The sequence below is a fragment of the uncultured Polaribacter sp. genome, from assembly GCF_947500975.1.
Taxonomy (GTDB): Bacteria; Bacteroidota; Bacteroidia; order Flavobacteriales; family Flavobacteriaceae; genus Polaribacter.
Map to the genome: position 1 here is coordinate 1 of NZ_CANMUE010000010.1, position 57,671 is coordinate 57,671.

54 protein-coding genes and 1 pseudogene (1 of these 55 running past the window's edge) are annotated in these 57,671 nt (G+C 28.9%); 36 read left to right on the forward strand and 19 right to left on the reverse strand.

What is annotated here, in order from left to right:
• Positions 1 to 297: 297 nt before the first annotated feature.
• The 6 genes from Q0733_RS11175 to Q0733_RS11200 all read right to left on the reverse strand — a co-directional run bounded on the left by Q0733_RS11175 (position 298) and on the right by Q0733_RS11200 (position 7,441).
• Positions 298 to 1,173 (reverse strand): carbohydrate kinase, encoded by an 876-nt coding sequence (locus tag Q0733_RS11175; protein WP_298782328.1) that lies wholly within the window; start codon positions 1,171 to 1,173, stop codon positions 298 to 300.
• Positions 1,174 to 1,395: 222 nt separating this feature from the next.
• On the reverse strand, positions 1,396 to 2,886 hold the full coding sequence (locus Q0733_RS11180) for a mannitol dehydrogenase family protein (protein WP_298782329.1): 1,491 nt from the start codon (positions 2,884 to 2,886) through the stop codon (positions 1,396 to 1,398).
• A 25-nt stretch (positions 2,887 to 2,911) separates the two neighbouring features.
• Entirely contained in the window at positions 2,912 to 3,880 is a 969-nt protein-coding gene (locus Q0733_RS11185; protein WP_298782330.1) for an ABC transporter permease, read from the reverse strand.
• Positions 3,881 to 3,907: 27 nt separating this feature from the next.
• Complete coding sequence (locus tag Q0733_RS11190) at positions 3,908 to 5,422, reverse strand: sugar ABC transporter ATP-binding protein (RefSeq protein WP_298782331.1); 1,515 nt, start codon at positions 5,420 to 5,422, stop codon at positions 3,908 to 3,910.
• Between the two features lie 17 nt (positions 5,423 to 5,439).
• Positions 5,440 to 6,504, reverse strand: a complete 1,065-nt coding sequence (locus Q0733_RS11195; RefSeq protein WP_298782332.1) for a substrate-binding domain-containing protein — start codon at positions 6,502 to 6,504, stop codon at positions 5,440 to 5,442.
• Positions 6,505 to 6,544: 40 nt separating this feature from the next.
• A complete protein-coding gene (locus Q0733_RS11200) occupies positions 6,545 to 7,441 on the reverse strand; it encodes a hypothetical protein (RefSeq protein ID WP_298782333.1) in 897 nt (298 codons plus the stop codon).
• A gap of 275 nt (positions 7,442 to 7,716) precedes the next feature.
• On the opposite strand from Q0733_RS11200, the gene Q0733_RS11205 reads away from it, so the two are divergent.
• The 10 genes from Q0733_RS11205 to Q0733_RS11250 all read left to right on the forward strand — a co-directional run bounded on the left by Q0733_RS11205 (position 7,717) and on the right by Q0733_RS11250 (position 19,859).
• Positions 7,717 to 8,454, forward strand: a complete 738-nt coding sequence (locus Q0733_RS11205) for an NUDIX domain-containing protein (protein ID WP_298782334.1) — start codon at positions 7,717 to 7,719, stop codon at positions 8,452 to 8,454.
• Positions 8,455 to 8,533: 79 nt separating this feature from the next.
• Positions 8,534 to 10,474 (forward strand): threonine--tRNA ligase, encoded by a 1,941-nt coding sequence (gene thrS / locus Q0733_RS11210; protein WP_298782335.1) that lies wholly within the window; start codon positions 8,534 to 8,536, stop codon positions 10,472 to 10,474.
• A gap of 115 nt (positions 10,475 to 10,589) precedes the next feature.
• Positions 10,590 to 11,108 (forward strand): translation initiation factor IF-3, encoded by a 519-nt coding sequence (infC, locus tag Q0733_RS11215; RefSeq protein ID WP_298782467.1) that lies wholly within the window; start codon positions 10,590 to 10,592, stop codon positions 11,106 to 11,108.
• Between the two features lie 56 nt (positions 11,109 to 11,164).
• Entirely contained in the window at positions 11,165 to 11,359 is a 195-nt protein-coding gene (gene rpmI, locus Q0733_RS11220) for a 50S ribosomal protein L35 (protein WP_298782336.1), read from the forward strand.
• A 100-nt stretch (positions 11,360 to 11,459) separates the two neighbouring features.
• Positions 11,460 to 11,804: a 50S ribosomal protein L20 gene (rplT, locus tag Q0733_RS11225; protein WP_068450935.1), complete on the forward strand. Its 345-nt coding sequence runs from the start codon at positions 11,460 to 11,462 to the stop codon at positions 11,802 to 11,804.
• 83 nt (positions 11,805 to 11,887) lie between these two features.
• Positions 11,888 to 12,469, forward strand: a complete 582-nt coding sequence (locus Q0733_RS11230) for a hypothetical protein (protein ID WP_298782337.1) — start codon at positions 11,888 to 11,890, stop codon at positions 12,467 to 12,469.
• Positions 12,470 to 12,607: 138 nt separating this feature from the next.
• Positions 12,608 to 14,008: a glycogen synthase gene (locus tag Q0733_RS11235; protein WP_298782338.1), complete on the forward strand. Its 1,401-nt coding sequence runs from the start codon at positions 12,608 to 12,610 to the stop codon at positions 14,006 to 14,008.
• 5 nt (positions 14,009 to 14,013) lie between these two features.
• Positions 14,014 to 15,279, forward strand: a complete 1,266-nt coding sequence (locus Q0733_RS11240) for a glucose-1-phosphate adenylyltransferase (protein ID WP_298782339.1) — start codon at positions 14,014 to 14,016, stop codon at positions 15,277 to 15,279.
• 21 nt (positions 15,280 to 15,300) lie between these two features.
• On the forward strand, positions 15,301 to 17,208 hold the full coding sequence (gene glgB, locus Q0733_RS11245; protein ID WP_298782340.1) for a 1,4-alpha-glucan branching protein GlgB: 1,908 nt from the start codon (positions 15,301 to 15,303) through the stop codon (positions 17,206 to 17,208).
• A 245-nt stretch (positions 17,209 to 17,453) separates the two neighbouring features.
• Positions 17,454 to 19,859, forward strand: coding sequence for a glycoside hydrolase family 31 protein (locus Q0733_RS11250; protein ID WP_298782341.1), 2,406 nt, complete (start codon positions 17,454 to 17,456; stop codon positions 19,857 to 19,859).
• Positions 19,860 to 20,183: 324 nt separating this feature from the next.
• Here Q0733_RS11250 and prfA read toward each other — a convergent pair whose 3' ends face one another.
• A complete protein-coding gene (prfA, locus tag Q0733_RS11255; protein WP_298782342.1) occupies positions 20,184 to 21,260 on the reverse strand; it encodes a peptide chain release factor 1 in 1,077 nt (358 codons plus the stop codon).
• 277 nt (positions 21,261 to 21,537) lie between these two features.
• Between prfA and Q0733_RS11260 the strand changes: the two genes are divergently transcribed.
• Positions 21,538 to 23,295: a hypothetical protein gene (locus Q0733_RS11260; RefSeq protein WP_298782343.1), complete on the forward strand. Its 1,758-nt coding sequence runs from the start codon at positions 21,538 to 21,540 to the stop codon at positions 23,293 to 23,295.
• 337 nt (positions 23,296 to 23,632) lie between these two features.
• Here Q0733_RS11260 and Q0733_RS11265 read toward each other — a convergent pair whose 3' ends face one another.
• Together Q0733_RS11265 and Q0733_RS11270 are read right to left on the reverse strand one after the other, a co-directional pair.
• On the reverse strand, positions 23,633 to 24,811 hold the full coding sequence (locus Q0733_RS11265) for an AIR synthase related protein (RefSeq protein ID WP_298782344.1): 1,179 nt from the start codon (positions 24,809 to 24,811) through the stop codon (positions 23,633 to 23,635).
• Positions 24,812 to 24,882: 71 nt separating this feature from the next.
• The gene (locus Q0733_RS11270; RefSeq protein WP_298782345.1) at positions 24,883 to 27,066 is read right to left on the reverse strand and encodes a glutamine synthetase III; all 2,184 of its coding nucleotides are present in this window, start codon (positions 27,064 to 27,066) and stop codon (positions 24,883 to 24,885) included.
• Between the two features lie 168 nt (positions 27,067 to 27,234).
• Between Q0733_RS11270 and Q0733_RS11275 the strand changes: the two genes are divergently transcribed.
• Entirely contained in the window at positions 27,235 to 28,248 is a 1,014-nt protein-coding gene (locus tag Q0733_RS11275) for a glutamine synthetase beta-grasp domain-containing protein (protein WP_298782346.1), read from the forward strand.
• 72 nt (positions 28,249 to 28,320) lie between these two features.
• Here the strand turns inward: Q0733_RS11275 and Q0733_RS11280 are convergent, their stop codons facing one another.
• On the reverse strand, positions 28,321 to 28,857 hold the full coding sequence (locus tag Q0733_RS11280; protein ID WP_298782347.1) for a DUF4136 domain-containing protein: 537 nt from the start codon (positions 28,855 to 28,857) through the stop codon (positions 28,321 to 28,323).
• Positions 28,858 to 28,868: 11 nt separating this feature from the next.
• Positions 28,869 to 29,337, reverse strand: a pseudogene (locus Q0733_RS11285) (urocanate hydratase); the annotation flags it as partial.
• A gap of 146 nt (positions 29,338 to 29,483) precedes the next feature.
• Here Q0733_RS11285 and Q0733_RS11290 point away from each other — a divergent pair.
• Together Q0733_RS11290 and Q0733_RS11295 are read left to right on the forward strand one after the other, a co-directional pair.
• A complete protein-coding gene (locus Q0733_RS11290; protein WP_298782348.1) occupies positions 29,484 to 32,915 on the forward strand; it encodes a methylmalonyl-CoA mutase family protein in 3,432 nt (1,143 codons plus the stop codon).
• Between the two features lie 212 nt (positions 32,916 to 33,127).
• Positions 33,128 to 33,313, forward strand: coding sequence for a hypothetical protein (locus Q0733_RS11295; protein ID WP_298782349.1), 186 nt, complete (start codon positions 33,128 to 33,130; stop codon positions 33,311 to 33,313).
• Between the two features lie 81 nt (positions 33,314 to 33,394).
• Here the strand turns inward: Q0733_RS11295 and Q0733_RS11300 are convergent, their stop codons facing one another.
• The 4 genes from Q0733_RS11300 to Q0733_RS11315 all read right to left on the reverse strand — a co-directional run bounded on the left by Q0733_RS11300 (position 33,395) and on the right by Q0733_RS11315 (position 35,583).
• Positions 33,395 to 33,793 carry a hypothetical protein gene (locus Q0733_RS11300; RefSeq protein ID WP_298782350.1) on the reverse strand — a complete coding sequence of 133 codons (399 nt, stop codon included), beginning with the start codon at positions 33,791 to 33,793 and terminating at the stop codon, positions 33,395 to 33,397.
• A 23-nt stretch (positions 33,794 to 33,816) separates the two neighbouring features.
• Positions 33,817 to 34,308 (reverse strand): hypothetical protein, encoded by a 492-nt coding sequence (locus Q0733_RS11305; protein WP_298782351.1) that lies wholly within the window; start codon positions 34,306 to 34,308, stop codon positions 33,817 to 33,819.
• A 2-nt stretch (positions 34,309 to 34,310) separates the two neighbouring features.
• Entirely contained in the window at positions 34,311 to 34,655 is a 345-nt protein-coding gene (locus Q0733_RS11310) for a hypothetical protein (RefSeq protein ID WP_298782352.1), read from the reverse strand.
• A 424-nt stretch (positions 34,656 to 35,079) separates the two neighbouring features.
• Positions 35,080 to 35,583 (reverse strand): MarR family transcriptional regulator, encoded by a 504-nt coding sequence (locus Q0733_RS11315; RefSeq protein ID WP_298782353.1) that lies wholly within the window; start codon positions 35,581 to 35,583, stop codon positions 35,080 to 35,082.
• Positions 35,584 to 35,688: 105 nt separating this feature from the next.
• On the opposite strand from Q0733_RS11315, the gene Q0733_RS11320 reads away from it, so the two are divergent.
• The 8 genes from Q0733_RS11320 (at position 35,689) to Q0733_RS11355 (ending at position 42,995) form a co-directional block, all read left to right on the forward strand.
• The gene (locus tag Q0733_RS11320) at positions 35,689 to 36,216 is read left to right on the forward strand and encodes a hypothetical protein (RefSeq protein WP_298782354.1); all 528 of its coding nucleotides are present in this window, start codon (positions 35,689 to 35,691) and stop codon (positions 36,214 to 36,216) included.
• Positions 36,217 to 36,258: 42 nt separating this feature from the next.
• Positions 36,259 to 36,594: a DUF3703 domain-containing protein gene (locus Q0733_RS11325; protein WP_298782355.1), complete on the forward strand. Its 336-nt coding sequence runs from the start codon at positions 36,259 to 36,261 to the stop codon at positions 36,592 to 36,594.
• A gap of 168 nt (positions 36,595 to 36,762) precedes the next feature.
• Positions 36,763 to 37,302, forward strand: a complete 540-nt coding sequence (locus Q0733_RS11330) for a sigma-70 family RNA polymerase sigma factor (protein WP_298782356.1) — start codon at positions 36,763 to 36,765, stop codon at positions 37,300 to 37,302.
• Between the two features lie 241 nt (positions 37,303 to 37,543).
• Positions 37,544 to 38,122, forward strand: a complete 579-nt coding sequence (locus tag Q0733_RS11335; RefSeq protein WP_298782357.1) for a hypothetical protein — start codon at positions 37,544 to 37,546, stop codon at positions 38,120 to 38,122.
• Positions 38,123 to 38,277: 155 nt separating this feature from the next.
• The gene (locus Q0733_RS11340; protein ID WP_298782358.1) at positions 38,278 to 38,772 is read left to right on the forward strand and encodes a hypothetical protein; all 495 of its coding nucleotides are present in this window, start codon (positions 38,278 to 38,280) and stop codon (positions 38,770 to 38,772) included.
• 164 nt (positions 38,773 to 38,936) lie between these two features.
• Complete coding sequence (locus Q0733_RS11345) at positions 38,937 to 39,758, forward strand: class I SAM-dependent methyltransferase (protein ID WP_298782359.1); 822 nt, start codon at positions 38,937 to 38,939, stop codon at positions 39,756 to 39,758.
• Positions 39,758 to 41,209: an FAD-dependent monooxygenase gene (locus Q0733_RS11350; protein ID WP_298782360.1), complete on the forward strand. Its 1,452-nt coding sequence runs from the start codon at positions 39,758 to 39,760 to the stop codon at positions 41,207 to 41,209. Before Q0733_RS11345 ends, Q0733_RS11350 begins: the two co-directional genes overlap by 1 nt.
• A 115-nt stretch (positions 41,210 to 41,324) precedes the next feature.
• Positions 41,325 to 42,995 (forward strand): RluA family pseudouridine synthase, encoded by a 1,671-nt coding sequence (locus Q0733_RS11355; RefSeq protein ID WP_298782361.1) that lies wholly within the window; start codon positions 41,325 to 41,327, stop codon positions 42,993 to 42,995.
• Between the two features lie 10 nt (positions 42,996 to 43,005).
• Here Q0733_RS11355 and Q0733_RS11360 read toward each other — a convergent pair whose 3' ends face one another.
• Positions 43,006 to 44,967 carry a YgiQ family radical SAM protein gene (locus Q0733_RS11360; RefSeq protein WP_298782362.1) on the reverse strand — a complete coding sequence of 654 codons (1,962 nt, stop codon included), beginning with the start codon at positions 44,965 to 44,967 and terminating at the stop codon, positions 43,006 to 43,008.
• A 362-nt stretch (positions 44,968 to 45,329) separates the two neighbouring features.
• Between Q0733_RS11360 and Q0733_RS11365 the strand changes: the two genes are divergently transcribed.
• Positions 45,330 to 46,784, forward strand: a complete 1,455-nt coding sequence (locus Q0733_RS11365; protein ID WP_298782363.1) for an NAD(P)/FAD-dependent oxidoreductase — start codon at positions 45,330 to 45,332, stop codon at positions 46,782 to 46,784.
• Here Q0733_RS11365 and Q0733_RS11370 read toward each other — a convergent pair.
• Entirely contained in the window at positions 46,774 to 47,604 is an 831-nt protein-coding gene (locus Q0733_RS11370) for an SDR family oxidoreductase (RefSeq protein WP_298782364.1), read from the reverse strand. The genes Q0733_RS11365 and Q0733_RS11370 overlap by 11 nt on opposite strands.
• 6 nt (positions 47,605 to 47,610) lie before the next feature.
• Positions 47,611 to 48,408, reverse strand: coding sequence for an SDR family oxidoreductase (locus tag Q0733_RS11375; RefSeq protein ID WP_298782365.1), 798 nt, complete (start codon positions 48,406 to 48,408; stop codon positions 47,611 to 47,613).
• 55 nt (positions 48,409 to 48,463) lie between these two features.
• Here Q0733_RS11375 and Q0733_RS11380 point away from each other — a divergent pair, with 55 nt between their 5' ends.
• The 3 genes from Q0733_RS11380 to Q0733_RS11390 all read left to right on the forward strand — a co-directional run bounded on the left by Q0733_RS11380 (position 48,464) and on the right by Q0733_RS11390 (position 49,720).
• Complete coding sequence (locus Q0733_RS11380; RefSeq protein ID WP_298782366.1) at positions 48,464 to 48,628, forward strand: DUF5522 domain-containing protein; 165 nt, start codon at positions 48,464 to 48,466, stop codon at positions 48,626 to 48,628.
• 55 nt (positions 48,629 to 48,683) lie between these two features.
• Positions 48,684 to 49,394 (forward strand): DUF4197 domain-containing protein, encoded by a 711-nt coding sequence (locus Q0733_RS11385; protein WP_298782367.1) that lies wholly within the window; start codon positions 48,684 to 48,686, stop codon positions 49,392 to 49,394.
• 137 nt (positions 49,395 to 49,531) lie between these two features.
• The gene (locus tag Q0733_RS11390; RefSeq protein ID WP_298782368.1) at positions 49,532 to 49,720 is read left to right on the forward strand and encodes a Lacal_2735 family protein; all 189 of its coding nucleotides are present in this window, start codon (positions 49,532 to 49,534) and stop codon (positions 49,718 to 49,720) included.
• 177 nt (positions 49,721 to 49,897) lie between these two features.
• Here Q0733_RS11390 and pyrF read toward each other — a convergent pair whose 3' ends face one another.
• Positions 49,898 to 50,707 (reverse strand): orotidine-5'-phosphate decarboxylase, encoded by an 810-nt coding sequence (gene pyrF, locus Q0733_RS11395; protein ID WP_298782369.1) that lies wholly within the window; start codon positions 50,705 to 50,707, stop codon positions 49,898 to 49,900.
• An 84-nt stretch (positions 50,708 to 50,791) separates the two neighbouring features.
• Here pyrF and Q0733_RS11400 point away from each other — a divergent pair, with 84 nt between their 5' ends.
• From Q0733_RS11400 to Q0733_RS11445, 10 genes are all read left to right on the forward strand, one after another.
• Positions 50,792 to 51,277 carry a TlpA family protein disulfide reductase gene (locus tag Q0733_RS11400; RefSeq protein WP_298782370.1) on the forward strand — a complete coding sequence of 162 codons (486 nt, stop codon included), beginning with the start codon at positions 50,792 to 50,794 and terminating at the stop codon, positions 51,275 to 51,277.
• An 89-nt stretch (positions 51,278 to 51,366) separates the two neighbouring features.
• Positions 51,367 to 52,125 (forward strand): triose-phosphate isomerase, encoded by a 759-nt coding sequence (tpiA, locus tag Q0733_RS11405; RefSeq protein WP_298782371.1) that lies wholly within the window; start codon positions 51,367 to 51,369, stop codon positions 52,123 to 52,125.
• 74 nt (positions 52,126 to 52,199) lie between these two features.
• The gene (gene prmA, locus Q0733_RS11410; RefSeq protein WP_298782372.1) at positions 52,200 to 53,036 is read left to right on the forward strand and encodes a 50S ribosomal protein L11 methyltransferase; all 837 of its coding nucleotides are present in this window, start codon (positions 52,200 to 52,202) and stop codon (positions 53,034 to 53,036) included.
• Positions 53,037 to 53,059: 23 nt separating this feature from the next.
• On the forward strand, positions 53,060 to 53,335 hold the full coding sequence (locus Q0733_RS11415) for an ATP-dependent Clp protease adaptor ClpS (RefSeq protein ID WP_298782373.1): 276 nt from the start codon (positions 53,060 to 53,062) through the stop codon (positions 53,333 to 53,335).
• A 3-nt stretch (positions 53,336 to 53,338) separates the two neighbouring features.
• Entirely contained in the window at positions 53,339 to 53,611 is a 273-nt protein-coding gene (locus Q0733_RS11420) for a hypothetical protein (RefSeq protein ID WP_298782374.1), read from the forward strand.
• A gap of 504 nt (positions 53,612 to 54,115) precedes the next feature.
• Complete coding sequence (locus tag Q0733_RS11425) at positions 54,116 to 55,531, forward strand: phage integrase SAM-like domain-containing protein (RefSeq protein WP_298782375.1); 1,416 nt, start codon at positions 54,116 to 54,118, stop codon at positions 55,529 to 55,531.
• Positions 55,531 to 56,658 carry a hypothetical protein gene (locus tag Q0733_RS11430; RefSeq protein WP_298782376.1) on the forward strand — a complete coding sequence of 376 codons (1,128 nt, stop codon included), beginning with the start codon at positions 55,531 to 55,533 and terminating at the stop codon, positions 56,656 to 56,658. The genes Q0733_RS11425 and Q0733_RS11430 overlap by 1 nt, the downstream gene beginning before the upstream one ends.
• A gap of 149 nt (positions 56,659 to 56,807) precedes the next feature.
• On the forward strand, positions 56,808 to 57,086 hold the full coding sequence (locus Q0733_RS11435; protein ID WP_298782377.1) for a helix-turn-helix domain-containing protein: 279 nt from the start codon (positions 56,808 to 56,810) through the stop codon (positions 57,084 to 57,086).
• Between the two features lie 3 nt (positions 57,087 to 57,089).
• Positions 57,090 to 57,347 carry a hypothetical protein gene (locus tag Q0733_RS11440; RefSeq protein ID WP_298782378.1) on the forward strand — a complete coding sequence of 86 codons (258 nt, stop codon included), beginning with the start codon at positions 57,090 to 57,092 and terminating at the stop codon, positions 57,345 to 57,347.
• 2 nt (positions 57,348 to 57,349) lie between these two features.
• Positions 57,350 to 57,671 carry the beginning of a BT4734/BF3469 family protein gene (locus Q0733_RS11445; RefSeq protein ID WP_298782379.1) on the forward strand. 899 nt of this gene lie beyond the right edge of the window, so only the first 322 of its 1,221 coding nucleotides appear in the window; it begins with the start codon at positions 57,350 to 57,352; the stop codon falls past the right edge of the window.

Here is a 57,671-nt window from a genome sequence, read left to right on the forward strand (position 1 = left end):
AACATATTTCCGTTAGCGGGTGCAAATATACAACTCATTTCTACACCCACAACTATTTTTTAAACCTTTTTTTAAAAAAAATTAAAACCAAAACTTAAAATCATTAAAACTAATAACTTACACCATCAAAAAAAAATAATTGAATTTGAAAAATAAGGTTTCAAGAATCTTGCAGCTTTACGAACTCAATCTATTTATAAAAAAAAGCTACAAGATCTAAAAAACCTAGAGGAATATTAGCAGAAAAAAACTAACTAAATTCTTAATAAAATTATATCATAAATAAAAGTTATCACTTTAATTAACCATCTCTTTAACATCTACTTCATCTATCTCTGGATTTGCCCCTTCGCTACTTGCTACAATAGCACCAACAGCACACGCAAAATTTAACGCCTTCTGAGGAGGAATACCTTTTAATAATTGATTTACTATAGAAGCCAAGAAAGAATCTCCTGCTCCAACAGTATCAACAACCTGAATTTTATAACCGCTATTATAATAAAACTGATCATTATAATATAAGATAGCACCATGCCTACCTTTTGTTACACAAATAATTTTTGTATTGGTTTCTTTAGCAATAAAAAGAATATTTTGCTCTAATGATTGTGTATTAGAATTTAATTCTTTTCCAATTTCGAAAATCTCATCATCATTAAATTTTATAAAATCTGCATAATCCATTAATTCTTTAAGAACATCTATCGTATAATAAGGAGGTCTTAAGTTTACATCAAAGATTTTATAAGTTGCTAATTTTAAAAGTTCAAAAAGCACATTTCTAGACATATCGTCTCGTGCAACCAAACTACCAAAAATAAATGCATCCGATTTTTCCGTAATGGTTTTAGACACATCTGTAAGTTCTATTTTATCCCAAGCTCTTGGAAACATTATATCATAAGACGCCGAGCCCTTTTCATTAAGTATTACTTTGACTTTACCCGTTTTATATTGTTCATCAACTTGAACCCCTCTAACATCAACTCCATTTTCTTTAAACATCTCCAATATTCTATCCCCTTTCTCATCAGCACCTACTCTACTTATAATAGATACATTATTCTTAAAAGATCTTAACCTATTAGCTACATTTAAAGGAGCTCCTCCTATTTTTTCATGATTAGGAAACACATCCCAAAGAACTTCCCCAAAACAAGTTATATTCATTGTTTTTTTTTATTTTTTTTAAATTATTAAAGCTTGCGACCTTTTAATAAAAACTTATCTAGTATCTTTTTTAATTCATAATTGATAAATCTACAAGCTCAAAATCCAATTTTTTGTTTCATTTATTTAAGGACATTATCACTCCACCTGAAAGCACACAAGCAGAATATCACACAGCACATGATAAATTATTCGCAACTATTAGCTTAATGAAATAACTTATTATATTTCATTTAAAACTTTACTATTTAGATCTATCACACTTCTCTCTATACCGAAATCAGTAATTTTTGCATATGCTTTTTTGAAATTTTTGACGAATCTTTCAGAGTCTTTTATATTTCCAAAAACCTCATCAATCTCAAGAAAAACTTCAGGGGAACTCTTAGCTTCTTTAGCTTTTTCTATTAATTTATCACTCAATACATCTTTTATATTTATAGGACTTCCTTTTTCATCAACACCTATAGAATATATTGCCCAAGCCGCCAAAATTAATGAAGCGCTTTTAATAGGGCCATTTACCGCTAATTGTTTTTGAATAGTTGGTAAAATAAATTTTGGAATCTTAGCTGAACTTTGTGAACAAATCCTATCAATTTGATCTTTCATATACTTGTTACCAAATCGTTGCACCAAAGAATGTTTATAGTTTTTTAAATTAACCTCTTCTAGATTTCCTAAAATTGGCGTAACCACATTACCCATGTAAATTCTTAAAAAAGTACTAATATTAGTGTTACCAATAGCTTCATCAATAGTAGTATACCCCATTAAAGCTCCTAAAATCCCCAAGACAGAATGCCCCGCATTAAGAAGCATTAACTTCATCTCTTCATAAGGCTCTACATTTTTAACAAACTGAGCACCAACTGTTTCCCAAGTTGGCCTACCTGCAACAAAATCATCTTCAATAACCCATTGTTTAAAAGGCTCACAAACCACAGGCCAAGCATCATCAATACCAGAGGTTTGTAACAATAAATCAATATCTTTTTGCTCTGTTACCGGAGTAATTCTATCTACCATACTATTAGGAAAAGAAACATTTTCTTCTACCCAAGACAAAAGATTAGGCTCTGCAGCTTTGATATAACTAGTAATCATCTTTTTAGCGATATGCCCATTTCCTTGAATATTATCACAAGATTGAATAGACACACCTTTTAAACCTTTTTCTTTACGATGCTTTAAAGCTTGAGTTAAATACCCAAAAATACTTTTAGGAGACGAAGGGTTTACTAAATCATGAATAATCATAGGGTTTTCAAAATTGAATTCACCTGTAGATTCATTAAAATTATAACCACCCTCCGTAATCGTAAGTGTTATAATTTTAACTTCTGGATGCGCCATTTTTTCTATGACTGCCAATGGATTTTCTGGAGCAAATAAAACCTCAACGATAGAGCCTATAACCCTCTTTGTTAAAGAGCCGTCTAATTCTTTTACAATTAAAGTATATAAACCATCTTGCTCCTTAAGAGTTTCGTATATTTTTGTATCGAAATCTAACAATGCAACACCGCAAATACCCCAATCATTTATAGATTCATCGTGCAAAAGCTTATCAGTATAATACGCTTGATGCGCTCTATGAAAACCACCAATACCTACATGAACAATACCCGTTTTTATTTTAGATCTGTTATATAAAGGTACAGAAACTTGCCTCGAAACCTGAGGCAGGTTTAAGTTATTTAATTTTATCATTTAGCTAAATCCTTTTTTCTAGTTTTTATTTACTATCGAAACGTTGAAGTAGTACTGCGAAAATTATAATTGCCCCCTTAACAACTTGCTGTGGATAAGACGGCACGTTTAAAAGATTCAAAATATTACCTATTAAACCTAAAATTAACACCCCCATTAAAGTATTAATTGCAGATCCTTTACCTCCATTTAAGCTAGCACCACCAATTACAACAGCAGCAATAGCATCTAATTCCCAAGCCATTCCCATATTTGGAGAACCAAGGTTTGTTCTTGACGCAACAACAATTGCAGCAATAGCTGCTAAAGAACCAGAAATAGCATAAACTAAAAATTTATATTTATTTACTTTTATACCAGACAAACGAGACGCCTCTTCATTACTACCCATTGCAATAATTAATCTACCAAAAACATTGTAACGTAACATTACTGCTGCAATTGCTACAATAACGAAAAATACAATTGCTATATTAGGTATACCAATAGTAGAGTTATTTGCAAAATTAGACATGAACTCTCCTCCAGGAGTTTTAAAAGTAATAGGGGATCCTTTTGCATAGATAAAACCTAAACCTCTTGCAACTGTCATTAAAGCCAAGGTGGCAATAAAAGGTGCCATTTTTTGAAAAGCCACCAAATAACCAGCTACACTTCCTAAAGCGAAACCAATAATTATTGTTAATAATATTGCTATTGGTAAGACGACTGCGTTTACCAAAATAGCAAAGGTTACTGCAAGCAATGCCACCATGGAACCTACAGATAAATCTATTCCCCCTGTTAAAATCACTATCAACATACCAATACTAATAATACCAATACCAGATACTTGTTTTAATAAATTAGAAAGGTTTACTGATGTAAAAAATACATCTGATATTACTGCTGAAAAAATTACCAGCAATATAAAAATGAATATTGTATTATATTTTATTAAAAATTTTAATATCCCCCCAGGATTACTAAGCTGTTGTTTTATAGTTAAAGCCATAATTTAGTTTTTTTAATATTATTTGATTTATTTAATTGGTTCGCCAATTGAGTAGCGTAAGATATTTTCTTCAGAGAACTTTTCTTTTGGCAACTCGCCATAAATAGTTCCTTCATGCATTACCAAAATTCTATCTGCTATACCCATAATTTCTGGCATATCAGAAGAAATAACAATAACACCAACACCTTTTTTAGCAACTTCGTTAATAAGGTTATAAATTTCTACCTTAGCACCAACATCTACACCACGCGTAGGCTCATCAATAAGAATTACTTTACTATCTATACTTAACCATTTAGCCAAGGCCACTTTTTGCTGATTACCTCCTGAAAGATTTTTAACATCGACCTCAGAACTTGGCGCCTTAATATTTAACTTATCTATCAGACCTAATACATTAGTATACTCTTTATCTGTACTTATAAAACCAAGCTTGCTAGAAATTGGAGCAAAACTGGTAACACTAATATTTCTTCTTATAGATAAAGGTAAAAACACACCTTCTTCTTTTCTATCTTCAGAAACAAAACCAATTTCATGACCAACAGCCTCTACGGGAGATTTTGTTGTAATTTCTTTTCCGTCTAAAATTAAAGTTCCAGATTTCTTTTTATCAGCTCCAAAAATAAGTTTTGCAGTTTCTGTTCTTCCACTTCCTCCTAAACCTGCAATTCCAAGTACTTCACCAGGTTTAACAGAAAATGAAACATCATGTACTAAATTATCTCTTGCAGTTAGGTTTTTGACTTCAAAAATTGGTTCTGCACCAATTTCTGCATCACGAGCAGGATACAAATCTTTTAACTCTCTACCAATCATCAAACGAATAACACCATCCGTATCAGTATCTTTAACCGCCATACTACCAGTATCTACACCATCTCTAAGTACAGTAATAGAATCGGCTATTTTAAAGATTTCTTCTAGGTGATGAGAAATATAAATAATTGAAATTCCTTTTTCTTTTAACCTAAAAAGATTATCAAAGAGTTTTTGAGTATCTGTTGGATCAAATACAGTTGTTGGTTCATCTAAAATCAACACTTTTGTATCTTCAGATAATGCTTTCGCAATTTCTACAACTTGTTTTTGAACAATACTTAAATCTCTAACAATTGCTGATGCATCAATTTCAAATCCTAATGAGTTTATCAATTCTTGAGCATCATTAGTTAATTGCTTCCAATTCATCCAAAATTTACTTGCACCTAATTTGTGTAAATAAATGTTTTCTGCAACTGACAAATCATTTACCAAAGACAACTCTTGATACACAACACTTATACCTAAAACTTGACCATCGTGTGTGTTTTTAGGACTTATCTCTTCTCCATTTAGTAATACTTTTCCTCCATCTTTTTGATGAACTCCACTTAATATTTTAACTAAAGTAGATTTTCCGGCTCCGTTTTCGCCAAGTAAAGCATGGATTTCTCCATGCTTTACTTTAAAGTTTACATCCTCTAGCACTGAAACAACACCAAAACTTTTTGATATTCCGGTCATTTCAACTCGGTATTCACTTTCTGAATTTTTCATATCAAATGAGTTTTAGATTAAAATAATGCTTTTGGGTCGTAGTATTTTGCAGCATTCTCTTTTGTGATTAGTAATGGTGCCGTAAATGACGTTTTAGGAAAATCTCTTTTACCGTTCATATATTGAATAGCATACTCAACTGCGTTTTTACCAATTTGCACTGGACTATTCATTGCTGTACATCCGTAAAAATCTGTATCCATAATATATTTAATTGCTTCTTTTTGTCCATCTGCTCCAGCAACAATTAAAATATCATCTGTTTTACCAGCTTGTGCAATTGCTTTGATAGCCCCCAACACACAAACATCAGACTCTGTAATTACAACATTAATATCTGGATGCGCCACTAATACATCTTCCATTGCTTTTAAACCACCTGCATAAGACCATTCTGTATACATTTGCGTTCTAACATCTAAATTAATTTTACCCTGAGTTCTTAATTGCTCTTCAGTAATACCCTCTAATAAACCTTGCTTACGAGTTCTTCCAACTGGGTTACCTGCATTACCACTTAATAAAGCAATATTCATTTTTTTGTTACCAAATTTCTTCGCTAACCATTCACCTGCTAAAGCACCATTGGCACGATTATTAGATTGAATTGTTGTAACAAAATCTGCAGAAGGATCAATTGAACTATCAATAATAAATACAGGAATCCCTGCTGCTTTAGCAACTTTAGTTACACCTACTAATGCATCTGGATCTTTAGGATTTAATAATAAAGCATCTACCCCTTTAGTTATTAAATCTTCTACAGCAGCAATTTGCTTGTTGATGTCATTTTGACCATCAGCTGATAAAAATGTCATTCCATTTTTTTCAGTACTCGCCTTAATACTTTGCAATAAAGCTTGATAATAAGGTGCATTTAATGAAGGAGTTGCATATCCTATTTTTTTTCCTTTCAAATCTAATGCACTTGTAACAACCTCACTCGTATCTTCAGAACTATTTACATTTGCTTTTGTTGAAGTTTTTTCTTCTACACAGCTAGATAAACTTAATAACACAGCAAAAATCATTGCTGGTTTTAACAGTTGCTTTAAAATTGTTTTCATATTTATTGTTTTCATAATATATATTTTGGTTAAAGTTAAATATAGTTTTTCTTTATTAAAATAATGTAATATCTAATTGAAGATTAGTTTCTTTACGCTCTGGATTCCACATAGCCATAACCTCTACTGGTAATTTATAATTACCTAAACTCATTTTTTTTGCTAACGCAAGTCCAACGTTTATAATATTTCCACTTCCTTGCGTATAGAAAGTGTTATCTGTATGAAATGACCAAGCACCTCCAAGAATACCAGTTAATGTAGCACCGTCTTTTTCAAAAAGTTTTGCTTTAACTTCCAAATATTGAGTCCAGCTATCTGTAAGATCTCCATTAGCATCGTACACTAAATTAGAACCATTTACCAAAGCTCCGTCAGCATATCTATCAACATCAGATGACTGACCAAAAAGAATAACCCCGTAATACAAAGAAATTTTATCAAAATTATACCCGAAGTTTAAATCAGCAAAATTATACGCTGTTGCTCTATCATAAGCCCAAGAATTATAACCAACTCCAGAAGCAGCAATATCTGTAAAGTTATTGTGCGTAACTAGCTCTGTAAAAAACCTATCACTAAAACGATATACTGCATAGGTAGAAAACTCTTTATAAGGACTACCAGAACTTGCGAAGCTAGCACCACCCCAGAAACCTAAAGTAAACTTACTATCTCTTGAAGTATATTCTAAGTTTGTTGCAACCATAGGGCCTGATTGCACCTGAAAACCATGCCATAAATGCATATTTTTAAGATGGGCACCAAATTTAAATGGCTTATAACTATCCTCCATATTTTTACCATCATCTTGCGCATTTGCATTTCCAAAACTCAATAAAGCCACAAAAACAGCAATAACAGCCTTACCCAAACTAAAGCCGTTTTTTACTTTAGCTTCTTTTAATTGCGAACCGAACACGTCAGCTACTTTTTTAATAATTGTAATCATAATCATTGTATTTTTTTTTAATAAAAATAAGCGTCTTTTTGACATTTAATTCTTCAAATGTAACAATAAAATATTAAAATCCTAATTTTTTATTAAAAAAATAATCATAATAGTAAATTTAAATCATATAAATTAACGTATACACAATAAAATGAATAAATCAAAAATAAACTATAAAACGTCTAAAAGACGTTACTATTAAAAAGATTTGTATATTGTAGAAAATTTTAATTTCTATCAAATAAAAAAATTAATTTTACAACATAATTAAAACCATGACCCTAGAAAAAATTCCAAATATATCTGTAGACTGTGTTGTTTTTGGTTTTGATGTCATTTCAAAATCACTAAACGTTCTACTAATTAACAGAAGACTAAATAAACCGAATAAAGAAAATATTATAATTGATGATTACGTATTAACCGGATATCATATTTACAAAAATGAAACGTTAGACGATGCTGCAAGCAGAGTATTAAATGAATTAACAGGTTTACATAATTTATATAAAAAACAGTTTAAAGTTTTTGGAAACCCAAACCGTTTAATGAACAAAAAAGACATCATATGGGCTGAAAGCGAAAACTTTAACCTAAGAACCGTAACGGTTGCCTATTATTTTTTACTCCCAACTCACGAAGTAAACTTAGAGGAAAACCCTTATAATGCAAATTGGTTTCCGATTAACAATTTGCCAGAACTAGGTTTCGATCATGAAAAAATAATTAATGAAGCTTATGAAGATTTAAAGTTTAAATCTCTTCATGAACCTATAACATTTGAATTACTACCAGACAAATTCACCATAAAAGACCTACAAGATTTATATGAATCTATCTTAGGGATACAAATAGACAATAGAAATTTTAGAAGAAAGTTAATTAAGAAAAAATACATTATTGCTTTAGATGAAAAACAGACAGGTGTCTCAAAAAAACCTGCACAACTATACATGTTTAGTAGAGATGTTTACAAAAAAGTATATGAAAAAAACTTCTTAATCAATATTTAACTAAAAACTAAACAAATAATAAATTGCTAGTCTATATACAGACTATTATCTTTGCATCTTTATATCAATAACATATTTAATGATTAATATTACATTACCAGACGGAAGTGTTAAGGAGTTTGCTAAAAACAGTACTCCTATAGATGTTGCTAAAAGCATCAGTGAAGGATTAGCCAGAAATGTAATTTCTGCAAGTTTTAACGGTACAACAATAGAAACCACTACCCCGTTAACGATAGATGGAGCTTTAACCTTATTCACTTTTAATGATGATGCTGGTAAAAAAGCATTTTGGCATTCATCTGCGCACGTTTTAGCAGAAGCAATTTTAAGTTTTCATCCAAATGCAAAATTAACCATAGGACCTGCAATTGATAATGGATTCTATTACGATTTAGATTTAGGTGAAGATGTAATTTCTGAAAATGATTTTAAAGCGATAGAAAACAAATTTTTAGAAATTGCTCGTGGTAAACACGAATTTTCTATGCGATCTGTATCTAAAGCAGATGCATTATCATTATACAAAGAAGAAAATAATCCGTATAAAGTTGAGTTAATTGAAAACTTAACTGATGGAGATATTACTTTTTGTGACCATAGTAATTTTACAGATTTATGTAGAGGAGGTCACATTCCTAACACAGGAATTATAAAAGCAATAAAAATAATGAACGTTGCCGGCGCTTATTGGCGTGGTGATGAAAAAAATAATCAGTTAACACGTGTTTATGGAATTTCTTTTCCAAAACAAAAATTATTAACTGAATATTTAGCTCTTTTAGAAGAAGCTAAAAAACGTGATCACAGAAAATTAGGCAAGGAATTAGAATTATTTACTTTTTCGCAAAAAGTTGGTGCTGGCCTACCTTTGTGGTTACCAAAAGGAGCTGCCTTAAGATCTAGATTAGAAGATTTTTTAAAAGCTGCTCAGAAAAAAGCGGGTTACGAAATGGTAATGACACCACATATTGGGCAAAAAGAACTATATGTTACTTCTGGTCATTATGAAAAATATGGTGAAGACAGTTTTCAGGCGATAAAAACTCCAAAAATGGATGAGGAGTTTCTGTTAAAACCAATGAACTGCCCTCATCATTGCGAGGTTTACAACTTTAAGCCATACTCTTACAAAGATTTACCTAAACGTTTTGCAGAATTTGGAACCGTATATAGGTATGAGCAAAGTGGAGAATTACACGGTTTAACGCGTGTTAGAGGTTTTACACAAGATGATGCACATATCTTTTGTACTCCAGAACAATTAGATCAAGAATTTAAAAACGTAATTGATTTAGTATTATACGTTTTTGGCTCTTTAGGTTTTGAAGATTTTACTGCTCAGGTTTCTATTAGAGATATGGAAAACTTAGATAAATATATAGGTGATGCTCAAACTTGGGAAATTGCTGAACAAGCCATTATTAACGCAGCAACTGATAAAGGTTTAAATTTTGTGATTGAAGAAGGAGAAGCTGCTTTTTATGGCCCTAAATTAGATTTTATGGTTAAAGACGCATTAGGTAGAAGTTGGCAACTTGGAACCATTCAAGTTGATTATAATTTACCAAAACGTTTCGATTTAACATATAAAGGGGCAGACAATCAATTACACAGACCAGTAATGATTCATAGAGCTCCATTTGGTTCTATGGAACGTTTTATTGCTGTTTTACTAGAACATACAGGTGGAAACTTCCCACTTTGGCTAACACCAGATCAAGTTATCTTGTTGCCAATCAGTGAGAAATATGAAAAATATTCAGAAAAAGTTTTAGAATCGTTAGAAAATTCCGAAATTCGCGCCCTAATAGATAACAGAAACGAGAAAACTGGCCGTAAAATTAGAGATGCGGAAGTTAGCAAAACACCTTTTATGGTTATTGTTGGAGAGAAAGAAGAGCAAGATGGTACAGTTTCTGTAAGAAAGCATGGAGAAGGAGATTTAGGTACATTTACCATCGAAGAATTTATTTCTTTAATTAAAGCAGAAGAAAACAAAACATTGAAGAAATTTTAATTAATTTTGAATTTCATTAACAAATATTAAAGGTTGGAAAACAACCATAAGTTAAATTTTAAATTTACAAGTCATAGCAATACGTAGAAGTAGGTCAAGAAGACCGTTAAGAGTAATCAAAGAAGATCAACATAGGATTAATGAAAAAATAAAATATGTTGACGAAGTTCGTCTTGTGGGCGACAATGTAGAAGTTGGTGTATATCCTTTAGATAAAGCTAAAGAATTAGCCAAAGAACAGGAATTGGACTTGGTAGAAATATCACCAAAAGCAAAACCACCTGTTTGTAAAATTATTGATTACAAGAAATTCTTGTATGAGCAAAAGAAACGTGAAAAAGCTTTAAAATCAAAAGCCACAAAAGTTACGATTAAAGAAATTCGTTTTGGACCTCAAACTGATGAGCATGATTATGAGTTTAAAAAGAAACATGCAATTAAGTTTTTACAGGACGGAGCTAAATTAAAAGCTTTTGTTTTCTTTAAAGGACGTTCAATTATATTTAAAGAACAAGGTCAAATTTTATTATTAAAATTGGCACAAGAGTTAGAAGAATATGGTAAAGTAGAACAATTACCAAAACTGGAAGGTAAACGTATGATTATGTTTATTGCACCTAAAAAAGTAAAATAATACTGAAATAATTTCAGCATAAACAATCTTATAAGCAAGATAAAAACGAAGGAGAAATGCCTAAAATGAAAACCAAATCTAGCGCCAAAAAACGATTTAAAGTTACCGGTACTGGAAAAATTAAAAGAAAGCACGCGTTTAAAAGTCATATTTTAACAAAGAAGTCTAAAAAACGTAAGCTTAAATTGACTCATGATACTTTAGTACATAAGTCTGATGTTGCAAACATAAAGCAACAATTAACTTTATAATAAATAAAGTTAATAGGGAATTTAATTATTAACCATGGAGTTAGGCAAAAAATAAAAAGTATTCTTAATTGAATCGCCTACTACAAAACACATTGAAATTATGCCAAGATCAGTAAATTCAGTAGCCTCAAGAAAAAGAAGAAAAAAAATCTTGAAGGCAGCAAAAGGTTACTTCGGACGTAGAAAAAACGTTTACACAGTAGCAAAAAATGCGGTTGAAAAAGGAATGCTTTACGCATACCGTGACCGTAAAAACAATAAGAGAAACTTTCGTTCTTTATGGATTGTTCGTATTAACGCAGCAGCTCGTTTACACGGAATGTCTTACTCTCAGTTTATGGGAAAAGTGAAAGCTAACCAAATCGAATTAAACCGTAAAGTTTTAGCAGATTTAGCTGTAAACAACCCAGACGCTTTTAAGGCAGTTGTAGAGAAAATTAAATAAATTTAATAATACTTGCTTATATTTAAAAACCTAAACTTTTGTTTAGGTTTTTTTTATAAATTTACATTTTAAACTAATCAACAATGAAATATAAAATACTTTCTTTAATATTCATATTTACTTCCCTAATCTCTTTATCTCAAGAGAATGAAAAAGAATCAAACTCAATAAAAGATCAATTTGAAAAAATTTACAGAACATCTAGCAGCTACCAAAAATATAAGGTAATTAGTAAAGATAGATTTACAATTCTAAAATTAAATGTATTAGATTCTTTAAAAATATCTAAAAATATTATTTTAAAAAAAGAGAACCTTTTAAAAAAAGAAAGAGAAAGTATTGTAAAAATTCAAACACAATTAAGTAATACAAAAACTGATTTAGATACTGCTACTCAAAAAGAAAATTCTATTTCATTATTTGGTTACCAATTAAACAAAACAACCTATAACCTTATCTTATTATCTCTAATAATTGTACTAATTTTATTTTTAGTATATTTTATTTATAAATATGCTAAAAGTAACGTTCTAACGAAAGAAGCGAAAGAAAATTTAGAAGATGTAAATTACGAATTTGAAAAACATAAAAAGAAAGCTATAGAAAGAGAACAAAAATTACGTAGGCAATTACAAGATGAGATAAATAAACAGCGTAATGTTTAATTAAATCTTTTTTTTAATAATATAAATATTAAATTCTTAGTAAAACAATCATTTTATTAATACTATCTTAATTATTTTAATTCATTTTTTATCTGAATATAAATTTTGTAAATTTAGTAATTAATTTAAATGAAAGCGGTGAATATAATACACATAAGTGCTGAATGTTATCCTATTGCTAAAGTTGGAGGCTTAGCTGACGTTGTTGGTGCATTACCTAAATACCAAAAAGAACTACAAGCAAGTAGTAGTGTAATAATGCCTTTATATAATAATTCGTTTACCCAAACGAATAAATTTGAAAAAATTTACGAAAATTATATTGCTCTTGGTCATGAATATGTTAATATTCAAGTTTTAAAACTAATTGATAACAAATTAGGTTTCGAGCTTTTTTGCATTCATATACCTGATTTACTGTTTAAAGATTATGTATATTCTAATAATGACACAGATCGTTTTTTAGCTTTTCAAATAGCAACTTTAGATTGGATACTAACACTGGATAAAAAACCTGATATTATTCATATTCATGATCATCATACAGGGTTAATTCCCTTTATGTTAACCCAAAGTTATAAATATGAAAAACTAAAAGATATTCCAACAGTTTTAACCATTCATAATGCTCAATATCAAGGTTGGTTTTCTCATGAAAAAGTTTCTTTAATACCACCATTTAATTTTGAAAACGTTGGCTTATTAGATTGGGGAGACTCAATAAACCCATTAGCAGCTGCTATTAAATGTAGCTGGAGAGTAACTACTGTTTCTCCTTCTTATATGGAAGAACTAAAGCTAAACGCAAACGGTTTAGAAAATTTATTAGCTAGCGAAAGTAATAAATGTATTGGTATTTTAAATGGTATAGATTCAAAAGTCTGGAATACAGAAACAGACAACAATTTAGTAAAAAACTATAATATATCTTCTTCTAAGTCGGGTAAAAAAGCAAATAAAAAATGGCTTTGTCAAAAATTTAATTTAGATGAAAATAAACCTCTTTTTACTTTTATAGGTCGTCTAGTTGGAGAAAAGGGATCAGATTTATTTCCTGAAATTTTTACTAAGGCATTAAAAGAAAACAACATCTCTATTTTACTTTTAGGATCAGGTGATAAGGAAGTTGAAGAAAGATTAAATTATATTCCTAAAGAAAACTTTAATTTTTATATAGGCTATAATGAAAAATTAGCGCATATAATTTATGCTGGAGCGGATTTTTTATTAATGCCTTCTAGAGTTGAGCCTTGTGGTTTAAATCAAATGTATTCTTTAAAATACGGCACAGTACCCATTGTAAATACTATTGGTGGCTTAAAAGATACAATTATAGATATAAATAGTAAAGATGGTTATGGTATTTTACACAATGGTGTTACTATAAAAGAAGTAACTGATGCTATTACAAGAGCTACAAAATTTTATTCTGAAAAAGAAAAATTTACAAAAAACTTAAAAACAATAATGAAAATTGACAATTCTTGGAACAATTCTGCCCAAGAGTATGTAAACTTATATAAAACTCTAAAACAATAAACATTATGATTAATGATGAAGTATTATCAATTATTTTAGGAGGAGGGCAAGGTTCTAGACTATATCCCTTAACAGCAGACAGATCTAAACCAGCAGTACCAATTGCAGGTAAATACAGGTTAGTAGACATTCCTATTTCTAACTGTATAAATTCAGATATAAAAAGAATCTTTGTTTTAACTCAATTTAATTCAGCATCATTAAATCAACATATAAAAAACACTTATCACTTTAGTTTTTTCAGTTCAGCTTTTGTAAATGTATTAGCTGCAGAACAAACTATGCAAAGCGATAAATGGTTTCAAGGAACTGCTGATGCTGTAAGGCAAAGCATGCACCATTTTTTAAGTAACGATTTTGAGTACGCATTAATACTTTCTGGAGATCAATTATATAATATGGATTTCAGAGAGATGATAAAAAAACACAAAGAAAGTAAAGCTGAAATTTCTATTGCTACATATCCTGTAAACGCAAAAGATGCAACAGGTTTTGGCCTTTTAAAAACAGATTCGGAGAATAGAGTAACATCTTTTATAGAAAAACCAGCTAAAGAATTATTACCAGATTGGACTTCTGACGTAGGTGATGATATGAAAAAAGAAGGCAGAAACTATTTAGCTTCTATGGGTATCTATATATTTAATAGAGACTTATTAATTAAGTTAATGGAAAATCCTGATACAATAGACTTTGGAAAAGAAATTATACCTCAAAGCATTCATAATCATAGAACTATAAGCTATCAATATGAAGGTTATTGGACAGATATTGGAACTATAGATTCTTTTTTTGAAGCTAATTTGGGTTTAACCGATGAGATTCCACAGTTTAATTTGTATGATAAAAACCGAGTTTTTACAAGAGCTCGTATTTTACCAACATCTAAAATTTCTGGAACAGTATTAAACAAAGCTGTTATTTCTGATGGATGTATCATACATGCCGATAAAATTGACAGATGTGTAATTGGTATTCGTTCTAGAATTGGTAAAAAATCTATTATAACCAATACTTATATGATGGGTAGTGACATTTATGAAACTCTTGAGGATATTAATAACAATCAAATTGAAAATTTATTAGGAATTGGAGAGCGATGTAAAATAAATAACTGTATTATAGACAAAAACTGTAGAGTTGGTGATGACGTAATAATTAACGGGCATCCTAATATCGAAGAAATAGAAACAGAAAATTATTTTATAAAAGATGGCATTGTAGTTCTTAAAAAGGGAGCTACAATACCAAAAGGAACTGTAATACAATAAATCTATATTTAAAACCACTAAATGTCTAAAGTTATAGTACATAGTTTATTTTCCGATTTTGATATAGAACTTTTCAAAGCTGGGAAACATTATAGGTTATATGAAAAACTAGGTTCTCATATTACAACAATTAACGGTATCGAAGGAACCTACTTTGCAGTTTGGGCACCAAGTGCTAAAGAAGTTTCCGTAATTGGAGACTTTAATTACTGGAATGGAGAATCACATCAATTAAATGTTAGATGGGATTCTAGTGGAATTTGGGAAGGCTTCATACCTTATGTAAAAAAAGGAAACCTTTATAAATATAAAATTACAAGCTCAAACAACAATACCGCTACAGAAAAAGCAGATCCTTACGCTAGAAGAAATGAACATCCTCCAAAAACAGCTTCTATTGTTTGGGAAGATCAGTATTCTTGGAAAGATAAAGAATGGATGAAAGGTAGAAAAAAGCAGAATGCTTTGAATGCCCCATATTCAGTTTATGAAGTTCACTTAGGATCTTGGAAAAGAAAAGTAGAAGAAAACAGATTTTTAAGTTATACTGAATTAGCAGATGAACTTGTAAATTACGTTGCAGAAATGAATTTTACGCATGTAGAATTAATGCCAATAATGGAATTTCCTTACGATCCAAGTTGGGGATATCAATTAACAGGTTATTTTGCACCAACATCTCGTTTTGGTTTTCCAGATGAATTTAAATTTTTAATAGATAAATTTCATGAAAAAGGAATTGGTGTTATTTTAGATTGGGTTCCATCACATTTTCCTTCAGACGCTCATGGTTTAGGTAATTTTGATGGCTCAAACTTATACGAGCACCCAGATCCAAGAAAAGGCTATCATAAAGATTGGAAAAGTTTAATCTTTAATTACGGAAGAAATGAAGTAAAATCTTTTCTAATTAGCAACGCCATTTTTTGGTTAGATCAATATCATGTTGATGGTTTAAGAGTAGACGCAGTTGCATCTATGCTGTTCTTAGATTATTCTAGAAAAGATGGCGAATGGGAAGCAAACGAATATGGTGGAAGAGAAAATTTGGAAGCAATTTCATTTCTAAAAGAAATGAATGAAGCCGTTTATAAAGATTTTCCAGATGTTCAAACAATTGCGGAAGAATCTACATCTTTTCCGCAAGTATCTAGCCCTGTATTTGCAGGTGGATTAGGTTTTGGAATGAAGTGGATGATGGGTTGGATGCATGATACATTAGATTACTTTTCCAAAGAAACTGTTTACAGAGAATATCACCAAAATGATTTAATTTTTAGCTTAAATTATGCTTTTTCAGAAAACTTTATGCTACCTCTTTCTCATGATGAAGTAGTATATGGCAAAAAATCTATAGCAGGTAAAATGCCTGGGGATGAATGGCAGAAATTTGCAAATTTACGTTTACTTTATAGTTTCATGTACACACATCCTGGAACCAAACTATTGTTTCAGGGAAGTGAATTTGGGCAAACTTCTGAATGGAATTTTGAAACCAGTTTAGATTGGCATTTATTAAATTACGATGTTCATAAAGGTACACAAACCCTTGTAAAAGATTTGAATCAACTATACAAAAAAGAAAAAGCTTTATATCAAAAACAATTTTCATATGAAGGTTTTGAATGGATAGATAATGGAGATCATCAAAACACAGTATTAACTTATATTAGAAAAGGAGATTTTGAAAAAGACAATATTTTAGTTATTTTAAACCTTACTCAAGTTCCCAGAGAAAATTATAGAATAGGATTACCAAAAGCAGGAACTATAAAAGAAATTTTTAATACTGATGCTACAAAATACTACGGAACAGGAAACTATACTCATAAAAATTTAACTTCTGAAAAAAAAGAATGGAACAATAGGGAAAATTCTGTTGAACTTAACCTACCACCTTTAGGAATGCTGATCTTTAAATTCAAATAAAATATTATCTCACCTTTTCTTTATATTAAATTAATAAAAAAAGGTGAGTTTTTTTAATACTTTTTCTTTAAATAAGTACCTTTTTTATTGCATTCAAAAAATTTTGTTAGAGAAAAATATTGCGCATAATTATCTATCTAATATCATACATTTGTACTCAAACGTTATCGTAAAAAAATAAGCAATAGCAACACTGTTTATCAAAGTTTTACGATTTTTGTAATCAAACAAAACAACATAAATCAATGATTGTTAATACAGAATTAGAACAAAAAGGAAACTTATTTCCTTCAGAAATAATAGAATATAAAAAAGATGTAGACACTCTATATTTTACCACTAAAAACAATGTTGTTTTACAGGTAACAGTTGTTAGAGATAGTGTTATAAGATTTAGATATTCTACTACTGGAAAATTTGAAAATGATTTTTCTTATGGAATTACAATTCATGCATCAAGAGGATATAGTTTTTTAGATGTATCTGAAAATGATACTCATTATATTATAACAACTTCTAAATTAATTTGTAAAGTAGAAAAACAGAGTTTACAAGTAAGTTTATTAGATGCAAAAGATTTAAAAATCATTAATCAAGATGAAATTGGTTTTCATTGGGAAGAAAGCTACGAATATGGTGGAGATATTGTAAAAATGAGTAAAGCTTGTCAAAAAGCCGAAAGTTTTTATGGTTTAGGTGACAAACCTGTTGATGTAAATTTAAAAGGTAAACGATTCGAAAACTGGGCTACAGATTCTTATGCTTTTGGTAAGAATACAGATCCAATTTATAAAGCTATCCCTTTTTACACAGCTATTCAAGAAAATAAATCCTACGGAATCTTTTTTGATAATACTTTTAAAACACATTTCGATTTTGCTCACGAAAGAAGAAATGTAACTAGTTTTTGGGCACAAGGTGGTGAAATGAATTATTACTTCATTTATGGCCCTAAAATGGAAGATGTAGTAAAAAACTATACAGATTTAACAGGTAAACCTCATGCTCTACCTCCATTATGGGCTTTAGGATTTCACCAATGTAAGTGGAGCTATTACCCAGAAAGTAACGTAAAAGAAGTTACCAAAACCTTTAGAGATTTAAAAATCCCTTGTGATGCTATTTATTTAGATATTGATTACATGGATGGTTTCCGTTGTTTTACTTGGGATAAAAACCATTTTCCGGACCCAAAAAGAATGGTAAAAGAACTAGAAGATGATGGTTTTAAAACCGTTGTAATTATAGATCCAGGGATTAAAATTGATATGGAATATGATGTTTTTAAAGAAGCATTAGATAAAGATTATTTCTGTAAACGAGCAGATGGCCCTTATATGAAAGGTAAAGTTTGGCCCGGAGAATGTTATTTTCCTGATTATACAAGACCCGAAGTAAGAGAATGGTGGTCTGGTTTATTTAAAGAGTTAATTGAAGATATTGGTGTAAAAGGTGTTTGGAATGATATGAACGAGCCAGCTGTTATGGACGTACCTAATAAATCTTTTCCAGATGATGTTCGTCATGATTATGACGGAAACCCTTGCTCGCACAGAAAAGCACATAATATTTACGGTACACAAATGGCTCGAGCAACGTATCATGGTTTAAAAAAATATGCATATCCAAAAAGACCTTTTGTAATTACAAGATCTGCATATTCTGGAGCGCAAAGATACACCTCAACATGGATGGGAGATAATGTTGCAACTTGGGAACATTTAGCAATTGCAAACAACCAAGCGCAAAGAATGGCAATGTCTGGTTTCTCTTTTGCAGGTTCAGATATTGGAGGATTTGCAGAACAACCACAAGGTGAATTATTTGCCCGTTGGATTCAATTAGGAGTTTTTCATACCTTTTGTAGAGTACATTCTTCAGGAGATCATGGCGCACAAGAGCCTTGGGTTTTTGGCGATGAAGTAACAAATATTGTAAGAAAGTTTGTAGAATTAAGATATCAACTATTACCTTATTTATATACAGCATTTTGGAAATATATTAATGATGGTACACCAATCTTAAAATCATTAGTATTATACGACCAAGAAGATGCATCAACACATTATAGAAGCGATGAGTTTATTTACGGTGAAAGCATTTTAGTTTGCCCTATACAAGAACCTAATGCCAAAGGCAGAAGAATGTACATACCAAGGGGTAAATGGTACAACTTTTGGACAAATGAACTTGTAGAGGGTGGAAAAGAAATGTGGGTTGAAGCAGATTTAGATAGCATGCCAATTTTTATAAAAGAAGGTGCTGTAATACCAAAATATCCTGTTCAACAATATGTTGGTGAAAAGAAATTTGAAGAAATTACTTTAGATGTATTCTACAAAGAAGGTAAAGAATCTTCTAAATTATATGATGATGCTCATGATGGATATGATTACAAAAAAGGAAGGTACAGTTTACGTAACTTTAAAGTAACAGGGAAAAAACAAGAATTTATTCTACAACAGCATAAAAGAGGAGATTTTAACGCTGACTATTCTAAATTTAAAATTGTGCTACACAATCTACCTTTTAAAATTACATCTGTACAAATTGATAATGTAGAAGTAGAAATTGACAAATCTGAAACTAATAAATCTCAGTCAATTACTGTAGATAAAGAGTTTACAGAGTTACATTTATTTGGTGAATAAAAAAAAACACCTATATTCAATTGAGAAGCCTCCTTATTTTTAGGGAGGCTTCTCCCTATTTATAGGGAGGCGAAAATTTCACTATAAATAGGGATTGTTTGCTATGCTATTCTTATATAAATTTGTAATATAAATATGAAACACAGCAATATTAATCCCCCTTTGATATTTAGTTCAAATTAAATAAAACTATTTTGTTTGACGATAAAAACGAGTAATACCCCCCTAGTTTATTTGTTCTTATTTTTGTAAAAATTCTTTGAAAACAAAAAACCTTAAAAGTTTTACTTTTAAGGTTTTTATAATTTTAAGAAAAACAGATTTTTATATCCCGTCTCCTAATTCTTTTAATTTTTGAGTATTTTCAGCCAACATTAATTCATCAATAATTTTTTGAATATCACCATTTATAATATTAGGTAAATCATATAAAGACAAACCAATTCTATGATCCGTTACTCTACCCTGTGCGTAATTATAAGTTCTAATTTTAGCACTTCTATCACCAGAAGAAACCATTGAGCCACGTTTTGCAGCATCTTCTGCATTTTTCTTAGCCAGTTCCATATCATATAGTCTAGAACGCAAAACTTTAAATGCTTTTTCTTTATTCTTATGTTGACTTTTTTGATCTTGACACTGTGCAACTAATCCTGTAGGAACGTGTGTTAAACGCACTGCGGAATAAGTAGTATTTACTGATTGACCACCTGGTCCAGAAGAACAGAAAAAATCGATTCTTACATCTTTAGGGTTAATTTCAATATCAAACTCTTCTGCTTCAGGAAAAACCATACAAGTTGCTGCAGATGTATGCACACGACCTTGTGTTTCTGTTTGAGGCACTCTTTGAACACGATGAACTCCCGCTTCAAATTTTAATATCCCATAAACATCATCACCTGTAACTTCAAACTGAATTTCTTTAAATCCACCATTGGTTCCTTCAGAATAATCTACAGTAGAAACTTTCCAACCCTTACTTTCACAATATTTAGAATACATTCTAAACAAATCTCCTGCAAAAATACTCGCTTCGTCTCCCCCTGTTCCTGCACGTAATTCTACAACTGCATTTTTAGAATCTTCAGGGTCTTTAGGTATTAAAAGAAACTTAATTTCGTCTTCCAATTCTGGAATTCTAATATTGGCTTCATCAATTTCTAACTTTGCCATTTCTACCATTTCAGCATCAGAACCATCAGAAATAATTTCTTTAGCTTCCTCAATATTGTTCGTTAAAGCTTGATATTCATCACCTTTTTTAACAACACTACCTAAATCTTTATATTCTTTCATTAATTGCGCATAACGCTTTTGATCCATGATAATTTCTGGCTGAATAATCAAATCAGAAACCTCATCAAAACGTTGCTTTACAATTCTTAATTTATCTAACATCTTAACCTCTTTTCTTGGAAAGCGAATTTACAATTTTTATAGCTATATTTAATTAAACTAAAATATTTTTTATAAGGTTCCTTATATTTTCATAGTATGGGTTCTTTTTTTCTTCTTGTAAAAAAAAAAGAAACAATTTCTAAAAATGATTTTAAAGTTGTTTTTTTTATGAAGTGAATACTAGAAACTCACTTTATTTATTTATTTTAGTGAAAAATAGCTGAAAAAATTATTTTCTTAACCTCACAAGAAAACATCATAATTTAAATTAAAAAACATGAAAAAGATTACACTATTCTTAATGCTGTGCTCCCTTACAATCAACTCTCAAAATGTTGTTGACTCCACATTAGTTGACATCCCTTATATAGGGAAAAATGGAGGAGCACATTTACTAAACTGGCAAATAAATGAAGACAGAAGTAAAATATACTTATACGCCTACAGTCATGTAAACGGAAGTCAGATTATTACAAATGACAAAGCAATACATGAAGCTAAAAAAGAACAATCAGAAAAATCTTTCTTTGGTAAGCTATTAACAAATTCTATGGGTAATAATTATTTTGATGAAACTGTAATTCCAGTAGTTTTTGAGAAAATTATTAGCACGTCTGACTTTAGCTCTTTTTCAAATAAAAAAGAGTTATTTCATAAAGTTGAAAATATTCCTGAAGGTGATAATGTTTATTTTAAAAGAAGTACAAATATAATAGATTTATCAAACACAATTAAAACTGGAAAAAAATTAAACTATTATTACAAAGAAATAAACACTCCTTTTGCTTATGCACCCAAGTATAATCAAGAAATTATTAATTCTACATATATAGAAAGCAAAGGTGAAGGTATCCTAGGTTTAAAAAACATTAGACCAATTTTAGTTAAAAAAAGAGGTTTCTTCACTTATACAAACAAAAAAGGTTTTATTAGCAAAACAGAAAGTACAAATATTATTGATTTTTCTAAAGATGAAAGATTAAAAGATTATGACTTTGTAAACAATAGTGAATCGAGTATTGGTGACATATTTTTCGTTTGGTTTGCTAAAAAAAAGGATTTAAGTAAATATCAATTAGTTACTTATAATAAAAAATCTAAAAAACTAAATATTATACCCTATAACTTTAAAGCTCCAAGAAAACACCTTGTTATTAACAAAAAAGTATATAGTAAAGACTTAAAAAACACTAAAGGTTTAATTAATATTTTTAGTTATCATAAAGAAGGAAAAAAAAATAAAGACATATATCCAACAAATAAATTTGATTTAATTTATTTTGACCCTAGTGGTAATATAAAACTTGAAAAACAAATTATACATGGAACAGAAAAAAAATACAAAAAAGTTATAACTCCAATATTAATTTTAGAGAATAACGATGGCTTGCAATTTATAAATGACCATCAACTATCTATTTTTAAAAGTAATTATGAAACTTTTCTAGTCAATAAAGAAGGAGAAATAAATGTAACTTACTCAAGTAAATATTATGAAGTAAAAGGTAAAGAAAGAATTAACTATTTTGATTACTTAACAAAATACGACAGAATAGATAAATTTGGCGAATATTATATTGTAAAAAAAATAGTTCAAGAAACAGTTCAAACTACTTCAGAATCTAGAAATACTAACAGAACAGATGCTAAAGTTAACTATACTGTTTTAGATAAAAATTTTAAGCCTATAGAATTTTATTCATTTGAAATTAATCCAAATATTCTTGGCAATATTAAATCTCAAACAGTTGAAAATACAGAAAAAGAGATGATAGCTTTATTAAAAAAACGCAAGAACTATTTTATGGTAAAAACTACTAAAGAAAATGGTGTACCTAAAATAAAACTGCATGAAATAAAAGTTACATACACCAAAGGAGCTATGCCTAAACTATATTTTGGAAATTACACAACAAACTTTGCTTTAATAAGTAAAAAGGATAGAAATATTTATATAATGAATCAGTTTTATAAATTAAAAAAAAACAGTACTAAACTAATAAATAAAGTAGGAATTACTAAAATTGAGTATTAATATTCAAAAATAAATCTTAATTAAACTTCTATTTTTAGTTTTTAAATTAGAAACAAATAATAAAAGAACATCTTGCTTTGTCGAAATTAACAAGTGACAAAAGTTCTAAAATAAAATGAAGGATATTCGAATCCCTATTTTACTCATTTCTGATAGAAGTGACACACTTATTACTCCAACTAAACGATGTAAATAATTTCTTAAAACGTATAAAAAAACTATTAATAAATGCTCCTTATGTTCTAAGAAAAAGAATTTTTAGAATACTAAAGTCTTAGTAAAATTTTGCATTCTAGAAATGCTAGCAAAGAATTTTATCCTTTAGTTCTTTTTTTAATTAATACTCAAAAACTCCAAATTCACTTTTAATAGTAAGTTTTTTCTTATCAGAAACTTCCACTCTACCAACTATTTTAGCATCTACATTAAATGATTTTGAGATAGCAATAATGTCTTCTGCAATTTCTGGAGAAACATAAATTTCCATTCTATGTCCACAGTTAAAAACTTGATACATTTCTTTCCAATCTGTTTTAGATTGTTCTTGTATCAATTTAAATAAAGGTGGAATTGGAAATAAATTATCTTTTACAATATGTAAATTATCAACAAAATGTAAAATTTTTGTTTGTGCTCCACCAGAACAATGTATCATTCCATGTACTTTACCTGCATTAAATTTCGATAAAACTTCTTTGATTATTGGTGAATAGGTTCTTGTTGGAGACAACACTAATTTACCAGCATCAATAGGAGAATTTTCTACCTCATCAGTCAATTTTGTATTTCCAGAATACACTAAATCATCAGGTACAGCAGCATCAAAACTCTCTGGATATTTATCTGCTAAATACTTATGAAAAACATCGTGTCTTGCAGATGTTAATCCATTAGACCCCATTCCTCCATTATATTCAGTTTCGTAAGTTGCTTGCCCAAAAGACTCTAAACCAACAATTACATCACCAGCTTTTATGTTAGCATTGTCAATTACATCAGTACGTTTCATTCTTGCTGTAACAGTAGAATCTACAATAATGGTTCTTACCAAATCGCCAACATCCGCAGTTTCTCCACCAGTTGAATGAATAGTAACACCAAAGCCTTTTAAATCGTCAATTAGCTCTTCTGTACCGTTTATAATTGCTGATAAAACTTCACCAGGAATTTTACTTTTATTACGTCCAATAGTTGACGACAACATAATATTATCGGTTGCACCAACGCACAATAAATCGTCAATATTCATAATTAACGCATCTTGCGCAATCCCTTTCCAAACAGAAATATCGCCAGTTTCTTTCCAATACATGTAAGCTAAAGAACTTTTTGTACCTGCTCCATCTGCATGCATTATCAAACAATAATCTTCATCACTTGTTAAATAATCTGGTACAATTTTACAGAATGCTTTTGGAAACAAACCTTTGTCTATGTTTTTAATAGCGTTGTGTACATCTTCTTTGGATGCAGAAACACCTCTTTGTGCGTATCTTTTAGAAACTTCTTTACTCATGTTGTTGTATTGTAAGTTGCAAATTTAATCTTTTACAAAAAACATCCTACTGAAAAGTAGGATGTTTTATTTTATCTTGTAAACAATAATTCTCTATATTTTGTTAGCGGCCATAAATTATCATCAACCATGGTTTCTAATTTATCACAATGATAGCGTATTTGCTCAAAGAAAGGTTTTACTTTATTACAATACACTTCTGCTGATTTTAAACCATTAAATTTATTTGCTTTTCTGCGTTCATTAGTCATTTTAATAGTTAATGCATTAATTTCAGTTATATGATTTGAAATTGTCATAATTAACTCAATCTGTTCTTTTGCAATAACTTTATGATCATCACCAAAAATTTCTTTTAAATTCTTAGTGTTTTCTAATAATGTATTTTGATAAATAATTGCAGTTGGCACAACATGGTTTTTTGCAATATCTGCCAAAACACGACTTTCTATCTGCAAACGCTTAGTATACTCTTCTAAATCAATTTCATAACGAGCTTCTAGTTCTACTTTGCTCATTACTTCCATTTCTTCGAAAAGAGAAACTGCTTTTTTAGAGACTTTTACTTTTAAGGCTTCTGGTGTATTTTTATGATTACTTAAACTACGTTTTTTTGCTTCTTTTTCCCAAGCATCTCCATAACCATCACCCTCAAAACGAATTTTTTTGGATGCTTTAATATACTCTCTCAATATATTAAAAATTGCTTCGTCCTTTTTAAGGTTTTTATTTTCTATTAAAGCATCAACTTCAATTTTAAAATCTTTTAATTGTTTTGCTATAATAGTATTTAAGATAGTCATTGGTGTTGCACAATTAGATTGTGCACCAACAGCTCTAAATTCAAATTTATTTCCTGTAAAAGCAAATGCAGAAGTTCTATTTCTATCTGTATTATCTAATAAAATTTCAGGAATTTTACCTATTATGTTTAATTTTAAATCCGTTTTTTCTTCAGGAGATAATTTTCCTTTTGTCACATTTTCTAAATCATCTAAAACACCAGATAATTGACTTCCAATAAATACCGAAATTATTGGAGGTGGAGCCTCATTTACACCTAATCTATAATCATTACTTGCAGAGGCTATAGATGCTCTTAATAGTTCTTCATATTCATGTACAGCTTTAATTGTATTTACAAAAAAAGTTAAAAACTGTAAATTTTTCATTGGTGTTTTCCCTGGACTTAACAAATTAGTTTCATCAGCATTTGACAAAGACCAATTATTATGTTTCCCAGATCCGTTGATTCCTGCAAATGGTTTTTCGTGAAAAAGCACTTTAAATTTATGACGTCTAGAAACTTTTTCCATAACATCCATCAACAAAGAATTATGATCTACAGCTAAATTTGCTTCTTCAAAAATAGGCGCTACTTCAAACTGATTTGGAGCAACTTCATTATGTCTTGTTTTTAAAGGAATACCTAACAACATGCATTCTTGCTCTAAATCTTGCATAAAACTCATTGCTCTTGCAGGAATACTTCCAAAATAATGATCATCTAATTGTTGACCTTTTGCAGATAAATGACCTAATAAAGTTCTTCCTGTTAATAAAATATCTGGTCTAGAAAGTGCCAGAGCATCATCTATTAAAAAATATTCTTGCTCCCAACCTAAAGTTGCATTTACCTTAGATGCATTTTTATCAAAATATTTACAAACCGCTGTTGCATGTGTATCAACAGCTTGTAATGCCCTTAGTAAAGGTGTTTTATTATCTAATGCTTCACCCGTATATGCCACAAAAATTGTAGGAATACATAAAGTGGTTTCGTAAATAAATGCTGGTGATGTTGGATCCCAAGCTGTATATCCTCTTGCTTCAAACGTATTTCTAATTCCTCCATTAGGAAAACTTGATGCATCTGGCTCTTGTTGAACCAATTGTTCTCCATCAAACTTTTCCATGGCTAAACTACCATTTATTGATTCAAAGAAAGCATCATGCTTTTCTGCTGTTGCACCTGTTAATGGCTGAAACCAATGTGTATAATGAGTAGCTCCTCTTGAAATTGACCAATCTTTCATACTTACTGCAACTTGGTCAGCAATTTTACGATCTATTTTAGTTCCTTTTTCAATTGCATTCATCACACTTTCATAAGCAGACCTTGTAAGATACTGTTGCATAGCATGTTTGTTAAATACATTTTTACCAAATAAAACAGATCTTTTTTCGTTTTCTTCTACTTTTAAAGCTTTTCTATTTAAAGTTTCTTGTAATGCAGCAAACCTTATTGTTGACATAATATGATTTTTTAAAGGCAATTTTTAATATTTCACAAATATACCCCATAAAATTTAGGGATAAAATTATTTTTAATTGATTCTAAAAATTTCACCCCTATTTTTTTTGATATCTACACAAAATATTTCATTTTTGTATCAGAAACATCACATAAACAATCATTTATTATGGCAAAAATTAAATTAGAATACATTTGGTTAGATGGATATTTTCCAACTCAAAACATGAGAAGTAAAACCAAAGTTGAAGAACATGAAAACTTTCAAGGAACAGTTGAAGAATTAGGTAATTGGTCTTTTGACGGTTCATCTACAAAACAAGCTTCAGGTGGGGCATCTGACTGTATTTTAAAGCCAGTTGCAATTTATCCAGACCCTGCACGTATTAATGGTTATTTAGTAATGACCGAAGTTTTAAGTGCTGATGGAACTCCACACCCTTCTAATGGACGTGCAACTATTGAAGATGATGACAACGATTTCTGGTTCGGTTTTGAACAAGAATACTTTATAATGGATAGAAAAACTCAATTACCTTTAGGTTTCCCTATTGGTGGTTATCCAGGACCTCAAGGTATGTACTATTGTTCTGTTGGTGGTAAAAACACCTATGGTAGAGACTTCGTAGAAGAGCATGCTAATTTATGCATTGATGCTGGATTAAACTTTGAAGGTATTAATCAAGAAGTTGCTTCTGGACAATGGGAATTCCAATTGTTTGCTAAAGGTGCTAAAAAAGCTGGAGACGAAATTTGGGTAGCTAGATACTTATTAGACAGATTAACTGAAAAGTATGGTTGGTACATTGATTACCACCCAAAACCAATTAAAGGAGACTGGAACGGTTCTGGAATGCATGCAAACTTCTCTAACTCTATATTAAGAGAATGTGGTTCTGCAGAGAAATATGCTGAAATTTGTGAAGCATTTAGACCTGTAACTAAAGAGCACATTGCTGTTTATGGAGAATTTAATGACCAACGTTTAACTGGTTTACATGAAACTGCTGCTATTTCTGACTTTTCTTGGGGAGTTTCAGATAGAGGAGCTTCAATTAGAATTCCAATTATAGCTGTAGAAAAAGGATACAAAGGTTGGTTAGAAGATAGAAGACCAGCTTCAAATGGAGATCCATACAAAATTGCTGCAAGAATTATTAAAACTGTTAAGCCAGTTAAATAATCTTACTGCTTTTAATTATAATAAAAACGCCAACATTAATTTGTTGGCGTTTTATTATACAATATTTTATTTTTATTTTCCTGGCGGAAATCTTGAAATAATTTCTTTAACAAACAACTTAATTCTTTCTTCTTTTTTTTCTCTGTTATGCATTTTTAAAGCTCCCGTTCCAACGCCTTGCCAAACCAATTCTTTCTTTTCTTTATCTATAAAATCTACAAATAAAGTTCCCTCAGTGTATTGAGAAACATTTACATTATTATTCATTCCATTCCACATCCAAGGATTCCATCCAAATCCAAAACCATATCCAAAATTATTATTTTGATTGATATTTACTTTCTGTCTAGACTTTGTAAAAATACTTACTAACATATCTGGATTCTTAGATTTTACAAACCCTTGTGCTAATAACTCTGATTCAATAGCTCTTAAAATTCTTTTTTTGTCTAAATCAGAAACTTCTGCTTTATCTATACCAGGTTTATAAAAAGCAAATGTTTTATACTCTGTAAAATCCACTTTCGTATCATAATCTGTGGCTACTTTTATAGTATTACAAGATGATAGAATCATTACACTGACTAGTAAAAAAAATATTTTTTTCATAATAAATAGTTTTAAATTATTGAATTAATCAAAGAATCATCAACAATATTAGGATGCGTGACTTTTAATTTTTTTCTGCCTCCATTGCTCTTTTAATAGCAAAAATAGCTTCATTATTTGTAGTCCAACTTCTTCTTAAAATTACATTGTTTACATCCCAAAAAAGTATTGATTCTAAACGCTTTAACACCCTTTACTTCCATCAAGAAGCATGCCAAACCCACAATTAATAACTTCTCTCCAAACACCACCACCTCCATTAATAATAAACACCCAAGTTACTCCTCTAAAACTATCTCCAATTACATTTTAGATAGTCAAATCTGCTCTAAATTTTGATCCGTCATAAATATTTGAAGTTTCTCTATAAGGCGAATCTATACTTGAAACATCATGATAATCTATTCCTAAAACAACTGAACCAATTTTTCCTTTTTTAATGACTTTATTAAACGCTTTTGCAATTTTTATACATCCTTCTACAAAAGTCATATTAAATATTTAAAAAAGTAATGGGTTTACATATATATTCAATTTTAGAAATTATTTTTAAAAACCGTTAATAATTTACGTTATTTTTTAAGATTTTCGTAAATTACAACCCTAAAATCAAACGTTTATTACGAATGGAACAAATAACTGTTTATAAACCTAAACATAAAGTAAGAATTGTAACTGCTGCTTCACTTTTTGATGGACATGATGCTGCTATAAATATTATGCGTAGAATTATACAATCTACAGGTGTAGAAGTCATTCATTTAGGACATGACAGATCCGTAGAAGAAGTTGTAAACTGTGCAATTCAAGAAGATGTAAATGCAATTGCAATGACATCTTATCAAGGAGGACATAATGAGTATTTTAAATACATGTATGATTTACTGCAAGAAAAAGCAGCTGGACACATTAAAATTTTTGGTGGTGGCGGTGGTGTAATTCTTCCTGAAGAAATCAAGGACTTAATGGATTATGGAATTACACGTATTTATTCTCCAGATGATGGAAGAGAATTAGGTTTGCAAGGCATGATTAATGATTTAGTTCAGCAATCGGATTTTGCACTAGGAGATAAACTTAACGTTACTATTAAAAATTTAGCCAACAAAGAAATTGGAAGTATTGCTAGAGTTATTTCTTCTGCAGAAAACTTTCCTGATGTCGCAAAAGAAACTTTAGATAAAATTCATACAAAAAATAAGGATTCTAAGACTCCTGTTTTAGGAATTACAGGAACCGGTGGTGCAGGAAAATCTTCTTTAGTTGATGAATTAGTTCGTCGTTTTTTAATCGATTTTCCCCAAAAAACAGTTGGTTTAATTTCTGTTGATCCATCAAAGAGAAAAACTGGTGGAGCACTCTTAGGAGATAGAATTAGAATGAATGCTATTAATAACTCTAGAGTTTACATGCGTTCTTTGGCAACTCGTCAATCAAATTTAGCATTGTCTAAATATGTAAATGAAGCTGTACAAGTTTTAAAAGCTGCTGAGTTTGATTTAATTATTTTAGAAACATCTGGTATTGGGCAATCTGACACAGAAATTATTGAACATTCTGATACATCTTTATATGTAATGACACCAGAATTTGGTGCTGCTACTCAATTAGAAAAAATTGACATGCTTGATTTTGCTGATTTAGTTGCCATCAACAAATTTGACAAAAGAGGTGCTTTAGATGCCGTTAGAGATGTAAAAAAACAATATATGCGCAACAATAATTTGTGGCATATTCATATGGATGACATGCCTGTTTATGGCACAATTGCATCGCAATTTAATGATCCAGGAATGAATACTTTGTACAAAAGTATAATGGATAAATTGGTTGAAAAAACAGATGCCGATTTAAAATCATCTATGAAAATTACCAAAGAAATGTCTGAAAAGATATTTGTAATTCCGCCAAAAAGAGTTCGTTATTTATCTGAAATTGCTGAAAGCAATCGATACTACGACGAAAAAGTAAATGAACAAATTATTGTTGCCCAAAAATTATATGGAATTTATCAAACGATTTTATCAATAACAAATTCTCCTATTCAGATTATTAAAACAGGATTAAATGAAGATGAGATTTTAAATCAAGTACAGAATGATGAAAAAGAATTTATTAAATTACTTTTAGCACAATTTGAAAAAGTAAAACTAAATTTTAATCCATTAAATTGGGAAATCATTTTAAACTGGGAAGATAAAGTAAAAAAGTATAAAGACCCTATTTACACATTTAAAGTTCGTGAAAAAGAAATCAAAATAGAAACGCATTCAGAGTCACTATCCCACTCAAAAATACCAAAGGTAAGTTTACCTAAATATCAAGCTTGGGGAGATTTATTACGTTGGAATTTACAAGAAAATGTTCCTGGCGAATTTCCTTATACCGCAGGTTTATATCCGTTTAAAAGAATTGGCGAAGACCCTACAAGAATGTTTGCTGGAGAAGGAGGGCCGGAGAGAACCAACAGAAGATTTCATTATGTGAGTTTGGGCATGGATGCAAAACGTTTATCAACTGCTTTTGATTCTGTTACTTTATACGGTAATGATCCTGGGCACAGACCTGATATTTATGGGAAAATCGGAAATGCAGGTGTTTCAATTTGTTGTTTAGACGATGCTAAAAAATTATATTCTGGTTTCGATTTGAGTCATCATATGACTTCTGTTTCTATGACCATTAATGGCCCCGCACCAATGTTATTAGGCTTCTTTATGAATGCTGCCATTGATCAAAATTGTGAGAAATACATCAAAGAAAACAAATTAGAAAAAGAAATTGAAAAGAAATTCAAAGAAATTTATGATTCAAAAGGATTAGAAAGACCTATTTATCAAGGTAATTTACCAGAAGGAAATAATGGTCTAGGGTTGATGCTTTTAGGCTTAACTGGTGATTTAGTTTTACCTTCTGATATTTATCAACAAATAAAAAAAGAGACTTTAGCACAAGTTAGAGGAACTGTACAAGCAGATATTTTAAAAGAAGATCAAGCTCAAAATACCTGTATTTTTTCTACTGAATTCGCTTTACGATTAATGGGTGATGTGCAAGAATATTTTATCGAAAAGCAAGTAAGAAACTTTTATTCGGTTTCTATTTCTGGCTATCATATTGCAGAAGCTGGCGCAAATCCAATTACGCAATTAGCACTAACATTGTCAAATGGATTTACGTATGTAGAGTATTATTTAAGCAGAGGAATGGATATTAATAAATTTGGACCTAATTTATCTTTCTTTTTCTCAAATGGAATTGATCCAGAATATTCTGTGATTGGTCGTGTTGCTCGTAAAATCTGGGCAAAAGCTATGAAAATTAAATATGGTGCAAATTCTAGAGCCCAAATGTTAAAGTATCATATTCAAACTTCTGGACGTTCTTTACACGCACAAGAAATTGATTTTAATGATATTAGAACTACGTTACAAGCCTTGTATGCAATTAATGACAACTGTAATTCTTTACATACAAATGCGTATGATGAGGCCATTACAACGCCAACAGAAGAATCTGTAAGAAGAGCAATGGCAATTCAGTTAATTATCAACAAAGAATTAGGATTAACTAAGAATGAAAACCCGATTCAAGGTGCATTTATTATTGAAGAATTAACAGATTTAGTAGAAGAAGCTGTATTATTAGAGTTCGATAGAATTACAGAAAGAGGTGGTGTTTTAGGAGCAATGGAAACCATGTATCAACGCTCTAAAATACAAGAAGAAAGTTTGTATTATGAAACTTTAAAACATAATGGAGACTTCCCAATTATTGGTGTAAATACCTTCTTAAGTTCTAAAGGCTCTCCTACTGTTCAACCAGCAGAAGTTATTAGAGCCACTGAAGAAGAGAAGCAATTTCAGATTGAAACTAAAGAATTACTAAATAAAGCAAACCCTAATAAAGTTGTGGAACAAATTGCTATTCTACAAGAAGCTGCCATTCAGAATGAAAACTTATTTGACAAATTAATGGAAGCAACCAAAGTATGCTCTTTAGGACAGATAACAGAAGCTTTATTTAAAGTTGGTGGACAGTATAGAAGAAACATGTAATAAAAGACAATTGTAATATTATGAATAAAGAGCTTATTTTACAACCAGAAACAGAATACCATAGACAAATAGAAATTGAAAAATATCTTGATACTGAACTTACAAATGAATAATACGATTTATTAAATAACTGCACTACTAAAGATGATAGTACAATAATAGTTATTGGTCTTGCGCTAAAATCTACTTACGATTTAAATGTAGCTCGTTTAATGTTTTTAACAGAAAATCCCAACAGAGAATGCCCTTTTAAAGATAGGGCTATAAAAATTGTTGGCAATATAGACAGAAAAAAAGCTTTAGATCGTATAAAAGATATATCTAGTAAAAACCTTTCTGAAGTAGAAGATATTGTAATTGATAGATTATTAAGATACGATTTTATAGAATTAGATTAAACTGCTTATGTATTTCTAACTTAAAAACTCCTTACTTTTTTAAATTATAAACCCACTCAATTTGAGTGGGTCTATCTTTTTTTAATTATCTTTAATTAATAAATTCTCTCTCTTTTTCATCCTCAAATTATTCTCTCTACTAGCTTTTCTACCATTTAAAAAGAATACTATAAAAAGAATCATAACTATACCTAAATAAATTGAAAACCCACCAATTTTTGCACTCAGAGCTTCCACTAAATCTTTATAACTTGACAGGCTGTAAATAGAAATAATTCTTAATGCAAAACCAATATTTAATAGATAGAAACCTATTTTAAAAAGTTTATTGGTTGCCATTGCTATTTCAACTTTTTGACTAAAAATATCTAGCATAAAAATTTTACTATTTTTAAATAAATGTTGTGATACAAATGTTGTTAAACCTATAGCAATTGGTAAATAAATGATGTACGCGATTAACTCTAATGAAATGTTCATAATAATTGATTTTTAATATTAATTTATAATTTCTTAGTCATTATACCTAAGTTGATTTTTTCTCCTTTTGTAAACTTAATCTCTCTAACCATACTCATCTCTTGCCATAAATACTGGCTTCCTTTTAATCTTTTAGTTTGCCTAATTCTTCTTTGAAATGCTCTAAATTCCTTTTCTGTTGCTTCTCTTTTATTTCCTAATTCTCCATATAATTTTATTGCTGGATATTCAGAAAATTTCATTTTAAATAACGATTTAAACCAAAACCACTTATTGCTGTTAACGGCTAAAACACAAATATTTTTATTCTTGATTGAATTTACATTTAACTTTGTTGCAAACTTTTCAAAATAAAAACCCGTTTGATTATTGTTTAAAAATAAAGAACCAATTGGAGTTACTGTTGGTAGATTATCTTCATTTACAGATGCAATTGAAACATGCATATTAGAACCAATAGATTTACTAAAATGTATTCTAATTTTTTGCCAGTTTTCTTTTATGTTGATTTTCATTTTTATTGATTTTTAAAATGTTTATGTATTAAATACACTGCGTAAATGTTGATGAAATGTAAACTTGCAATGATTAGTAAAATATAGCTTAGTCTACTTGAAATTTCTAAAATCAATTCTATAGATGTCTCTATATTTCGCATTGAATGTAAAGTCCAAATTGCTAAACCTATATTTAAGAGATAATATGCAGTTCGTAATAATTTATTGATTCCATTTCCAAAATTGATGTCTTTAGGAAAATAATTCAATAAGTAAACTTTTCCATTTTTGTAGCATAAATTGCCAACTACAATTACGATGTAACTTGATAATAGAATATATAATATGTAGGTTATTAGGTTCATAATTCTTTTTTTATGGATTCAAGAATATATGTCCAAAATATTGATAAAGTAATTGGAGCAAACCAAAAAAATATAATAACTGCATCTTTAAACGTAATGTGCCTTTCAAACTCAAAGAATAAAAAAACACAAAAAAAATATAATCCTACAGATAATAAATATATAAGTATAAGCTTAAAATTCTTAAGTTTCTTATGGTAAAACAATGTTATTAATGAAGAAAAAAATTGGAAGCAACCTAAAGCAAAAGCAATATATAATGAATAAAATAAGTAGCTTGAATCTAGAATTGAAATTAATAACGAGATCATAAAAGGAACTATTATTAATCTATTGAGCCAAGTTAAAATTGAAATATTATTTTTCATAATTTTGTTTATTTTAAAACTTTCAGAAATTTTTGAAAGTTTATATTCAAATTTTTTTACTTTTTCATCACTTTAGTAAAGTTTGACAAAAGCCAATGTTCATCAGCTTTTATAGCCTTATCTAAAATATTATTCACAGAAGTTGTTACTTTAGATAAATCTCCAAGTACTTGTTTAAACTGAGCTGCTTCATCAGAATTTTCATCAACTTGTTGCAACTCTTCCAATACTCTTAAAACTGGTTCTATTTCTCTTTTCTTACGCTCTTTGGTAATTTGTTTAAACAGTTCCCAAATATCTTTATCCGCAACAAAAAATTCTTTACGCTCTCCTACAACAAACTCTTTTTGTACAATACCCCAATCTATTAAAGCCCTAACATTCATGTTTACATTACCTCTAGAAATTTGTAAAGCTTCCATAATATCTTCTGCAGATAATGGCTTTGTAGAAACTAATAACAAAGCATGCACTTGTGCCATTGTTTTATTAACCCCCCAAGAAGTTGCTAAACTACCCCAGGTTTGAATGTATTTTAATTTTGCTTCTTCTAATTGCATAATGCAAATATATAATATATTTTTAAACTTTCAATAATTATTGAAAATAAAATAATATTTTTTTATTGATAAAAAAAAGTATCTTTAATTTAAAAATAATAACAAATGAAAATACTAGGAATAGGATCTAGAATAGAGCATTCAGAATTAGGGGCTGGAGTGGTAACTAACGTAACAAGTAAACATTATTGGGTAACTTTTATAAAAGACGGATTAGAAACTATTGACATTAATAGCAATTTAAAAATTATTGAAGCAGTTGAAGACGAAGTTGATACTATAAGCTTTTATGAAGTTGAAAAATCTTTAAGAGACATTTTAAAGAAATGGTCTGATGTATCTGAAGTTGTTCCGCTTGCTGATAAATGGAAAGGCGGAAAAATAATATTAGAACCCAAAGACAACAATTTATCTTCTAAAGAAATACCTATTGATACCTTTTTTCATAAAATTGTAATGGTTAGAGATAGAGTTAGAGTAATGGAGCAAAAAATAAACGCTAGCAAAACTTTAGAAGATCAAGATAAAATAGATTTGCAGCAATATATTACAAGAATTTATGGTAGCTTAACAACATTTAATGTTTTATTTAAGTTAAAATCTGATAATTTTGTTGGTTCTAAATCAAAATAAAATGCATCTTTTTAACTCTGAATTTGTCTATTCTAGAAAACAATGAGTAACAACCATATTAAAGTTGAATTTAAAAAACAAATACATTTAGGTAAGGCATTATTAAAAGAAAAAAGATATAAAAATGCATTTTATCATTTTGAAAATGCCCATATATTAGGACAGAATCATATTGTTAGACATACAATTAGTCATTATTGGATGTTCATTATTGGTATTAAATCAAAAAACGGAAGAGAAATAATTGGACAGTTTATTAGAATTATAGCCTCTCTCCTTTTTACATTAGTTTGGGTTCCGAAAGGAAATTCCGGAGGTGCAAACATTTCACCTATAAAAATAATGCCTATCAGAAAAGAATTAAAAAAGTATTTTTAATTTGATGCATCTTTTTTAGAAATTAAGTGTCTATTATACGAACTTTAAATTTAATATTATGAAAAATTATAAAAATCAATGTAGTTGTACTTGCGTAGAATGTTTAGATACAAATTGTAAGAATTGTACTTGCGAAAACTGTTCTTGTTCTTCTTGTAACTGCTAGTCATGACAACACAACAAGTTTGGATTTCGTATTCTGAAGATTTAAAAAGATTTATCATCAGCAAAGTAAAAAATTCTGCTATTGCTGATGATATTTTACAAGATACATTTATCAAAATTCATACAAAACTCCATACTTTAAAAGATATTACTAAATTAAAATCTTGGTGTTTTACAGTAGCCAGAAATTCGATTTTAGATTATTGGAAAGCAACAAATCAAACTTTTGAAATTGCTAATTTTGAAAAAGAGACAAAAATATCAGAAAACCTACACACAGAAAAAGATTGCTTAAGAGGCATCTTAAAAAACTTACCAAAAAAATATAGAGACCCACTGTTTTTATCAGATATAAAAGGATTAAAGCAACAAGAAGTTGCAGATCAATTACATCAATCTTTATCAACAACAAAGTCTCAAATTCAACGTGCAAGAAAATTAATTGCAAAAGGTTTTATGGATTGTTGTGGATTTGTGATGAACAAGAAAGGGAATTTAGTTGGTGAGATTCAAGAAAAAAAAGATTGTAAAGTGTGTAGTTAACTAAAACATTATTCTCAATTTCATATATTTAAAAACACTTAATTAAAAAAATCGAGCATTTTTATCTTAAAGATAATTGTATTTTTTTACAACTTACAAAACTTCTTTTTAAATCATTAATTTCTTATTTAGATTGAGTATTTTATTTTAAAGTATCTTTACGATACAAACTTCCCAAAATAAACTAAATTCAACTCATGATTAAAAAAATATTATTGTTGTAAAAAATTAAAATAAAAAAATGACTAAAAATATACCATTATTATTTTTTTTGACTTTAGTTATGCTCTTTTCATTAAATATTTATTCTCAAGATTTGATTCCTTTAAAAGTCAATAATAGTTGGGAATATATTGAAAAAATTAAGGTAAAAGGTAAAATTATTAAAACTAATAAGTTGACCAGTAAAATAGAAAAAATTGTCAATTTCAATAATAAAAAATGGTTTTATATGACTGAACTTGGTTATAATTACATCGTAAGGAATGATCAAAAAGGACAATATGAAATTGATACATTAAGAACTCTAAAAAATGGAGATTTTAAAGAAGTTTTAATGTTTAGAAATCCTAATAAATTAAATATGGATCCTTATAAAGTTTATGAGGAAATAAAAATTAAAATAGATAATAAAAAAACCGTCATAAAAACTGAATTAGGGAAGTTTGAATGTATAAAATATACGATATTTCCTAATGAACAAAATGAAAATGAATTCATTGAATTTTACTTCAAAGAAGGAATTGGAGTAATTTATCACAAATGGGTAGAATATGACAAAATAACCACATGTAAATTGGTTAGGTATGATATCAAATAATGTTTTCAACAATAGCTATAAACAATAAGAGGCTAGTGTCTAACCGAAAGTTTAGTTTACTAAGTCCGTCAAATCATTTATTTCTTATTTAGATACAATATTTATTTTAAAGTATCTTTGGAAACAAACATTCCAAAATAAACTAAATTTAGTTCATGATTAAAAAAATATTATTATTACTCGTATTTACATTCACATTTATAAATTGCGAACAAAGTGAAATTATTGAAACGGATTCTGTTCAAATTTTGGGAGAATGGCAAATGTATAAAGAAGAAAATCTAGAATCTATTATAGATCAATGGACAGGAACAGAATGGACATATGTAGATAAATGGTTTCAAAATACAAGAGAAGATTCGCAAATAATTTTAGAATTTAAAGAAGACGGAACCTTTATAGACCGTTATGCTGATGTAGAAGTAGCAAATGGAATTTGGGGTAAATTAAATGAAAATAATTACTATTTTGATTATGTACAGGAAAATAACAACATAAATGAATCTCTAATAGATAGAAGGCTAATTAAGTTTTTTTGTGATAACACTTACTCAATTGAGATTGAGAATAATGACAGAGTTATATATTACTACAAAAAAATAGATACTACAGAATGCTCTGATGAAATAACTTATAAAGTAACCGATTAAGTAAATTAAAAATTTTGATAAACCTCAATAGATTTATCAAAGAAAAGAACCATAAAATTCATTAATTAAAAGTTATAAATTATTAATACAACTTTGTTATTCCTATTAGGGTAAAAAACTATTTTCACTATAATTTAATTACTTTTACTTTTTAAATTTTTAAAGTGAAAAACAAATCTCTTATAAGCAAAAAATTAGAAGATTTTTACAACAAAGCCTCAGAAGAAACTCGCCTTGAAAAAGGAATGGGAATTTTTGAATTTGAACGTATAAAAGAACTGATAGAAATACATATTTCTAAACCTAAAACTACAATTATTGATGTGGGTGGCGGAACAGGAAAATATAGTGAATGGCTTGCCCAAAAAGGGCATGAAGTTCATTTAATTGAACCTGTTCTAAAACATATAAAACTTGCTGAAAAGAGAGCTAAAAAATTAAAAAATCCGTTTTCAGTTAAAACTGGAGAAGCTAAAAACTTACCTTATAAAAATGAATCTGCAGATTTAGTAATTCTACATGGACCTTTATATCATTTACAAAATAAAGAAGATAGAATTACTGCAATTTTAGAGGCAAAAAGAGTGCTAAAAAAGGGTGGAATTATTTTAGGTTTTGCAATAAATGCAACCTCTTCTACCGTTGTTGGGTTGATGAATGGAATGATACACGCAAACTCTTTTTTTGACATGTGTAAAAAAGAATTGACAACAGGAATACACGATGCGCCCAAAGATTTTCCGTTTCTTTTAGCTGATGCTTTTTATCATAAACCAGAAGATTTAAAAGCAGAGTTTCTAGAACAAAACCTAAACTTTATTAATCTTTTTGCAGTTGAAGGTATGATTTGGTTGGATAACGAATATTTTGCAAATATGTTAGATAAGAAAAAATCGAAGACATTAAAAGCGCTACAAACACTTACTCAAAATGATGAGTATTTGTTACCGTTTAGTCCTCATATGATGATTGCGGTTAAGAAATAGTGGAAAAGATAAAAAGAAAAGAATATTTTTGGAATGTTTGTCAAAACTGTAAAGGTATTGGCAAAAAAAGGAGGAGCGTTCGAAAAAACATTCGCTTAGAGTACGAAAAAGCATTCAAACTATATTTAGAAACAGACAAAAAGGGAATACCGCCTATTAAACCTATAGGACTTTTACAAACTTGCCCTAACTGCAAGGGAACTGGTTTGGTTAAATCTACTTCTAAAGTTATTGTAAACAAAGAAAAATATCCGCACATTGCAATTATTGGTGGTGGAATTGGTGGCGTAGCACTTGCAGTTGCTTGTCTACATCGCGGAATTCCTTTTACGCTTTATGAAAGAGATAATAGTTTTAATCAACGATCACAAGGCTATGGTCTCACTTTACAACAAGCTAGCAAAATTATGTCGGGTTTTGGAATACTATCTTTAAATAAAGGTATAACTTCTACCAAACATATTGTTCATACCACAGATGGAAATATTATTGGTGAATGGGGAATTAGAAAATGGGGACGATCTAATAAAAAAGCATCTCCTAAAAGAACAAACATTCATATTGCTCGTCAATCTTTAAGATTAGAATTACTAAAACAATTAGATGGAAATGATGCTGTAAAATGGGGACATCAGTTATTAAATTTTAGGGAGTCTGAAAACGGCACTATGAATTTAAATTTTTTAATAAAAAATGAAAATATAAATCTAAAAGCAGATATAGTTGTAGGTGCAGATGGTATTAGAAGCTCAGTAAGAAAATTAATTATTGATGAAAATATTACCCCATTACGATACCTAGGTTGTATTGTTATCTTAGGAATTTGCCCATTAGAAGAATTAAAAAATGTTGAAAGTACTTTGCTAGATTCCGCAACAGTTTTTCAAACGGCTAATGGAAACGAAAGAATTTATATGATGCCATATGACTCAAAAACCATCATGTGGCAACTTAGTTTTCCTTTGTCTGAAAAAGAAGCTAAAGAACTAAATAAAAAAGGCCCTAAAGCTCTAAAAAAAGAAGCGTGTAAAAGAACGCAATGGCATGATCCTATTCCTCAAATAATGGCAGCTACGAACCATGCTCTAATTTCTGGTTACCCTGTATATGATCGAGAATTACTAACACCAGATTTATTACAAAAAGAACCAAAAATTACTTTAATAGGAGATGCTGCACACCCAATGAGTCCTTTTAAAGGACAAGGAGCAAATCAAGCCTTATTAGACGCCTTAGCATTAGCAAAAGCCATCACTACAGAATGTAACTCTTTGCCTAGTTGGAAAGAAACTCGAACAAGAAAAAATATTTTATCTTCCTTTGAATCTGAAATGTTAGAACGAAGTGCATCTAAAGTAAAAAGTTCTGCCAAGGCAGTAAATTTATTACATTCTAAAACAGTTCTTGATAAAAGCGATGCCCCAAGAGGTAAAAATCGTAAGAAAAAATAAAAGAAGGCTTCAATGAATAAGTTTCTGATTTATTTGATGATGTTATAAAGAAATAATTAAAATTGTTTCTCTCTTTAATTTCAGATAACTTTGCTAATAAGAAACTAAAATAATTTTGCAACACTTTCAAACATTTAAAACTAATATTTCTGAAATTTCGCTTCCAGAAAAATTTACATTTCCTTTTTATTATCAACCTCATCTTTTAGCAAAAATAGCAACCGAAGAACTACAAGACTATTTAGAAAATCAAACAGATTTTACTCATAATTTTGGATTTGATAAAAAAGATAAAGAACTAGCTATCGGAAAAATGTTTGGGGTTCTGGTTGTAAAAAATCAACAAAATGAACTTGGTTATATTGCTGCTTTTTCTGGAAAACTAGCAGATAAAAGCTTACCTAAAAAGTTTGTTCCTCCAATATTTAATATGAGAACCGAAGGTAGTTTTTATATTAAAGGAGAAAAAGAAATTGAACAAATTGGTGAAGAAATTAGTCTTTTAAAAAAAGATAGAAAGTATTTGTCTTTAAAAAAAACAGTTAAAAAACTAAAAAAAACTATTGATGAAGATTTAGCTTTTCAAAGAAAAAAAATGAAACTTTCTAAGCAAAATAGAAAAATCAGAAAAAGAACTGCAGAAAAAGAATTAAGTTTAAAAGATTTTGAAATTTTAAATAAAACCTTAATTCAAGAAAGTTTTAATCAGCAATTTTTCTATAAAGAATTGTTAGAATATTACGATAACAAGATTAAAAAAAGTAATCAACAATTAATTGATTTTGAGAATAAAATATCAGAATTAAAACAACGTAGAAAGAAAATTTCAGCTAAATTACAGACTACATTATTTGGAAAATATCAATTTTTAAATCAACATAAAGAAAAAAAAGGATTGCTTGCTATTTTTGATAATCCAGCAATAAAACCTCCTGCTGGTGCTGGTGATTGTTCTGCTCCAAAATTATTACAATATGCTTTTCAAAATGAATTAACGCCAATTACAATGGCAGAATTTTGGTGGGGAACTTCGCCAAATTCAGAAATAAGAAAGCACAAAAATTTTTACCCAGCTTGTCAAGGCAGATGCAAACCTATTTTAAATCATATGCTACAAGACATAGAAATGGATGATAATTTATTATTAAAAAATCTGGGCGAAAAACAAGAACTTGAAATCATTTTTGAAGATGATGTTATTATTATTGTAAATAAACCTGCTGAATTTTTATCAGTACCTGGAAAAGAAATTACAGACTCTGTGTATAGTAGAGTTAAAGAAAAATACCCAACTGCAACTGGGCCTTTAATTGTACATCGATTAGATATGTCTACCTCAGGAATTTTAGTTTTAACAAAAACAAAAGAAGCTAATAAAATTGTTCAAAGTCAGTTTATAAAGAGAACCATAAAAAAGAGATATGTTGCTTTATTAGATGGGAATCTATCAGAAAATTCAGGTACTATAAATCTTCCTATGCGTTTGGATTTAGATGACAGACCAAGACAGTTGGTAGATTTTACTCACGGTAAAAATGCAAAAACCAAATGGAAAGTTATTGAAAGAGAAGACAATAAAACACGAGTTCACTTTTTTCCAATTACGGGTAGAACTCATCAATTAAGAGTGCATGCAGCTCATAAAGAAGGTTTAAATGCATCTATTATTGGTGATGATTTGTATGGAAAAAAACAAAACAGATTGCATTTACATGCTGAGTTTATAGAGTTTGTGCATCCAACAACAAATAAATTAATTAGTTTTACTGTTAAAGCCAAATTTTAAAAATAGAAACTTACCTCCTTTTTTTAGGAGCCCTACTCACCTTCTTCCTTCTTTTATTAAAAGGTATAGCATCATCAAAAGTATGTTGCGCTTTTTTATGAGTTGTTTTATTCTTTTTCCAAGAATTATTTTCTGGTAATAAACGCTTTAACAAATCTTGTCTTCCAACTTTGTTTAGGGTGTTTTTAATCCACTCTTTATTTTCTTTTTTGTACCAAAAGAAAAATTTATGTTGGTCTTCTTTTTCTTTTTTAGTTTTAGGAGTTTTTGTGGGCTTCAACGTATAAGGATGATATCCAGAATAATAAATAACAGTTGCAACTGTCATTGGAGTTGGTGTAAAACCTTGAACTTGCTCTAACTGAAAACCCATATCTTTAGTCTCTGCAGCTAAATTTGCCATATCTTCTACCTCACTTGCTGGGTGACTAGAAATAAAATAAGGAATCAATTGTAAGTTCAATTTCTTCTTTATATTTATTCTATCAAAACGCTCTTTAAACTTATGAAAATAAGTAAAAGAAGGTTTACGCATTAATTTTAATACTGGATCAGAAGTATGCTCAGGAGCCACTTTTAATCGCCCAGAAACGTGTTTTGTCATTACCTCTTCTGTATAGGCATCTAACTCTTTTGGATCTGCATTTTTATTAAATTCTGGCACCAACATATCGTGTCTAATTCCACTTCCAATAAAAGATTTTTTAATCTTCGGATGTTTATCAACTGCTTGATACAAATCCGTTAAAGGTTTATGTGAAGTATCTAAATTAGAACAAATTACAGGCGAAATACAACTTGGAGCAACACATTTATCGCAAATAGATTGTACTTTCCCTTTCATTTGATACATGTTTGCAGATGGCCCACCAATATCAGATAAATAACCTTTAAAGTCTGGCATATTTGCCACTTTATCAATTTCTTTTAAAACAGATTCTTGACTTCTACTAGCAATAAATTTTCCTTGATGTGCAGAAATAGTACAAAAACTACATCCTCCAAAACACCCTCTATGAATGTTTATTGAAAATTTAATCATTTCAAACGCAGGAATTGGCCCACGCTTATCATACTTTGGATGCGGTAAACGTGTAAAAGGCAGATCAAAAGAACCGTCAATTTCCTTTTCTGTCATTGTTGGAAAAGGTGGGTTTATCACCAAAGTCTTATCTCCTACTTCCTGAAAAATTCGTCTTGCTTTTAGTTTATTCGATTCCTGCTCAATTGTTTTAAAGTTAGATGCAAATGTCTTTTTATCTTTTAAACAAGCTTCATGAGAACTAATAGTTACATCATCCCAATCTTTAACTACAGGAATTTTTTCTTTCTTTTTATCAATTAAAACAGCAGTTTGTTTTATATTTTTTAAGCTAGAAAAAGGAACACCTTTTTGTAACAATTCTACAATTTCTCGTAAAGGTTGTTCACCCATCCCGTACACCAACATATCAGCTTTAGAGGTTTCTAAAATTGTTGGCAACAACTTGTCAGACCAATAATCATAATGGGTTACACGTCTTAAAGACGCTTCAATTCCTCCAATTAAAACAGGTACATCAGGAAACTTTTCTTTTAATATTTTTGAATATACAGACGTTGCATAATCGGGTCTAAAACCTTTGTCTCCATTTGGAGTGTAGGCATCTTTATCTCGTCTTTTTTTACTAGCCGTGTAATTAGAAACCATTGGATCCATACAACCACCTGTTGCACCAAAAAACAAACGAGGCTTTCCTAATTTTTCAAAATCTTGCAAATTATCATTTACACTAGGTTGTGGCACAATTGCCACACGCAAACCATAACTTTCTAAAATTCTACCAATTACAGCTGGGCCAAAAGAAGGGTGATCTACATATGCATCACCACTAAAAAGAATTACATCTAACTGTTCCCAACCACGAATTTTCACTTCTTTTTTTGTTGTTGGCAACCAATCGGTTAATTGATGTTTTTTAGTTTCTTGCATAAGTTGCAAAAATACAAGAAATTAAATTGATTAAAATATTTTTTAGTAGCTATTTCCTGCTTTCACTACTCGCTTTTTTTAGTTTTGTTCTCGATACAAATTTGCTGAAAAAGCAAATTTACTCGAACTAAAAACTAAAAAAGAGCTCAAACAAATCGTTCATTCAGGGCTAAGCTTGTTTACATGCGTAAGTAAAAAACGATAAAATTGATTGCTGTACCATTTTATTAAAATTAATTCTATCAAAAAAAATTGTATATTTCAAACTAAAATAATTAGTATAATTATTTACAAATCAATATAAAAAAATTGCAAAACACAATTTATTATATCTTTTTAAGTAGTATCCATAAATCAATTAAATGAAAACAAAACATACAAATATTATTATTATTGGGGCAGGTTTATCTGGTATAGGTGCAGCATGTCATTTACAGCGTAAAAACCCAAATAAAACTTACATAGTATTAGAAGCAAGAACAGAAATTGGTGGGACATGGAGTTTATTTAAATACCCTGGAATTAGATCAGACTCAGACATGTACACTTTTGGATACTCTTTTAAAACTTGGGATGATGATAAATCTTTTGCACCTGCACCATCAATATTAAAATATTTAAAAGAGGCTTCAGAAGAATATAAAGTAACTGAAAATATTGTTTTCAATCAAAAAGTGGTTTCTTATAATTTTGATACTTCGAATAATTTATGGACATTAAAAACCATTAATCCTATTACAAAAGAGGAATCTTTTTACACTTCAAATCATATTTTTAATTGTAGTGGTTATTATAATTACGATCATGGATATACACCTAAATTTAAAGGCTTAGAGAACTTTAAAGGTACTTTTATCCATCCTCAAAAATGGGATACTAACTTAGATTATGGCAATAAAAAAGTGGTGGTAATTGGTAGTGGGGCAACTGCAGTTACCATAGTTCCATCTATTGCAGAAAAAGTGGAAAAAGTAACCATGCTACAAAGATCACCTACATATATTGCAGCGCTACCTAATAAAGATAAGATTGCTGCTTTTATAAAAAAAATATTACCTAGTAAAATTGCACATACTTTAGTTAGAACAAAAAATATTTTAACAGATATGTTGTTTTTTAATTTGTGTAGAAAGTTTCCTGAAACAATGAAGAAAATTATCTTTAAAGGAATTAAAAAAGAGCTAGGAGATTTCCCTTTAGAACCTCATTTTAAACCAAATTATAAACCTTGGGATCAACGTTTTTGTTTAGTGCCTGATGGTGATTTTTTTAAGGCATTAAAGGCTGGGAAAGCAGATGTTATTACTAATACTATTGACACTTTTGTTAAAAATGGTATTAAATTAAGTACAGGTGAAATTTTAGAAGCCGATATTATTGTAAGTGCCACAGGTTTAAGTCTTATACCTTTTGGTGGCGCAAAAATTTCTATTAATAATACTCCTTTTGATATTACAAAGCGTTTTATTTACAAAGGGTTAATGCTAAGCGAATTACCTAACTTTTTTGTTTTTGCTGGCTATACAAATGCTTCTTGGACTTTAAAAAGTGACTTAACAAGTGAATACATTTCTAGAATGCTAAAGTATTTAGATAAAAACAACTACTCCTCTGTAAAAGCACAAGTAATTGAAAATAATTTAGGAGAAATACCTTTAATCAATTTAAATTCTGGTTATATACATAGAGCTATGGATATTTTACCCAAACAAGGTGATAAATTTCCTTGGAGGTTGTATCAAAACTTTATTTTAGACTATAAAGTTTTAAGGATTGATAAGATTAATGAAAAACGTTTAGTTTTTACTAAAAATTAGCGTTAAAACTCTTAAACGAATCTGTATTTACATCTCTCTTTAATTCACTTCTCATTAATGGTAATATCCATTTTTTAGGAACAAAATTTGAAACAAACCACATTTTAAAAGAATCATTACCGTAAACTATTTTTGGCTGTTTTTTAATAATCGATTTTATAACATGCTTTACAATTTTTTCCGGTGGTGTAGTTAGGTTTTTAGCAACATGTTCTAAGACATGTGGTTGTTTTCCTATATTTGTTTTAATACCTCCAGGATGTAAACAATGAATAGAGATTGGGCTTTTATAAAACTCTGCCATTAACGATTCTGTAAAACCACGAACAGCAAATTTAGAAGCAGCATAATCAGAATTTATTGGAGGGCTTACCAAACCAAAAACACTAGATACATTTACTAAAGCGCCTTCATTATTAGCCACTAATTGAGGTAAAAAAGCTTTTGAACCAAAGACAACTCCATAAAAATTAACATCCATTATTTTTTTAAAATCATCAATTTCCATATTATAAAAAGGTATTAGACTTCCTTCAATTCCGGCATTATTAATAACCACATGAGCATTGCCTAAATTTGTTTTTACATTATTTGCAAAGTCAAAAACTTGTTCTTTTTTAGAAACATCCACTTTTTGAATATATATATTTTCTTTACCTATAATACTTTCTAATGTTAGAACTACATTTTGTAAATCTTCAAAATTATAATCACATAAAGCTAGTTTTGATCCTAATTTTGCAAACTCTATTGCATAGGATTTTCCCATACCAGATGCAGCTCCAGTGACAACAACTATTTTATTTTTAAAATTTTTCATTTAAGACTATTTTAATGTTTTTTTAAATTCTATCCACGCTAAAAAATTATATAGCTTTTTTGGCAAAAAATTTGCGGCAAACCTTGCTTTAGAAGAACCTTTTCCATAAACTATTTTAGGTCTATTCGCTTTTATTGATTTAATAACATATTTTACAATATCTGATGGAGGAGTTACTAAATATTTTTGTGAGAATTCTTTACTTTCTGCTTTTTTAGCAATATTTGTATTTATTCCTCCTGGGTGTAAACAATGAATAGATATTGGACTTTTGTAATATTCTAAAATCAATGATTCTGTAAAACCAGTAACAGCAAATTTAGAGGCACAATAATCTGAACTAGTTGGCACACCAATTAACCCAAAAATACTAGCTACATTAACCAAAACTCCTTCATTGTTTTCTTCTAATTGTGGTAAAAAAGCTTTAGAACCAAATAAGACTCCATAAAAATTAATATCCATAACTTTCTTAAAATCGGTTAGATCAATATCTTTAAACTGCTCTACATCTCCTTCAATTCCTGCATTATTAATAACCACATGAGCATTACCTAATTTTGTTTTTACATTATTAGCAAAGTCAAAAACTTGTTCTTTTTTAGAAACATCTACTTTCTCTATATAAACATTTTCTTTACCTATAATATTTTCTATAATTAAGGCAATATTTTGTAAATCTTCAAAATTATAATCACATAAAGCAAGTTTTGATCCTAATTTTGCAAACTCTATTGCATAAGATTTTCCCATACCTGATGCAGCTCCAGTTACAACAACTATTTTATTTTTAAAATTTTTCATGATTAATGTATCTCACATAAATGTACTTCTTTTTTTTTAATTGTACTTTAGCAAAATGTTTAAACCAAGAATTGAATTAGAGAAAGATGATTTTTATTGGAATGAACAAGGTTATAAAGTTTTTACAGAAAAATATCATCTAAAAAGAGGATACTGCTGCAAAAGTGGCTGTAAACATTGCCCTTTTGGATATGATAAAAAAACAGATTCATTCAAATAAACAGTGACTATTTAACAATTTTTGTTTCTTAGAAACAATACAAATACATAAAAAAATGATTAAAAGAATTTTAGTTTTAGTAATTGCAATTCAGTTTTCAAGTTGTGATGTTTTACAAAATGTAGCAAGTCAGTTACCAACAGGTGGTAGTTTATCTCAAAAACAAATAGGAAATGGATTAAGACAAGCTTTGGATAATGGTATTACAAATCAAGTTACCAAATTAACTTCTAAAGATGGCTTCTATAAAAACGACTTAGTTAAAATTTTATTACCCAAAGAATTACAAGCTGTAGATAACGGCTTACGTAAAATTGGACTTAGTAATTTAGCAGATGAAGGTATAAAAGTTTTAAACAGAGCTGCAGAAGATGCTGTAAAAACTGCAACTCCAATTTTTGTTAACGCTATAAAAGACATCACTTTTACAGATGCAAAAAACATTTTATTAGGTGATAAAAATGCTGCAACTAATTATTTGCAAACAAAAACAAATGAAAGTTTATATAATAGTTTTAGTCCTGTAATTAATAATTCTTTTTCTAAAGTTGGTGCAGATAAAATTTGGAGTAACTTAATTAGTAAATACAATTCAATTCCTTTTGTAAATAAAGTTAATCCAGATTTAACACAATATGTAACAAACCAAGCATTACAAGGTGTTTTTACAATGATTGAAGTTGAAGAAAAAGGAATTAGAGAAAAAGTAGGTTTAAGGAATACTGCACTTTTAAAGCAGGTTTTTGCTCTACAAGATTTGAAATAAATTACCTTGTTTTTTTAGATAAAAATTACTACTAATAAATTATAAATAATTAATTTTCAATTTATTAGTAGTAATAATGGTGAAATGTTTTTATTTTTTTATTATATTTACTAATATAATAATCCCCCAAAATAATTATGACTCACAAAAAACAACTTGTAAAATATAAAAACCATCTTCTTAAAAGATATTTAAAACTTTTAGAAAAAGCCTATAATTATAATTTTATAGACGAAGCAAAAAGTGATCTGGCCGCTTTTAAAGCTATGAAAATATTTGAAAAAATTAATCAAGTAAGTTATTTAGAAAGAGAAGTTATTCAATAAACTCTTTAAAATCGACTGAAAGATCATAATCGTTATTTGTTTTAAATAGAATGTAATTCACTTTTGGGATCTTTAGATCTAAAAAGCGGAAAGAATAATTGCACAAACCAAGGTTCTTTCATTTGATTCCAAGCATCAAATCTATCTGAATATTTTCTTGTTATTTTAGTAATCTAATTATAAATAAGTTGCCATTTGTTGTTGTAGTTCTTTTGCTTTATTAGCGGCGTCTTCAGCAAAAGTATTTTTATCGGAAGCATAAATAATTCCTCTAGAAGAATTAATTAACAAACCAACGTTTTCTGCTAAACCATATTTACAAACATCTTCTAAACTACCTCCTTGGGCTCCAACCCCTGGAACTAATAAAAATGAATTAGGTACAATTTTTCTGATTTCTTTAAAATATTCAGCTTTTGTAGCCCCAACAACGTACATTAGGTTTTCAGAATTTTTATAGGTTAAAGAAGTTTCTAATACTTGTTTATACAATTCTTTTTCATCAATCTTTTGAGTCTGAAAATCGAACGCTCCTTTATTAGAAGTTAAAGCTAAAAGTATCGTATGTTTGTCTTCAAATGCTAAAAAAGGTTCTACAGAATCTTTTCCCATATAAGGAGCAATAGTTACAGAATCAAAAGCTAAATCTTCAAAAAACGCTTTTGCATACATTGTAGATGTATTACCAATATCACCACGTTTTGCATCAGCAATTGTAAAAATTTCTGGATAATTTTTATTTAAATATTTTATTGTTTTTTCTAAAGATTGCCAACCTTTAATTCCGTAAGCTTCATAAAAAGCTGTGTTTGGTTTATAAGCAACACATAAATGATGAGTTGCATCAATAATTGCTTTATTAAACGCAAAAATAGGATCCTCATCCTTTAATAAGTGTGATGGTATTTTATCTAAATCTACATCTAAACCAATACATAAAAAAGATTTTTTATGTTTTATCTGTGCTATAAGTTGTTCTGTTGTCATTACTTTTACTTAAAGTTACGCAAAAATACTATTTTTAACGTTCTACAATTGTAAGTTGTAACTTTTTTAATTGACATATTAAATATGAAAAAAATAATTTTATTAATTCTGATCATTTTTACTAGCTGTGGCCCAGATCCTACTGAGTTTTCAGAAAAAGCATTAAAAGACACAGTTTTAAGTTTTAATAACTCTAAATTACCTTTTGAGCAAATATTATTAGAAAATAAAGGAAAAAAAATATTAATTGATGTTTGGGCTTCTTGGTGCAAAGATTGTATTGTTGGTCTACCAAAAATAAAAAAAATACAAAATGATTTCCCTAATGTAGTTTATCTTTTTTTGTCTGTAGATAAAAACATTGCTTCATGGAAAAGAGGAATTAAAAGATACAATTTAATAGGTAAACACTACAACTTACCTAAAGGAATGAATGAAGGTGATTTTGTAGATTTTTTAAATGTAAATTGGATTCCACGTTATTTATTGGTAGATGAAACAGGAAAAATAACCGTTTTTAATGCTAAAAAAGCAACTGATAAAAACCTTTTAAAAGCTCTACAAAAGTAATAAATAAAACGTTTTAGTAACTATTTCTAATTCTGAAGCAATTTTCATTAGCCATTTCATAAATTTACCTTTTTAAAACGAATATAATTATGAGACAAAAAATAGTAGCTGGAAATTGGAAAATGAATAATGATAAAAGTGAAACTAAATCACTTATCAAAGGTTTAAACAAATCAATAAAAAAATTATCATTAGAAAATACTAGAGTTATTATTGCTCCTTCTTTTGTTAATTTAGCTTCAGCAATCAAAAAAACTAAGAAATCTAAAATAGAAGTTGTTTCACAAAATATGCATCAATCTAAAAGTGGTGCTTTTACGGGCGAAGTTTCAGCCGATATGTTAACATCAATTGGTATTAAAACTGTAATTATTGGCCATTCTGAAAGAAGATCTATTTTTAATGAAACAGATAATCTTTTAGCTGAAAAAGTAAATTCAGCGTTAGAAAATGATTTAGAAACTATCTTTTGTTTTGGCGAATTATTAGAAGACAGAAAATCTGGTAATCATTTTAACATAGTTGAAGAACAGTTAAAAAATGTACTTTTTCAATTAGATGAAATTGCTTGGGAGAACATTATTTTAGCTTATGAACCTGTTTGGGCAATTGGAACTGGAGAAACTGCAAGTCCAGAACAGGCGCAAGAAATGCATGCTTTTATTAGAAGTATTATTGAAAAGCAATACAATAAAAAAGTAGCAAATGCTGTTTCAATTTTATACGGTGGAAGTGTAAAACCTGCAAACGCAAAAGAAATTTTCTCTAAAGAAGATGTAGATGGAGGGTTAATTGGGGGTGCTTCTTTAAATGCTGCAGATTTTTCTGCAATCATTAAAGCAATTTAAAAGAAGAAAACCTGTAAACTTCTTTATAAAACTAATAAATTTGCATCAAGATTTAAAATCTTGATGCTTTTTTTATGGACAATATTTATTTAGAATACAATTTTACAGTTTCTCCAAAAGAACCTGCTACAGAAATTTTAATTGCCGAACTAGGAGCAATTGGGTTTGAAAGTTTTGTTGAAAACGAAAACGGAGTTACTGCCTATATTCAAAAAGAAGAATGGAATGCAACTATCTTAGAAGATATATTTGTTTTAAATTCTGATGAGTTTTCAATCGAATACAATCAAAAAGAAGTAGCTCAAACTAATTGGAATGCAGAATGGGAAAAGAACTTCTCTCCTATTCAAGTAAATAATTTAGTTAGTATTAGAGCTCCATTTCATGAAAACCCAAATTTAAAGTACGATATAATAATTGAACCTAAAATGAGTTTTGGAACAGGTCATCATGAAACAACTCATATGATGATTGAGCATTTATTACAACTAGATTTAGAAAACAAAAAAGTTTTAGATATGGGTTGTGGCACAGGAATTTTAGCGATTTTTGCTGAAATGAAAGGTGCAAAACCTATTGATGCAATTGATATTGATAATTGGTGTTATGAAAATTCTTTAGAAAATGTAGAGCGTAATAATTGCAAAAATATTGACGTTTATGAAGGAGATTCATCACTTTTAATCAATAAAGAATATGAAGTAATTATTGCCAACATCAACAGAAATATTTTATTGATGGATATGAAAGTGTACACAAATTGTTTAGCAAAAAAAGGTACACTTTTATTAAGCGGTTTTTATGAAGAAGATATACCAATTATTGATGCAGAAGTTTCCAAATATGGTTTAAAATTAGAAACTTTTATTCAAAAAAATAATTGGGTTGCCTTAAAATATAACAAAGAGTAAAAAAAAATTTTTATTTTTATAGCATGAGCACAAAAGAAAAAATTAAAGAAGAAGTAGATATATTAGAACAAGAAGTATTTCAGCATGAAATAGTATTACATAATGATGATGTAAACACTTTTGACCATGTTATTGATTCTTTAGTTGATGTTTGCGATCATACTTTAGAACAAGCAGAACAATGTGCAACATTGGTTCATTATAAAGGAAAATGCACAGTAAAATCTGGTGAGTTTAAAGATTTAGAACCTAGATGTTCTAAATTATTACAATTAGGTTTATCTGCAGAATTGATATAATTTATGGAAAATGTATTAAAATATTTTCAATTTTCTGACTTTAAAATTGATCAATCAAACACTTTTTCAGGAAATGAAATTGCTTATTCTGAAATAAACCCTACGCATTACCTAATTTTTGAAAAAAAAAATAAAATGTATACTTTATATGTTTCAAAATATTTAAACCGAAAAGAAATAGCAGTTAAACCCCCAGAAATACTAGAGTTACTGGTAGAAAACTATGACAAAAGCATTCCGGAACATAGGATTGCAATTAGACAATATTTAGGCTAAACTCGAATAAAATTCGAGTTTTTTTATTTTATAAAAGTTTTTATGTGACTTATTAAAATTAAATGTGTCTTAAGTATAAGAACATAAAATAAAGATTAAAAAAATATTGTCCTCAAACTTCAAGTCTTAAAAAAATATTGAAAAAGAAAAGAAGATAGTAGTAGTTAGTTTTATACTAAGTTTGGTTAGACAAAAAGACCCTAAACATCTGTTTAGGGTCTTTTTAATTTTATTAAAAATATTTATACCAATATTTGTAACACAATTAAAGTAAAAAAAACCTTTAAAATCAATTGATTTTAAAGGTTTTATAAAAAAGTGACCATGGCAGGATTCAAATAATGCAATTGGCTGAAATAATATAAAACACAGATATGCTATAAAATACTTATAAATAAAGGTTTTTATGTTTTTTAAATTGCAACTTGCTCTAGTTTATTGCAAATAATCGTTACAAATTACGTTACATTTTTTATCTTTGTAACGAATTGTAAATTTAAGATTATGGCAAGTTTCTCGTTTTATTACAGAAGTAAGAAAGATAGCAGTAAAGTATCTATAAGATTAATACATAAAAACATAGATTATACTTTAAGTACTCCTTACATCTCAAAGAGGGAATACTGGATTTATAGAACAACCAAAAATGGCAAACCAGTAAGTAAGCATAAAAAGGTTGAAGATTTAAAAGGTTATTCAGATATTAAAGAGCATAAGGCTATTTTATCAGAATTTAAAGATAAATTAGAAAAGCAGTTAATTCAAGATTTGAATAATGGTGTAGCAATTACTAAAGACTGGTTTAAACAGGCTATTATTAAGCACAGTAATGTAATAGAGGGTAAAGAAGCTATTCTTAATGAGGAAATAAAGAATAATAAACAACGAGAATTAGAATTAGAAATAAAGCGAAAAAACCTACTTTTAAATACGGTTAAAGAAATTCAAGTTAAATACCAATCAAATAGAGACGAGTTAAAAAAGTTTGTAACAACTTATAACTGGTTAAATGATTTTCAAAATGAAAAAAGAATAATAATAAAAACTAAAGATTTTAACCAACAATTTGTTGATGTTTTTAAAAACTGGGCTACTATTGATAAACAATATAAACTATCAACAGTAGTTGGACACTTAAAAAGAATTAAAAGAGCCGTTGAGTATTGTTATTCAAATGACACAGATGATGTTATTGTTGTTCACAAACAACTACCTTATATTAAATTTACCAATGCAAAGGAAAGAGAACTAATTAAAGATAAAATTGTTGTTACGCTTGATTTTGACGAGTTAGATTTGATTGATAATTTAGATTTTAAGAATAATGAGGAGTTAAGAGAAGTACAAAAAAGTATTTTAATTGGATGTGAAACTGGTTTACGTTTTTCTGATTTTAACCAATTAGTAGATAAAAATCTAAAGAAGTCTATTGATAATTTTGAATACTGGGAGTTCAAAACCAGTAAAACAAACAAGTGGGTTCAGATAACAAAAACAGAGAGATTGCAATACTTTTTTAAAAAATATGGCTTACCAAAAAACACTTATACTGATAATGAAGATATAGTATTAAACAGAAATCTTAAAAAAGTATGTAGATTGGCAAAAATAGATGTAATGACAGAGGGGGATTTATCTTTATCAGTAATTATTAACGGAAAAGAGCAAAGAAGAGATGTAAGAAGTTTTTATCCAAAATATAAACTAATCACTACAAGAACATTTAGACGTTCTTTTGCTACCAATTATTACGGTAAAATTGATAAAGAATTAATAATGCAAGTTACTGGGCATACTACTGAAAAAATACTAAAGGAATATATTGATGTACACGATGATAAAAATATAGGTAGAGGTTTTAAATCTATGGCAGAGTTTCATGAAAATAGAAAACAGCCTAAACTCCGTAAAGTAGAATAATGAAAGAGCAACTAAAAAAAGTATCATCTTTAATTGAAAAAATTGATGATGTTAAAAATAAAGATGATTACAGCTTATTGGAAAATAAAATCAAAGAAGAGTTATTGGGTATTCTTTTAGATACTTCAAAAGGTATTTTTGTAACAGCAATAAATTTAAAAGTATTAAAACCTATTCAAGATAAAATAAAGGTAGCTATTCATTTTATAGAAACAAAAAGAAGTAGAAGTTTTAGAAGTGAAAGACTTAAAATATTATCAAGAAAGGACTTCTTAATCAATTTAAGAAATCAAATACTAATAGACTACAGAGAGCAATTAAAGGGATTGGAACTTTATAAAGAATTTTTGATTGAAAAAGCTAACAATAGGTTTTTAATATTAAACCCAACACAAGACTATCCGATTGAGGTTTTTACTCATAATCAATTTGAAAATATTTTAAAGAAGTCTTTTGTAGAAATTATAAATTATTTTAATGAACAACAATTAACAAACTCAAACTATAAAGAAGAGATGTTTTTATTTGTTGGTAAAGTAAATAGAGAGTTAAAAGAAATAACTAAAAGGATAGACCAGTTACGAAAATTCATAGAAAAAAATCAAAGTAAAGATATGGATATATTTGATTTATATCAAGAAATTGATTTACTAAATCTACAAGAAAGTTACTTATTAAGAATAATTAAAGAATTAGAGAGTACTCATTTATTCTTAAAAATACATACCCCTAAAAAAGAAAACCCTTTAACTGTTTTTGGAGATAGAGATTTGAATAAATTAGAAAGGTTGTATTTTGAATTAGAAGATTTTTTAGAAAAATCAATACAATTAGAAGATATTACAAGTATTTTCACTTTGAATTATGAGCCAACACAAAAAGTAAATTTAAGAAATGGAACAATTAATGACTTTGCATATCTAATAAATCAGATGTACCCTTACTTTATTTCAGATATTGCTCACAGAAATAAATATAATCAATGGTGGGCTGATAGATTTACTATTAATGGGGTAGATAAAAATAAAGATGCTATTGTAAAAATGAGAAGTAACACTAAAAAAGATGTAACAAGAAAACAACAAAATACAGCAAGACTTAACTCAATAATTGATGTTTTAAGATAAAGTCCTCAAAAAATCCTCATTAATTTATTGTAGTAATGCCTTTAAACTTCTATTTATAGAGGTTTCTTTATTTTTAAATCGTTTCAAAAAAATAGCTAACCCATTAAATCCTCAACTTTTTGCATTCATAAATTTTAAACATAAATATTATGAATGAATTAAGTATTGTTCAGGTAACACCTGAAAATTTAGAGCGACTTATTAAAAAAGTTGTTAAAGTAGAATTAGCATCTTTTTTAGAAATGTTTAAACCTAAAAAAGAAGATGAATTATTAACACCAAAACAAGTAGCCAAATTATTAAAAGTAAATATTTCTACTGTTCATAGAAGAACAGAAAAAGGCATTCTTAATAAATATTGGAATGGTGGTAGTGTATATTATAAAAAGAGTGAAGTAGAAAAATCAATCGTAAAACTAAACTCTTAATCTATGAAAGCATTGCAAAATAATTTCATAGGCAAAGGAGAAGTAAAAGGGAATTTATTTACTCAAATTAAACAATCAAATAAAGCATATATCTACAAGGTAGATACTGGATGCTCAACCTATTATGAGGTCTTTAAAAAGAAAGCTAAAACTAATTCTATACGTCATTGCTACCCAACGTCAAAAGCATTCGGTTTATGGGCTTGGACGTACCACGATTTAGATAAAGCAGTCAATAAGTTCAATCAATTAAACAGGTAGTTATGATTAGTTGTTTTGAGCGTTTAAAATCTTCAACAGTTTTAAAAGAAATTGACATTTATGAGTTTGTAGAAGTAATTAAAAATCCTGATTCAAAAACTCAAAAAAGAATAGAGCAAACAAGGTCTTATTATCATAACTGTAAAGAAACTTACGATAGTTTAAAAGCTAAACTACCTTGTTTTGCTCTCAATTTCAGATTTAAAGAGAAAAGAAGAAATGATAATATTATTGAACCAACAGGGTTGATTTATTTAGATGTAGATAAAAGTACAGATATTGATTTAAACAACCCTTATGTATTTGCATCGTGGTTGTCAATAT

Excerpts from the sequence above, each read along its gene's own strand:
- Q0733_RS11175 (WP_298782328.1), bottom strand. The coding sequence starts at position 1,173 with ATGAATATAACTTGTTTTGGGGAAGTTCTTTGGGATGTGTTTCCTAAT.
- Q0733_RS11180 (WP_298782329.1), bottom strand. The coding sequence starts at position 2,886 with ATGATAAAATTAAATAACTTAAACCTGCCTCAGGTTTCGAGGCAAGTT.
- Q0733_RS11185 (WP_298782330.1), bottom strand. The coding sequence starts at position 3,880 with ATGGCTTTAACTATAAAACAACAGCTTAGTAATCCTGGGGGGATATTA.
- Q0733_RS11190 (WP_298782331.1), bottom strand. The coding sequence starts at position 5,422 with ATGAAAAATTCAGAAAGTGAATACCGAGTTGAAATGACCGGAATATCA.
- Q0733_RS11195 (WP_298782332.1), bottom strand. The coding sequence starts at position 6,504 with ATGAAAACAATAAATATGAAAACAATTTTAAAGCAACTGTTAAAACCA.
- Q0733_RS11200 (WP_298782333.1), bottom strand. The coding sequence starts at position 7,441 with ATGATTACAATTATTAAAAAAGTAGCTGACGTGTTCGGTTCGCAATTA.
- Q0733_RS11205 (WP_298782334.1), top strand. The coding sequence starts at position 7,717 with ATGACCCTAGAAAAAATTCCAAATATATCTGTAGACTGTGTTGTTTTT.
- thrS (WP_298782335.1), top strand. The coding sequence starts at position 8,534 with ATGATTAATATTACATTACCAGACGGAAGTGTTAAGGAGTTTGCTAAA.
- rpmI (WP_298782336.1), top strand. The coding sequence starts at position 11,165 with ATGCCTAAAATGAAAACCAAATCTAGCGCCAAAAAACGATTTAAAGTT.
- rplT (WP_068450935.1), top strand. The coding sequence starts at position 11,460 with ATGCCAAGATCAGTAAATTCAGTAGCCTCAAGAAAAAGAAGAAAAAAA.
- Q0733_RS11230 (WP_298782337.1), top strand. The coding sequence starts at position 11,888 with ATGAAATATAAAATACTTTCTTTAATATTCATATTTACTTCCCTAATC.
- Q0733_RS11240 (WP_298782339.1), top strand. The coding sequence starts at position 14,014 with ATGATTAATGATGAAGTATTATCAATTATTTTAGGAGGAGGGCAAGGT.
- glgB (WP_298782340.1), top strand. The coding sequence starts at position 15,301 with ATGTCTAAAGTTATAGTACATAGTTTATTTTCCGATTTTGATATAGAA.
- Q0733_RS11250 (WP_298782341.1), top strand. The coding sequence starts at position 17,454 with ATGATTGTTAATACAGAATTAGAACAAAAAGGAAACTTATTTCCTTCA.
- prfA (WP_298782342.1), bottom strand. The coding sequence starts at position 21,260 with ATGTTAGATAAATTAAGAATTGTAAAGCAACGTTTTGATGAGGTTTCT.
- Q0733_RS11260 (WP_298782343.1), top strand. The coding sequence starts at position 21,538 with ATGAAAAAGATTACACTATTCTTAATGCTGTGCTCCCTTACAATCAAC.
- Q0733_RS11265 (WP_298782344.1), bottom strand. The coding sequence starts at position 24,811 with ATGAGTAAAGAAGTTTCTAAAAGATACGCACAAAGAGGTGTTTCTGCA.
- Q0733_RS11270 (WP_298782345.1), bottom strand. The coding sequence starts at position 27,066 with ATGTCAACAATAAGGTTTGCTGCATTACAAGAAACTTTAAATAGAAAA.
- Q0733_RS11275 (WP_298782346.1), top strand. The coding sequence starts at position 27,235 with ATGGCAAAAATTAAATTAGAATACATTTGGTTAGATGGATATTTTCCA.
- Q0733_RS11280 (WP_298782347.1), bottom strand. The coding sequence starts at position 28,857 with ATGAAAAAAATATTTTTTTTACTAGTCAGTGTAATGATTCTATCATCT.
- Q0733_RS11290 (WP_298782348.1), top strand. The coding sequence starts at position 29,484 with ATGGAACAAATAACTGTTTATAAACCTAAACATAAAGTAAGAATTGTA.
- Q0733_RS11295 (WP_298782349.1), top strand. The coding sequence starts at position 33,128 with ATGTTTTTAACAGAAAATCCCAACAGAGAATGCCCTTTTAAAGATAGG.
- Q0733_RS11300 (WP_298782350.1), bottom strand. The coding sequence starts at position 33,793 with ATGAACATTTCATTAGAGTTAATCGCGTACATCATTTATTTACCAATT.
- Q0733_RS11305 (WP_298782351.1), bottom strand. The coding sequence starts at position 34,308 with ATGAAAATCAACATAAAAGAAAACTGGCAAAAAATTAGAATACATTTT.
- Q0733_RS11310 (WP_298782352.1), bottom strand. The coding sequence starts at position 34,655 with ATGAACCTAATAACCTACATATTATATATTCTATTATCAAGTTACATC.
- Q0733_RS11315 (WP_298782353.1), bottom strand. The coding sequence starts at position 35,583 with ATGCAATTAGAAGAAGCAAAATTAAAATACATTCAAACCTGGGGTAGT.
- Q0733_RS11320 (WP_298782354.1), top strand. The coding sequence starts at position 35,689 with ATGAAAATACTAGGAATAGGATCTAGAATAGAGCATTCAGAATTAGGG.
- Q0733_RS11325 (WP_298782355.1), top strand. The coding sequence starts at position 36,259 with ATGAGTAACAACCATATTAAAGTTGAATTTAAAAAACAAATACATTTA.
- Q0733_RS11330 (WP_298782356.1), top strand. The coding sequence starts at position 36,763 with ATGACAACACAACAAGTTTGGATTTCGTATTCTGAAGATTTAAAAAGA.
- Q0733_RS11335 (WP_298782357.1), top strand. The coding sequence starts at position 37,544 with ATGACTAAAAATATACCATTATTATTTTTTTTGACTTTAGTTATGCTC.
- Q0733_RS11340 (WP_298782358.1), top strand. The coding sequence starts at position 38,278 with ATGATTAAAAAAATATTATTATTACTCGTATTTACATTCACATTTATA.
- Q0733_RS11360 (WP_298782362.1), bottom strand. The coding sequence starts at position 44,967 with ATGCAAGAAACTAAAAAACATCAATTAACCGATTGGTTGCCAACAACA.
- Q0733_RS11365 (WP_298782363.1), top strand. The coding sequence starts at position 45,330 with ATGAAAACAAAACATACAAATATTATTATTATTGGGGCAGGTTTATCT.
- Q0733_RS11370 (WP_298782364.1), bottom strand. The coding sequence starts at position 47,604 with ATGAAAAATTTTAAAAATAAAATAGTTGTTGTCACTGGAGCTGCATCT.
- Q0733_RS11375 (WP_298782365.1), bottom strand. The coding sequence starts at position 48,408 with ATGAAAAATTTTAAAAATAAAATAGTTGTTGTAACTGGAGCTGCATCA.
- Q0733_RS11380 (WP_298782366.1), top strand. The coding sequence starts at position 48,464 with ATGTTTAAACCAAGAATTGAATTAGAGAAAGATGATTTTTATTGGAAT.
- Q0733_RS11385 (WP_298782367.1), top strand. The coding sequence starts at position 48,684 with ATGATTAAAAGAATTTTAGTTTTAGTAATTGCAATTCAGTTTTCAAGT.
- Q0733_RS11390 (WP_298782368.1), top strand. The coding sequence starts at position 49,532 with ATGACTCACAAAAAACAACTTGTAAAATATAAAAACCATCTTCTTAAA.
- pyrF (WP_298782369.1), bottom strand. The coding sequence starts at position 50,707 with ATGACAACAGAACAACTTATAGCACAGATAAAACATAAAAAATCTTTT.
- Q0733_RS11400 (WP_298782370.1), top strand. The coding sequence starts at position 50,792 with ATGAAAAAAATAATTTTATTAATTCTGATCATTTTTACTAGCTGTGGC.
- tpiA (WP_298782371.1), top strand. The coding sequence starts at position 51,367 with ATGAGACAAAAAATAGTAGCTGGAAATTGGAAAATGAATAATGATAAA.
- prmA (WP_298782372.1), top strand. The coding sequence starts at position 52,200 with ATGGACAATATTTATTTAGAATACAATTTTACAGTTTCTCCAAAAGAA.
- Q0733_RS11415 (WP_298782373.1), top strand. The coding sequence starts at position 53,060 with ATGAGCACAAAAGAAAAAATTAAAGAAGAAGTAGATATATTAGAACAA.
- Q0733_RS11420 (WP_298782374.1), top strand. The coding sequence starts at position 53,339 with ATGGAAAATGTATTAAAATATTTTCAATTTTCTGACTTTAAAATTGAT.
- Q0733_RS11425 (WP_298782375.1), top strand. The coding sequence starts at position 54,116 with ATGGCAAGTTTCTCGTTTTATTACAGAAGTAAGAAAGATAGCAGTAAA.
- Q0733_RS11430 (WP_298782376.1), top strand. The coding sequence starts at position 55,531 with ATGAAAGAGCAACTAAAAAAAGTATCATCTTTAATTGAAAAAATTGAT.
- Q0733_RS11435 (WP_298782377.1), top strand. The coding sequence starts at position 56,808 with ATGAATGAATTAAGTATTGTTCAGGTAACACCTGAAAATTTAGAGCGA.
- Q0733_RS11440 (WP_298782378.1), top strand. The coding sequence starts at position 57,090 with ATGAAAGCATTGCAAAATAATTTCATAGGCAAAGGAGAAGTAAAAGGG.